This window comes from Promicromonospora sp. NPDC060271 (assembly GCF_042726755.1).
Taxonomy (GTDB): Bacteria; Actinomycetota; Actinomycetes; order Actinomycetales; family Cellulomonadaceae; genus Promicromonospora.
The window spans coordinates 1-56,094 of sequence record NZ_JBHXBG010000006.1 but is presented as its reverse complement, the minus strand read 5'-3'; the positions used below and the strand labels follow the sequence as shown (position 1 = coordinate 56,094).

General features: G+C 71.2%; 52 protein-coding genes (1 of these 52 only partly in view). 36 read left to right on the top strand and 16 right to left on the bottom strand.

Annotated elements, in window-relative coordinates; all coding sequences use genetic code 11:
* Positions 1-872, bottom strand: the 5' portion of a protein-coding gene (locus tag ACFWE2_RS02045; protein WP_377222538.1) for an ABC transporter substrate-binding protein. The gene continues 478 nt to the left of window position 1, outside the view; 872 of the gene's 1,350 nt are visible here — the first part of the coding sequence; it begins with the start codon at positions 870-872; its stop codon lies off the left edge, out of view.
* Positions 873-1,389: 517 nt separating this feature from the next.
* Here ACFWE2_RS02045 and ACFWE2_RS02040 point away from each other — a divergent pair.
* The 6 genes from ACFWE2_RS02040 to ACFWE2_RS02015 all read left to right on the top strand — a co-directional run bounded on the left by ACFWE2_RS02040 (position 1,390) and on the right by ACFWE2_RS02015 (position 10,837).
* Complete coding sequence (locus tag ACFWE2_RS02040; protein ID WP_377222537.1) at positions 1,390-2,400, top strand: ABC transporter substrate-binding protein; 1,011 nt, start codon at positions 1,390-1,392, stop codon at positions 2,398-2,400.
* Positions 2,401-2,559: 159 nt separating this feature from the next.
* Positions 2,560-4,086 (top strand): sugar ABC transporter ATP-binding protein, encoded by a 1,527-nt coding sequence (locus ACFWE2_RS02035; RefSeq protein WP_377222536.1) that lies wholly within the window; start codon positions 2,560-2,562, stop codon positions 4,084-4,086.
* Positions 4,083-5,162, top strand: coding sequence for an ABC transporter permease (locus ACFWE2_RS02030; protein WP_377222535.1), 1,080 nt, complete (start codon positions 4,083-4,085; stop codon positions 5,160-5,162). Before ACFWE2_RS02035 ends, ACFWE2_RS02030 begins: the two co-directional genes overlap by 4 nt.
* Positions 5,162-6,160: a galactofuranose ABC transporter, permease protein YjfF gene (yjfF, locus tag ACFWE2_RS02025; protein ID WP_377222534.1), complete on the top strand. Its 999-nt coding sequence runs from the start codon at positions 5,162-5,164 to the stop codon at positions 6,158-6,160. The genes ACFWE2_RS02030 and yjfF overlap by 1 nt, the downstream gene beginning before the upstream one ends.
* A gap of 158 nt (positions 6,161-6,318) precedes the next feature.
* Positions 6,319-9,939 (top strand): alpha-L-arabinofuranosidase C-terminal domain-containing protein, encoded by a 3,621-nt coding sequence (locus ACFWE2_RS02020; protein ID WP_377222533.1) that lies wholly within the window; start codon positions 6,319-6,321, stop codon positions 9,937-9,939.
* A 115-nt stretch (positions 9,940-10,054) separates the two neighbouring features.
* On the top strand, positions 10,055-10,837 hold the full coding sequence (locus ACFWE2_RS02015) for a GTP pyrophosphokinase family protein (RefSeq protein WP_377222532.1): 783 nt from the start codon (positions 10,055-10,057) through the stop codon (positions 10,835-10,837).
* Positions 10,838-10,927: 90 nt separating this feature from the next.
* On the opposite strand, the gene ACFWE2_RS02010 is transcribed toward ACFWE2_RS02015, so the two are convergent.
* The gene (locus ACFWE2_RS02010; protein WP_377222531.1) at positions 10,928-12,457 is read right to left on the bottom strand and encodes an alpha-N-arabinofuranosidase; all 1,530 of its coding nucleotides are present in this window, start codon (positions 12,455-12,457) and stop codon (positions 10,928-10,930) included.
* 118 nt (positions 12,458-12,575) lie between these two features.
* Between ACFWE2_RS02010 and ACFWE2_RS02005 the strand changes: the two genes are divergently transcribed.
* The 7 genes from ACFWE2_RS02005 to ACFWE2_RS01975 all read left to right on the top strand — a co-directional run bounded on the left by ACFWE2_RS02005 (position 12,576) and on the right by ACFWE2_RS01975 (position 20,466).
* Complete coding sequence (locus ACFWE2_RS02005; protein WP_377222530.1) at positions 12,576-13,697, top strand: LacI family DNA-binding transcriptional regulator; 1,122 nt, start codon at positions 12,576-12,578, stop codon at positions 13,695-13,697.
* A gap of 434 nt (positions 13,698-14,131) precedes the next feature.
* A complete protein-coding gene (chvE, locus tag ACFWE2_RS02000) occupies positions 14,132-15,301 on the top strand; it encodes a multiple monosaccharide ABC transporter substrate-binding protein (RefSeq protein ID WP_377222529.1) in 1,170 nt (389 codons plus the stop codon).
* 153 nt (positions 15,302-15,454) lie between these two features.
* Positions 15,455-17,026, top strand: coding sequence for a multiple monosaccharide ABC transporter ATP-binding protein (mmsA, locus tag ACFWE2_RS01995; RefSeq protein ID WP_377222528.1), 1,572 nt, complete (start codon positions 15,455-15,457; stop codon positions 17,024-17,026).
* A complete protein-coding gene (gene mmsB, locus ACFWE2_RS01990) occupies positions 17,023-18,204 on the top strand; it encodes a multiple monosaccharide ABC transporter permease (protein ID WP_377222527.1) in 1,182 nt (393 codons plus the stop codon). Before mmsA ends, mmsB begins: the two co-directional genes overlap by 4 nt.
* A gap of 110 nt (positions 18,205-18,314) precedes the next feature.
* On the top strand, positions 18,315-18,941 hold the full coding sequence (locus tag ACFWE2_RS01985) for a TetR family transcriptional regulator (RefSeq protein WP_377222526.1): 627 nt from the start codon (positions 18,315-18,317) through the stop codon (positions 18,939-18,941).
* Positions 18,942-18,949: 8 nt separating this feature from the next.
* Positions 18,950-19,744 carry an ABC transporter ATP-binding protein gene (locus tag ACFWE2_RS01980; protein WP_377222525.1) on the top strand — a complete coding sequence of 265 codons (795 nt, stop codon included), beginning with the start codon at positions 18,950-18,952 and terminating at the stop codon, positions 19,742-19,744.
* Positions 19,741-20,466, top strand: a complete 726-nt coding sequence (locus tag ACFWE2_RS01975) for an ABC transporter permease (protein WP_377222524.1) — start codon at positions 19,741-19,743, stop codon at positions 20,464-20,466. Before ACFWE2_RS01980 ends, ACFWE2_RS01975 begins: the two co-directional genes overlap by 4 nt.
* A gap of 50 nt (positions 20,467-20,516) precedes the next feature.
* Here the strand turns inward: ACFWE2_RS01975 and ACFWE2_RS01970 are convergent, their stop codons facing one another.
* Positions 20,517-21,821 carry a phytase gene (locus tag ACFWE2_RS01970; RefSeq protein WP_377222523.1) on the bottom strand — a complete coding sequence of 435 codons (1,305 nt, stop codon included), beginning with the start codon at positions 21,819-21,821 and terminating at the stop codon, positions 20,517-20,519.
* Positions 21,822-21,986: 165 nt separating this feature from the next.
* On the bottom strand, positions 21,987-23,159 hold the full coding sequence (locus ACFWE2_RS01965; RefSeq protein ID WP_377222522.1) for an acetoin utilization protein AcuC: 1,173 nt from the start codon (positions 23,157-23,159) through the stop codon (positions 21,987-21,989).
* Positions 23,160-23,272: 113 nt separating this feature from the next.
* Here ACFWE2_RS01965 and ACFWE2_RS01960 point away from each other — a divergent pair, with 113 nt between their 5' ends.
* The 3 genes from ACFWE2_RS01960 (at position 23,273) to ACFWE2_RS01950 (ending at position 25,720) form a co-directional block, all read left to right on the top strand.
* The gene (locus ACFWE2_RS01960; protein WP_377222521.1) at positions 23,273-24,673 is read left to right on the top strand and encodes a TrkH family potassium uptake protein; all 1,401 of its coding nucleotides are present in this window, start codon (positions 23,273-23,275) and stop codon (positions 24,671-24,673) included.
* A 72-nt stretch (positions 24,674-24,745) separates the two neighbouring features.
* The gene (locus ACFWE2_RS01955; protein ID WP_116673486.1) at positions 24,746-25,414 is read left to right on the top strand and encodes a TrkA family potassium uptake protein; all 669 of its coding nucleotides are present in this window, start codon (positions 24,746-24,748) and stop codon (positions 25,412-25,414) included.
* Between the two features lie 207 nt (positions 25,415-25,621).
* Positions 25,622-25,720 carry a 30S ribosomal protein bS22 gene (locus ACFWE2_RS01950; RefSeq protein ID WP_003792170.1) on the top strand — a complete coding sequence of 33 codons (99 nt, stop codon included), beginning with the start codon at positions 25,622-25,624 and terminating at the stop codon, positions 25,718-25,720.
* Positions 25,721-25,796: 76 nt separating this feature from the next.
* On the opposite strand, the gene ACFWE2_RS01945 is transcribed toward ACFWE2_RS01950, so the two are convergent.
* Positions 25,797-26,591 carry an HAD family hydrolase gene (locus ACFWE2_RS01945; RefSeq protein WP_377222520.1) on the bottom strand — a complete coding sequence of 265 codons (795 nt, stop codon included), beginning with the start codon at positions 26,589-26,591 and terminating at the stop codon, positions 25,797-25,799.
* Positions 26,592-26,668: 77 nt separating this feature from the next.
* Here ACFWE2_RS01945 and ACFWE2_RS01940 point away from each other — a divergent pair, with 77 nt between their 5' ends.
* The 3 genes from ACFWE2_RS01940 to ACFWE2_RS01930 are packed head-to-tail and all read left to right on the top strand — an operon-like array spanning position 26,669 to position 28,309.
* Positions 26,669-27,343, top strand: a complete 675-nt coding sequence (locus ACFWE2_RS01940) for a Pr6Pr family membrane protein (RefSeq protein WP_377222519.1) — start codon at positions 26,669-26,671, stop codon at positions 27,341-27,343.
* Between the two features lie 9 nt (positions 27,344-27,352).
* Positions 27,353-27,601, top strand: coding sequence for a glutaredoxin family protein (locus ACFWE2_RS01935; protein WP_377222518.1), 249 nt, complete (start codon positions 27,353-27,355; stop codon positions 27,599-27,601).
* Positions 27,602-27,661: 60 nt separating this feature from the next.
* Complete coding sequence (locus tag ACFWE2_RS01930) at positions 27,662-28,309, top strand: redox-sensing transcriptional repressor Rex (protein ID WP_377222517.1); 648 nt, start codon at positions 27,662-27,664, stop codon at positions 28,307-28,309.
* A gap of 87 nt (positions 28,310-28,396) precedes the next feature.
* Here the strand turns inward: ACFWE2_RS01930 and ACFWE2_RS01925 are convergent, their stop codons facing one another.
* Both ACFWE2_RS01925 and ACFWE2_RS01920 read right to left on the bottom strand, forming a co-directional pair.
* On the bottom strand, positions 28,397-29,119 hold the full coding sequence (locus tag ACFWE2_RS01925) for an aspartate/glutamate racemase family protein (RefSeq protein ID WP_377222516.1): 723 nt from the start codon (positions 29,117-29,119) through the stop codon (positions 28,397-28,399).
* A gap of 2 nt (positions 29,120-29,121) precedes the next feature.
* Positions 29,122-30,741, bottom strand: coding sequence for an NCS1 family nucleobase:cation symporter-1 (locus ACFWE2_RS01920; protein WP_377222515.1), 1,620 nt, complete (start codon positions 30,739-30,741; stop codon positions 29,122-29,124).
* A gap of 220 nt (positions 30,742-30,961) precedes the next feature.
* Between ACFWE2_RS01920 and ACFWE2_RS01915 the strand changes: the two genes are divergently transcribed.
* On the top strand, positions 30,962-31,555 hold the full coding sequence (locus ACFWE2_RS01915; RefSeq protein WP_377222514.1) for a cupin domain-containing protein: 594 nt from the start codon (positions 30,962-30,964) through the stop codon (positions 31,553-31,555).
* A 9-nt stretch (positions 31,556-31,564) separates the two neighbouring features.
* Positions 31,565-32,482 carry a homocysteine S-methyltransferase gene (gene mmuM / locus ACFWE2_RS01910; RefSeq protein ID WP_377222513.1) on the top strand — a complete coding sequence of 306 codons (918 nt, stop codon included), beginning with the start codon at positions 31,565-31,567 and terminating at the stop codon, positions 32,480-32,482.
* A 32-nt stretch (positions 32,483-32,514) separates the two neighbouring features.
* On the opposite strand, the gene ACFWE2_RS01905 is transcribed toward mmuM, so the two are convergent.
* Positions 32,515-33,066: a YceI family protein gene (locus ACFWE2_RS01905; RefSeq protein WP_377222512.1), complete on the bottom strand. Its 552-nt coding sequence runs from the start codon at positions 33,064-33,066 to the stop codon at positions 32,515-32,517.
* Between the two features lie 131 nt (positions 33,067-33,197).
* On the opposite strand from ACFWE2_RS01905, the gene ACFWE2_RS01900 reads away from it, so the two are divergent.
* The 6 genes from ACFWE2_RS01900 (at position 33,198) to ccsB (ending at position 38,694) form a co-directional block, all read left to right on the top strand.
* On the top strand, positions 33,198-33,710 hold the full coding sequence (locus ACFWE2_RS01900) for a MarR family winged helix-turn-helix transcriptional regulator (protein ID WP_377222511.1): 513 nt from the start codon (positions 33,198-33,200) through the stop codon (positions 33,708-33,710).
* 89 nt (positions 33,711-33,799) lie between these two features.
* The gene (locus ACFWE2_RS01895; RefSeq protein ID WP_377222510.1) at positions 33,800-34,444 is read left to right on the top strand and encodes a histidine phosphatase family protein; all 645 of its coding nucleotides are present in this window, start codon (positions 33,800-33,802) and stop codon (positions 34,442-34,444) included.
* The gene (locus ACFWE2_RS01890) at positions 34,444-35,040 is read left to right on the top strand and encodes a TlpA family protein disulfide reductase (RefSeq protein WP_377222509.1); all 597 of its coding nucleotides are present in this window, start codon (positions 34,444-34,446) and stop codon (positions 35,038-35,040) included. Before ACFWE2_RS01895 ends, ACFWE2_RS01890 begins: the two co-directional genes overlap by 1 nt.
* Positions 35,040-35,873: a cytochrome c biogenesis CcdA family protein gene (locus tag ACFWE2_RS01885; protein ID WP_377222508.1), complete on the top strand. Its 834-nt coding sequence runs from the start codon at positions 35,040-35,042 to the stop codon at positions 35,871-35,873. Before ACFWE2_RS01890 ends, ACFWE2_RS01885 begins: the two co-directional genes overlap by 1 nt.
* The gene (locus ACFWE2_RS01880; protein WP_377222507.1) at positions 35,873-37,705 is read left to right on the top strand and encodes a cytochrome c biogenesis protein ResB; all 1,833 of its coding nucleotides are present in this window, start codon (positions 35,873-35,875) and stop codon (positions 37,703-37,705) included. The genes ACFWE2_RS01885 and ACFWE2_RS01880 overlap by 1 nt, the downstream gene beginning before the upstream one ends.
* Positions 37,706-37,707: 2 nt before the next feature.
* On the top strand, positions 37,708-38,694 hold the full coding sequence (gene ccsB, locus ACFWE2_RS01875; protein ID WP_377222506.1) for a c-type cytochrome biogenesis protein CcsB: 987 nt from the start codon (positions 37,708-37,710) through the stop codon (positions 38,692-38,694).
* A gap of 99 nt (positions 38,695-38,793) precedes the next feature.
* Here the strand turns inward: ccsB and ACFWE2_RS01870 are convergent, their stop codons facing one another.
* Both ACFWE2_RS01870 and ACFWE2_RS01865 read right to left on the bottom strand, forming a co-directional pair.
* A complete protein-coding gene (locus ACFWE2_RS01870) occupies positions 38,794-39,195 on the bottom strand; it encodes a PLDc N-terminal domain-containing protein (protein ID WP_377222505.1) in 402 nt (133 codons plus the stop codon).
* Between the two features lie 33 nt (positions 39,196-39,228).
* Positions 39,229-39,690 (bottom strand): PLD nuclease N-terminal domain-containing protein, encoded by a 462-nt coding sequence (locus ACFWE2_RS01865; protein ID WP_377222504.1) that lies wholly within the window; start codon positions 39,688-39,690, stop codon positions 39,229-39,231.
* 94 nt (positions 39,691-39,784) lie between these two features.
* Between ACFWE2_RS01865 and ACFWE2_RS01860 the strand changes: the two genes are divergently transcribed.
* Positions 39,785-40,066, top strand: coding sequence for a DUF4229 domain-containing protein (locus tag ACFWE2_RS01860; RefSeq protein WP_377222503.1), 282 nt, complete (start codon positions 39,785-39,787; stop codon positions 40,064-40,066).
* A gap of 49 nt (positions 40,067-40,115) precedes the next feature.
* On the opposite strand, the gene ACFWE2_RS01855 is transcribed toward ACFWE2_RS01860, so the two are convergent.
* Together ACFWE2_RS01855 and ACFWE2_RS01850 are read right to left on the bottom strand one after the other, a co-directional pair.
* Positions 40,116-40,985 carry a 1,4-dihydroxy-2-naphthoate polyprenyltransferase gene (locus ACFWE2_RS01855; protein WP_377222502.1) on the bottom strand — a complete coding sequence of 290 codons (870 nt, stop codon included), beginning with the start codon at positions 40,983-40,985 and terminating at the stop codon, positions 40,116-40,118.
* A 115-nt stretch (positions 40,986-41,100) separates the two neighbouring features.
* A complete protein-coding gene (locus ACFWE2_RS01850) occupies positions 41,101-42,459 on the bottom strand; it encodes an AMP-binding protein (RefSeq protein WP_377222501.1) in 1,359 nt (452 codons plus the stop codon).
* Positions 42,460-42,614: 155 nt separating this feature from the next.
* On the opposite strand from ACFWE2_RS01850, the gene ACFWE2_RS01845 reads away from it, so the two are divergent.
* On the top strand, positions 42,615-43,817 hold the full coding sequence (locus ACFWE2_RS01845) for a DUF1611 domain-containing protein (RefSeq protein ID WP_377222500.1): 1,203 nt from the start codon (positions 42,615-42,617) through the stop codon (positions 43,815-43,817).
* On the top strand, positions 43,804-45,456 hold the full coding sequence (locus tag ACFWE2_RS01840) for an ABC transporter transmembrane domain-containing protein (protein ID WP_377222499.1): 1,653 nt from the start codon (positions 43,804-43,806) through the stop codon (positions 45,454-45,456). Before ACFWE2_RS01845 ends, ACFWE2_RS01840 begins: the two co-directional genes overlap by 14 nt.
* Before the next feature lie 117 nt (positions 45,457-45,573).
* Here the strand turns inward: ACFWE2_RS01840 and ACFWE2_RS01835 are convergent, their stop codons facing one another.
* The gene (locus tag ACFWE2_RS01835) at positions 45,574-46,527 is read right to left on the bottom strand and encodes a 1,4-dihydroxy-2-naphthoyl-CoA synthase (RefSeq protein WP_377222498.1); all 954 of its coding nucleotides are present in this window, start codon (positions 46,525-46,527) and stop codon (positions 45,574-45,576) included.
* A gap of 23 nt (positions 46,528-46,550) precedes the next feature.
* Between ACFWE2_RS01835 and ACFWE2_RS01830 the strand changes: the two genes are divergently transcribed.
* The gene (locus ACFWE2_RS01830; protein ID WP_377222497.1) at positions 46,551-47,261 is read left to right on the top strand and encodes a class I SAM-dependent methyltransferase; all 711 of its coding nucleotides are present in this window, start codon (positions 46,551-46,553) and stop codon (positions 47,259-47,261) included.
* A gap of 26 nt (positions 47,262-47,287) precedes the next feature.
* On the opposite strand, the gene ACFWE2_RS01825 is transcribed toward ACFWE2_RS01830, so the two are convergent.
* Positions 47,288-48,217: a DUF1963 domain-containing protein gene (locus ACFWE2_RS01825; RefSeq protein WP_377222496.1), complete on the bottom strand. Its 930-nt coding sequence runs from the start codon at positions 48,215-48,217 to the stop codon at positions 47,288-47,290.
* A gap of 53 nt (positions 48,218-48,270) precedes the next feature.
* Positions 48,271-49,005 (bottom strand): SDR family NAD(P)-dependent oxidoreductase, encoded by a 735-nt coding sequence (locus tag ACFWE2_RS01820; protein WP_377222495.1) that lies wholly within the window; start codon positions 49,003-49,005, stop codon positions 48,271-48,273.
* A gap of 121 nt (positions 49,006-49,126) precedes the next feature.
* Here ACFWE2_RS01820 and ACFWE2_RS01815 point away from each other — a divergent pair, with 121 nt between their 5' ends.
* Both ACFWE2_RS01815 and ACFWE2_RS01810 read left to right on the top strand, forming a co-directional pair.
* On the top strand, positions 49,127-49,771 hold the full coding sequence (locus ACFWE2_RS01815) for a TetR/AcrR family transcriptional regulator (protein WP_377222494.1): 645 nt from the start codon (positions 49,127-49,129) through the stop codon (positions 49,769-49,771).
* Positions 49,772-49,877: 106 nt separating this feature from the next.
* Positions 49,878-50,501 (top strand): gamma carbonic anhydrase family protein, encoded by a 624-nt coding sequence (locus ACFWE2_RS01810; protein ID WP_377222493.1) that lies wholly within the window; start codon positions 49,878-49,880, stop codon positions 50,499-50,501.
* On the opposite strand, the gene ACFWE2_RS01805 is transcribed toward ACFWE2_RS01810, so the two are convergent.
* A complete protein-coding gene (locus ACFWE2_RS01805; RefSeq protein WP_377222492.1) occupies positions 50,498-51,454 on the bottom strand; it encodes a DMT family transporter in 957 nt (318 codons plus the stop codon). The genes ACFWE2_RS01810 and ACFWE2_RS01805 overlap by 4 nt on opposite strands.
* A 101-nt stretch (positions 51,455-51,555) precedes the next feature.
* Between ACFWE2_RS01805 and ACFWE2_RS01800 the strand changes: the two genes are divergently transcribed.
* From ACFWE2_RS01800 to ACFWE2_RS01790, 3 genes are all read left to right on the top strand, one after another.
* Positions 51,556-52,536, top strand: a complete 981-nt coding sequence (locus ACFWE2_RS01800; RefSeq protein WP_377222491.1) for an o-succinylbenzoate synthase — start codon at positions 51,556-51,558, stop codon at positions 52,534-52,536.
* Entirely contained in the window at positions 52,533-54,305 is a 1,773-nt protein-coding gene (gene menD / locus ACFWE2_RS01795; protein ID WP_377222490.1) for a 2-succinyl-5-enolpyruvyl-6-hydroxy-3-cyclohexene-1-carboxylic-acid synthase, read from the top strand. Before ACFWE2_RS01800 ends, menD begins: the two co-directional genes overlap by 4 nt.
* An 84-nt stretch (positions 54,306-54,389) precedes the next feature.
* The gene (locus ACFWE2_RS01790; protein WP_377222489.1) at positions 54,390-56,003 is read left to right on the top strand and encodes a trypsin-like peptidase domain-containing protein; all 1,614 of its coding nucleotides are present in this window, start codon (positions 54,390-54,392) and stop codon (positions 56,001-56,003) included.
* Positions 56,004-56,094 lie beyond the last annotated feature (91 nt).

Sequence of the window (56,094 nt, the reverse complement as noted above, 5' to 3'; positions counted from 1 at the left end):
TCGTTGTAGGTGCTCACGTCCCACGGACCCACGGGGAAGAAGGCGATCTGGCCCTCCATCCAGCGCTGGTAGGTGTCCAGCGTGGCCGCCTGCTCGGCGTTCGGGGTCACCTCGTCCACTGCGGTCAGGTCGGCGATGTACTGCAGCGCCTCGGCCATCTCGGGGGTGTCGACGGTGACCTCGGTGCGGTCCTCGTTGGTCCAGTCGGCGCCGTTGCTCCAGGCGAAGCCCTGCATGTTCCACTGGACGTTGAGGCCGGTGCCCCACTGGTCGATCTCCTGGTCACCGTCGGTGTCCTTGGTGACCTTCTTCAGCACGTCGAGCCACTCGTCCCAGGTGTAGGGCTCGTCCGCGCTCGGCAGCTCGATGCCTTCGGCCTCGAGTATCGTCTTGTTGTAGCCCATGGCGAACGGGCCGACGTCCTTCGGCAGGCCGTAGAGCGCGCCGTCGGGCGTGCCCTGGAGCCTGCCGTCGTAGCGGTAGGAGTCGACGCCGTAGTCCCACAGGTTGTCCAGGTCCACGCCGGACGCCTCGACGTGGTCGGTGATGTCGAGCAGGACCCCCGAGGTGACGTACGACTGCAGGTTCGCCTGCTCGATGTAGAAGACGTCGGGCACGTTGTTGCCGGAGATCGCCGCCTGGAGCTTGGTGGCGTACTGGTCGGCGTCGGTGACGATGACCTCTACCTCGACACCGGTCTCCTCGGAGAACCTGTCGATGGCCTCCTGGTAGGCGGCCTTCTCGTCCTCGCCGCCGCGGAACATGAAGGTGAGCTTGCCGTCGTCGTCAGTTCCCGAACCAGCGCCGCAGGCGGCGGTGGAGGCCAGGACCAGTCCGGCGACGATGCCGGTGGTCAGGCGTGACTTCCTCATCACGGTTCCTCTCGTGAGCCGGGCCGCTGGGTGCGGGTGGTGCCGCCGGAGGTGGCGGGCACAACGTGTCGCGGAGCGTGCCGGTTGTCTCTTCGACCTTGAAGTTACATCGATGGAGAATCGATGCGGCACACGCTAGCACCATCTCTACAACGATGTATACGCCCCGGCGGGACCGACGCTGTGGCGGGGCTCGCGGCGAACCGGTCGCCGACCGGGCCCGTGGTTCCTCGACGACGACACCGGCGTCCCGCCGCAGCCCAGCGCCTCAGTGAAGGCCGGAGACGAACGGTCGCGCGGAGCCGCTCCCGACCCCCTTGGTCGATGCCGCACCACGTCGGGGAGTGGGCCCGACGTCCGGATCCGGTTGTTCCGGTACTGGGCGAAACACTGCAGACTCGTTACTGGACCGTGACGTCACGCACTATGAATCCGGGCCATGTGAGCGCTAACATTCGAGGCGGGCAAATAGCCGCAAGTCCTTGCACGACGCAGTGCAGGATCTCAAGGAGGAGACATGGCACGCACGACCCTGACCCGCACCGTTCTGGCCGCGGTGTCCGTAGCCTCGCTGTTCGCGCTGAGCGCCTGCGCATCTGACGCGGGTGGCGACCCCGCAGGCGGAGGCGAGACCGCCGGCGGCGGCGCCGACGACGGCGTCATCACCCTCGGCTTCTCGCAGGTGGGCGCCGAGTCCGGGTGGCGGGCCGCGAACACCAAGTCCATCCAGGACACGCTCACCGCGGAGAACGGCTTCGAGCTCAAGTTCTCCGACGCGCAGCAGAAGCAGGAGAACCAGATCCAGGCGATCCGCTCGTACATCACGCAGGGCGTGGACGTCATCGCGTTCTCCCCCGTGGTCGAGACGGGCTGGGACCCGGTGCTCCAGGAGGCCAAGGCCGCGGGGATCCCCGTGATCCTGACCGACCGCGCCGTCGACTCGAGCGACGAGACCCTCTACGAGTCGTTCATCGGCTCCGACTTCGTCAAGGAGGGTGAGATGGCCGGCGAGTGGGTCGCCGAGAACTTCGACGGCGACGGCCTCAAGGTCGTGGAGCTGCAGGGCACAACGGGCTCGGCCCCGGCGATCGACCGCAAGGAGGGCTTCGAGGCCGCGATCGAGGGTACGGACGTCGAGATCATCGACAGCCAGACCGGTAACTTCACGCGTGCCGAGGGCAAGACCGTCATGGAGGGCTTCCTCAACAAGCACGACGACATCGACCTCGTGTTCGCGCACAACGACGACATGGGGCTCGGCGCGATCGAGGCCATCGAGGCGGCAGGCAAGGTGCCGGGCGAGGACATCCAGATCGTCACGATCGACGCGGTCAAGGACGGCATGCAGGCGCTCGCCGACGGCAAGATCAACTACATCGTCGAGTGCAACCCGCTGCTCGGCCCGGACCTGGCGGAGATCGCCAAGAAGGTCGTCGCCGGTGAAGAGGTCGAGAAGCGCATCGTCGTCAAGGACGAGGCGTTCGACCAGGCCGCGGCCAAGGAAGCGCTCCCGACGCGCGAGTACTGACGTCCGTGTCGCCGAGGTAGAGCGACTGTCCGGACACCCGCTCTACTTCGGCGATCGAGCCACGCCGAGGTAGAGCGCGCGTCCGGACAGGCGCTCTACCTCGGCGACGGGGCGACGTAGCCCTCACGCGCCGCAGCACGCCAGACAAGAAGGTCGAGGATGACCAAGCAGACAGCACCAGCCGTCGTCGAGATGACCGGCATCAGTGTCGAGTTCCCCCCGGTGAAGGCCCTCGACGGGGTCGACTTCCGCCTACGGCCCGGCGAGATCCATGCCCTCATGGGCGAGAACGGCGCCGGCAAGTCCACCCTGATCAAGGCCCTCACCGGTATCTACTCGCCGACGGCGGGGACGATAGTGGTCGACGGCGTCGAACGCCGGTTCACCGGCCCCGCCGACGCGCGGGCACACGGCATCAGCACCGTGTACCAGGAGGTGAACCTCTGCGAGAACCTCACCGTCGCGGAGAACATCATGCTCGGCGCCGAGCCGCGGCTGCTGGGCGGCCTGAACTGGTCGGCGATGCGCCGTCAGGCCGCGTCGCACCTGGAGCGCATGGGTCTGGACATCGACCCGGCGTCGTCGCTCGGGTCGCACTCGCTCGCGGTGCAGCAGCTCGTCGCGATCTGCCGCGCCACGGTGGGCGACTGCAAGGTGCTCATCCTCGACGAACCCACCTCCAGCCTCGACACCGACGAGGTGGCGCACCTGTTCACCGTCATGCGCACGCTGCGTGACGAAGGCGTCGCCATCCTGTTCGTGAGCCACTTCCTCGACCAGATCTACGAGGTCTCCGACCGGATGACGGTGCTGCGCAACGGCGGCCTGGTGGGGGAGTACGTCACCGCCGACCTGCCGGCCGCCGAGCTGGTCCAGCACATGATCGGCCGCTCCATGGAGGTCCTGGAGGCCGCGGAGGAGGTGCTCGAGCACACCGAGCGACCCGCCGACGCCACCCCGCTGCTCCAGGTGATCGGCCTCGGCCGCAAGGGCTCGGTACAGCCTTTCGACCTCGAGCTCTACGAGGGCGAGGTGGTCGGCCTCGCCGGTCTGCTCGGCTCGGGCCGCACGGAGCTGGCACGCCTGCTCACGGGCGCCGAACGGGCCGACGTCGGCGAGACCCGTGTCACCGGAGCGCCGGCCCGCCTGCGCACGCCGCGCGCGGCCATGAGCCACGGCATCGCCTACACCTCGGAGGACCGCAAGGGCGAGGGCGTCGTCGACGGCCTCACCGTGCGGGAGAACATCGTGCTCGCCCTGCAGGCGCGGCGCGGCTGGATCCGGCCGCTGCCCCGCAAGCAGGTCGACGAGCTGGTCGCGTCGTACATCAAGCAGCTCGGGATCCGGCCGGCCAACCCCGAGGCGCTGCTGCGCAACCTGTCGGGCGGCAACCAGCAGAAGGTGCTGCTCGCGCGGTGGCTCGCCACGGCGCCGCAGCTGCTCGTCCTGGACGAACCCACCCGCGGCATCGACGTCGGCGCCAAGGCTGAGATCCAGAAGCTCGTCGCCGACCTGGCGGCCGAGGGCATGTCCGTCGTCTTCATCTCGGCGGAGCTCGAAGAAGTGCTGCGTATATCCCACCGCATCGCCGTGATGCGGGACCGTCGCAAGGTGGCGGAGATCGATGGAGGAGGAGCCACGATGGACCAGGTGGTCGACCTCATCGCCGGAGGTGGGACGAAGTGACGAACATCCTGCGCCACCACCTCTTCTGGCCGGTCGCGGCCCTGGTCGCCCTGCTGGTGGCCAACACGATCGCCCGGCCGAGCTTCCTGGCGATCACGATCCGGGACGGGCACCTGTTCGGTGCCCCGATCGACATCCTCCGGACCACCGCGCCGCTCCTGCTCGTCGCCCTCGGCATGACCCTGGTCATCGCAACGCGCGGCATCGACCTCTCGGTCGGCGCCGTGGTGGCGGTCTCGGGTGCCGTCGCGCTGTCGCACATCGCGTCGTCGCCGGACCCCGAGTCGCCGGTGACGGTGCTCACCGCCATCGGCCTGGCCCTCGCGCTGTGCCTGGTGCTCGGCGTGTGGAACGGGTTCCTGGTCTCGGTGCTCGGCATCCAGCCGATCATCGCGACGCTCATCCTGATGACCGCGGGCCGCGGCGTCGCGATGCTCATCACGGGCGGCATGATCACCACGATCAACAGTGCGCCGTTCAAGGTGCTCGGTTCGGGGTTCTGGCTCGGGCTGCCCGTCGCCGCGGTCCTCGCGTTCGGCGTGTTCGCGGTGGTCGCGTTCGTGGTGCGGCGTACCGCGCTCGGCATGCTCCTGGAGGCGACCGGCATCAACCCGGCCGCGAGCCGCCTCTCCGGCGTCCGCTCCAGGACGCTGACCTGGACCGTGTACACGGCATCGGGCCTGTTCGCCGGCCTGGCGGGCCTGCTCATCAGCGCCGACACCATGGCCGCCGACGCGAACAACGCCGGCGTGTTCATCGAGCTCGACGCCATCCTGGCGGTCGTGATCGGCGGGACCGCGCTCTCGGGCGGCAAGTTCAACCTGTCGGGCACCCTGGTGGGCGCGCTCGTCATCGCCACCCTCGAGCGCACCGTGACCGTCCTCGGCATCTCGCCGCTGGTCACGCCCCTGTTCATGGCGCTCGTCGTCATCGCGGTCACCCTGCTCCAGTCGCCCCGGATGCGGGAGCGGCTGACGGCCGCAGCACGTAGACCGGCCGTACGGCGGCCGGCCGCCACGACGCCGGCCGAGCCGCAGTCCGCTGCGCACCCTGACTCGACGGAGGTGAAGGCCTGATGGCTACGTCGGCCCCCGTGCGCGCCTCGCGCACGCCGAAGATCCCGACCCGGCTGGACCGGCGCTACCTCCCTGTGCTGGGCACGTTCGTCGTGCTGGCGCTCATGCTGGTCGTGGGCGGCACCCGGTACGAGAACTTCCTGACGCCCGCGGTGGTGTCCAACCTGTTCATCAACAACGCGCACCTCATCGTGCTCGCAGTCGGCATGACCTTCGTGATCCTGACCGGCGGGATCGACCTGTCGGTCGGCTCGGTGCTGGCCCTGTCCACGGTGGTCACCGCGGCGCTGCTCCAGGCGGGTCTGCCGCCCGCGGTGGTGATCCCGCTCGCCGTCGGCGCCGGGACGGTCATCGGCCTGGCGCACGGCGTGATGGTGCAGTACTTCCAGGTGCAGCCGTTCGTCGCGACGCTCGCCGGCATGTTCCTCGCCCGCGGCCTGTGCTTCCTCATCGCGCCGGAGTCCATCGCCATCAACAACGCGTCGTTCGGCGAGCTCGCGAGCTGGGTCCAGATCTTCGGCGGCTGGCGGATGTCGTCCGGCGTGCTCATCGCGCTGATCGTCGTGGGCCTCGGCTTCCTCGCGTTGCACTTCACTCGGTTCGGCCGCACGGTGTACGCGATCGGTGGCGGCGAGCAGTCCGCGCTGCTCATGGGCCTGCCCGTCGCCCGGACCAAGGTGCTCGCCTACGTGGTGAGCGGCACGTGCGCGGGGCTCGGCGGTCTGTTGTTCGCCATGTACTCGCGGTCGGGCTACTCGCTGACCGGAGTCGCGATGGAGCTCGACGCCATCGCCGCGGTGGTCATCGGCGGAACGCTGCTGACGGGCGGCACCGGCTTCGTGCTCGGCTCCGTGCTGGGTGTGCTGGTGCTCGGCCTGATCCAGACGATCATCACCTTCGAGGGCACCCTCAGCTCGTGGTGGACCAAGATCGTGATCGGCGTGCTGCTGCTGATCTTCGTGGCCCTCCAGCGCATCCTGACGCTCCGCCGGACGTAGTTGGACCAGGCTGCTGACTCGGCGCACCGAGTACGCCGAGTCAGCAGCGCTGTCGGACCGGCTTGCTGACTCGGCGTACGCGGTACGTCCAGTCAGCGAGCCGGTTCCGTCATCGCAAGACCCCACCCACAGCGACGTGACGAAGGGATCGACACGACATGGATCTACAACGATATAGAAGAGGTGTGCTGGCCACCGGCGCCGCGCTCGCGGTGAGCCTCGCGGGAGCGGTGGCGCCGTCCGTCGCCGCGTCGGGCGCCGCGCCGGCGTCGTCCACCGCGACGGCAACGGCTGCGGACGGCGAGTACGCCGCCTACTTCTTCCCCTACTTCACCGGCGAGTCCACGGCCGACGGCGAGACCATCTCGTTCGCCGTCTCGAACGGTCCTGACCCGCTGGAGTGGACCACGCTCAACGGCGGCGAGCCGGTGCTCACCTCCACGCTGGGCACCAAGGGCCTGCGTGACCCGTTCCTGATCCGGGGCGGCGACGGCACCTACTACCTGCTCGCCACGGACCTGCAGATCTACGGCGGCGGCAACTTCGGCGACGCCCAGGAGACGGGCAGCCGCTCGCTGATGGTCTGGGAGTCCACGGACCTCGTGAACTGGGGCGAGCAGCGCGAGATCGAGCTCGCCCCCGAGAACGCGGGCAACCTGTGGGCGCCCGAGGCGTACTGGGACGAGGCGGCGGGCGAGTTCGTCGTCTACTGGGCCTCGGCGCTCTACCCGGCCGACGTCCCGCCCGCCGAGCGCGACATCCACGACTCCTACCAGCGCATGCTGTACGCGACCACCACCGACTTCGAGACGTTCTCTGAGCCCAAGCCCTGGATCGACGAGCCGCAGGGCGACGGCCTCGGCATGATCGACTCCACGGTCCAGGAGGAGGACGGCGTCTACTACCGCCTCACCAAGGACGAGTCGTACATGGGGATGCGGCAGGAGTCGTCCACCGACCTGCGCCGCACCCAGGGCGTCACCGAGGGCGACGGCTGGGACCTGATCAAGGAGCGCGTCGGGTTCGGGCAGCCCAACCCCTGGGGCGGCACGTTCACCGGCGGTGAGGGGCCGACGCTGTTCCCCTCGCTCACCGACGACCGCTGGTTCCTCCTCCAGGACCAGCCGAGCTACCACGGCGGCCAGGGCTACATGCTGTTCGAGTCCGACGACCTGAGCAGCGGCGAGTGGACCGCCAACCTCGACGCGATCCTGCCCGCGAGCCCCCGGCACGGGACCGTCCTGCCGATCACGGCGGAGGAGCGGGAGCGCCTGCTGGCCGCGTACCCGCCGGCCGAGACCCCGGTGCAGGAGCACACGCTCGACGTCGACGCCGCGGCAGCGGGCACCGAGATGAGCGACGACCTGTACGGCGTCTTCTACGAGGACATCAACTACGCGGCCGACGGCGGCCTGTACGCCGAGCTGGTCCGGAACCGGTCCTTCGAGTTCGCCGCGACGGACAACGCGAGCTTCACCGGCATGACGGGCTGGGACGTCGTGCAGCGGCGCGGGTCGACGGGCACGGCGGTGGTGGAGTCCGAGCGGGACAAGTGGCTGAACGACGCCAACCGCGCGTACCTGACCGTCAAGGCGGACGGACCCGGCGTCGGCGTGCGTAACGCGGGCTACAACGAGGGCTTCGCGATCGAGAAGGGCAAGAAGTACGACTTCTCGGTGTTCGCGCGCACCGGCCGGGCCCAGCAGCTACGGGTCAGCCTGGAGTCGCCGGACGGTGCCACGACGTACGCCGCCGTCGTGGTGGGTGTGGACAACTCCAACAAGTGGAAGAAGCGCACGGCCAGGCTGACCGCGAGCCGTACGGCCGACGACGCCCGCCTCGTGGTGACGGTCGGCCGGGAGAGCACGATGCGCCTGGACATGATCTCCCTGTTCCCGCGCGACACGTGGGACGGCCCCGTCAACGGGCGCTCGACGCTGCGCGCGGACCTCGCGCAGAAGGTCGCCGACCTGGAGCCGTCCTTCCTGCGGTTCCCGGGCGGCTGCGTCACCAACGTCGGCACGTTCGACACCTATCTGGAGTCGGACGGCGCGGACCGCCGTCGGACGTACCAGTGGAAGGAGACGATCGGGCCGGTCGAGGAGCGGCCGACCAACTGGAACTTCTGGGGCTACAACCAGACCTACGGCCTGGGCTACCTCGAGTACTTCGAGTTCGCCGAGGACCTGGGCGCGACGCCGCTGCCCGTGCTGTCCGTCGGCGCCAACGGCTGCGGCAGCAACATCCCCGAGATGACCGACGACGTCCGCATCGACCGCTGGGTGCAGGACACCGTCGACCTCATCGAGTTCGCCAACGGGTCCGTGGACACCGAGTGGGGCGCCAAGCGCGCCGCGCTGGGCCACCCCGAGCCGTTCGACCTGAAGTACATCGGGCTGGGCAACGAGGAGAACACCGACACGTTCCAGGCGAACTTCCCGCGGTTCCGGGACGCCGTCGAGGCGGCCCACCCCGAGGTCACCGTGATCTCCAACTCCGGCCCGGACGACACCGGCGCCCGGTTCGACGAGCTGTGGGAGTTCAACCGCGAGCAGGGCGTCGCGATGGTCGACGAGCACTACTACAACGACCCGTCGTGGTTCCTGTCGAACACGGAGCGGTACGACTCCTACGACCGTGCGGGTCCGCACGTGTTCCTCGGCGAGTACGCCTCGCGCGGCAACGCCTGGTCGAACGCGCTGTCCGAGGCCGCGTACATGACCGGTCTGGAGCGGAACTCCGACGTCGTCGAGCTGGCGTCGTACGCCCCGATGTTCGCCAACGAGGACTACGTCCAGTGGTCCCCGGACATGATGTGGTTCGACAACGACGAGTCGTGGGGCTCGACGTCGTACTGGACACAGAAGATGTTCATGACGAACACGGGCGACCAGGTGGTCCCGTCAACGCACGACGGCCCGGAGGAGACGCCGGCGGACATCTCGGGCGGCGTCTTCCTGTCGACCTGGAACACCCAGGCCGCCTACGACGACGTCAAGGTGACCGACAACGAGTCGGGCGAGGTGCTGTTCTCCGACTCGTTCGACGACGCCGCTCAGTGGGAGCCGCAGGCCGGGACCTGGGGCGTCACCGGAGGCGAGTACGTGCAGTCGGCGGGCAACGTCACCGACGCCCGGTCGATCATCACCGACGCGTACACGAAGGACTGGGACAACTACACCCTGGAGCTCGACGCCCGGAAGCTGGGCGGCAGCGAGGCGTTCCTCGTCGGGTTCGCCGCGGGCGGCCGGGACGACTTCTACTGGTGGAACCTGGGCGGCTGGCACAACACCCGCCAGGCGCTGCAGCGGGCCGACGGCGGCGGCGCGGGCGAGGTGGCGGCCGTGGAGGGGCACCGTATGGAGACGGGCCGGGACTACCACCTGAAGATCGTGGTCTCCGGGCGGACCATCAAGCTCTACCTCGACGGCGCGCTGCAGATGACGTACACCGAGCCGACCACCGAGTCGCTGTACCAGGTGGTCACGCAGGACGCAGAGACCGGCGAGCTGGTGCTCAAGGTCGTCAACCCGTACGAGTCGGTGGCACGTACGGCGGTGAACGTCGACGGGTACGCGGTCGACGGCGACGCCGAGGTGATCGAGATGAGCGGGGCGCCGTCGGCCAGGAACACCAAGACGCAGCCGGAACGGATAGTGCCGGTGGAGGGCAGGGCGACGCTCGACGTGTCGGCGTCGGCCGGCCGCTCGGAGTTCAGCTACGACTTCCCGGCCCACTCGATCACGTTCCTCCGGCTCAAGGAGGCCAACGGCAGCTGACCCAGGTCTGTCACTGGTCGAGCTCGTCGGATCCAGGTCTCGACGAGCTCGACCGCCGTTGACGGACCTCCGCTTGAGCCCCACAGCGTCACCCGCAAGCCGTACGGTGGACCCCGTGAGCACGCTGCCCGAGGACCTCCGGGAACACCCGACACCAGATCCAGCCGAGCTCCGGAAGCTGGTCGCAGAGCTGCGCCGCCTGGTGCTGACCTACAAGTTCGGGATCGACGAGGTGATGACCAAGGTCTCGATCCTGCGCGACGAGTTCCGGCACATGCAGAACTACAACCCCGTCGAGCACGTGGGTTCGCGGCTCAAGTCGTTCGAGTCGATAGTCGCCAAGTGCCGCCGCAAGGGCATCCCGCTGACGCCGGACGGCGTCCGGGCGAAGATGTTCGACATCGCCGGCGTCCGGATCACCTGCAGCTTCGTCAACGACATCTACCTGGTCCGCGACATGCTGCTCAAGCAGGCGGACCTGACGCTGCTGGAGGAGCGCGACTACATCAAGCACCCGAAGGCGACCGGGTACAAGTCGCTCCACCTCATCGTGCAGATCCCGGTGTACCTGTCCGACCGGGTCGAGGACGTCGTCGTCGAGATCCAGCTCCGCACCATCGCCATGGACTTCTGGGCGAGCCTCGAGCACAAGATCTACTACAAGTACGACGGCGACGTGCCCCGCCACCTCACGGACTCGCTCAAGCTCGCGGCGGACGTCGCCTGGTCGCTGGACACCTCGATGGAGCGCATCCACGACGAGGTCAAGGCCATCTCGGGCGACGAGGAGCCGGTGACGAGCCGGCACAACCTGCACACCCCGGAGGAGATGCTGCGCGACTTCTGGCGGGCCGCGGAGGCGGACGGCGGTTTCGACCTCGGCCGACCGGCGGAGTAGAGCGCACGTCGGGACGCACGCTCTACCTCGGCGAACCCGGGCCCGCGAGGTAGAGCACCCGTCCGGACGGGTGCTCTACCTCGGCGAATTTCAGTGGGTCGTGAGGGTTCCCGAGAGCGCCGTCCAGGACTCCGGGAGGAGGGTCACCTTCGTCGTCGCGCCGTCGCCCGCGGCGACGCGGCCCGCGACGTCGAACTCGCCCCAGTGCTCCGTGGTCACCTTCTCGGCATGCTCCGGCCCGGCGACGGCGGGGTCGTGGTCGGCCGTCATGGCCCAGCCCTCGGTGACGTCCAGCGCCGCGCCCAGGTGGGCCAGCTCCACCTCTACCGGCTCGGCGGAGCGGTTGGTCAGGAACAGCGCGACGGCGCCGTCGGCCAGGGTCGCCGCCGCCGTGACCGCGGGGACCTCGCCGTGGTCCTTGGTGGTGATGGTGGACGTGGTCACGCGCAGGTCGAGCGCCTCGCCCCGCGCCAGGCGCGCCGTCGTCGCGAAGGGGTGGTAGGTCGGCTGCCGCCAGGCCTCGCCGCCCGGTTCGGTCATGATCGGCGCGATCACGTTGACGAGCTGCGCGAGGCACGCGACCGGCACCCGGTCCGCATGGTTCAGCAGCGTGACCAGCAGGTCGCCCACCACGACGGCGTCGAGCCCGGAGTAGACGTCCTCGATGATGCGGGGCGCGTCCCTCTGGACCGGCAGGTTGTCCTCGCCCGGGAAGCGGCTCTGGTACCAGACGTTCCACTCGTCGAACGAGATGGTGATCTTCTTGTCCGAGCGGTGCTGCGCGCCCACGGCGTCGGCCGACGCCACGACCCGCTCGATGAACCGGTCCATCGCCGTGCCCGACCCGAGGAACGACGCGCGGTCGCCGTCCCGCTCGTGGTAGTAGGCGTGCATCGAGATGTGGTCGACGAGGTCGTACGTGTACTCCAGGACCGTGCGCTCCCACTCGCCGAACGTCGGCATCTCCATGGAGGACGACCCGCACGCCACCAGCTCGATCGACGGGTCCACCTGCTTCATCGCGCGCCCCGCGTTGCGGGCGAGCTTGCCGTACTCGTGCGCGTCCTTGCGTCCGACCTGCCAGGGGCCGTCCATCTCGTTGCCCAGGCACCAGAGCTTGACGCCGTACGGCTTCTCGCGGCCGTTCGCGATGCGCAGGTCTGCCCAGCGGGTGCCCGCCTCCCCGTTGCAGTACTCGAGCAGGGCCACCGCCTCCTCGACGCCGCGGGTGCCGAGGTTGACGGCCATCATGGGCTCGATGCCCTCGCGCTCGGCCCACTGCAGGAACTCGTCGGTGCCGACCACGTTGGGCTCGACCGTGCGCCACGCGAGATCGAGGAACGGCTTGCGCTGCTCGACGGGCCCGACGGCGTCCTCCCACCGGTAGTTCGAGACGAAGTTGCCGCCCGGGTACCGGACGGTCGTGACGCCGAGCTCGCGCGTCAGGTCGGCGACGTCGCGGCGGAAGCCGTTGCTGTCGGACGTCGGGTGGCCCGGTTCGTAGATGCCCGTGTAGACGGCACGCCCGAGGTGCTCCACGAAGGAGCCGAACAGGCGGCGGTCGACGGTGCCGACGGTGAAGTCGGGGTGCAGCAGCACGCGGGTACGGGAGGTCGTCATTGTTCCTCGCTGGATCGGTCGGTGTTTCTACAACGATGAACATTAGCCGATCGGCGACGCGCGAGCGACGACGGTCCTCTACCCTGTGGGAAAAACTCGCCGAGTGGAGGCTGGCAGCGTGGCTGTGACGATGCACGACGTGGCGCAGCGCGCAGGCGTGTCGATCAAGACGGTGTCCAACGTGGTGAACGGCTACCCGTACATCCGCGCCGCGACCCGTGAGCGGGTCCAGGCCGCCATCGAGGACCTGGGCTACCGCGTCAACATGTCCGCCCGGAACCTCCGCACGCGGCGCACGGGGCTGATCACCCTTGCGGTCCCCGAGCTCTCGCTCCCGTACTTCGCGGAGCTCGCCGACTCGGTCATCTCCGCCGCTGACTCGGCTGGATGGACCGTGCTGATCGAGCAGACGAGCGCCAGCCGTGAGCGCGAGACCGACGTGCTCTCGGGCCGGCGCAGGCACCTCACGGACGGGCTGATCTTCTCGCCGCTCGCGCTCGGCCCCGACGACATCGCCCTGTTCGCCGTCGACTTCCCGATAGTGATCCTGGGCGAGCGCGTCTTCGGCGCCCCCGCCGACCACGTGACGATGAACAACGTGGCGGCGGCCAAGGCGGCGACCCTGCACCTGGCGTCGCTCGGCCGCCGTCGGATCGCGCTGATCGGGGGGCACGAGGGGGAGCGGGTCGGGTCCGCGGCGCTGCGCACCACCGGCTACCTGGAAGGCCTGGCGGAGGCCGGCCTGCCGCACGATCCGGCGCTCATCGGGGAGGCGGGCCTCTGGCACCGCTCCACCGGCGCGGAGGCGATGCGCCGCATGCTCGACGAGGGCGTCGAGATCGACGCGGTCTTCGCGCTCAACGACGCGCTCGCCCTCGGCGCCCTGCACGCCCTGCACGCGCACGGGATCGACGTCCCGGGCCAGGTGGCGCTCATCGGGTTCGACGACGTCGACGACGCGAAGTACGCGGTTCCCGCGCTGTCCTCCGTGGACCCGGGCCGGGACCAGATCGCGCGCACCGCCGTCGAGCTGCTGCTTGAGCGCATCGGCGCCACCGGCGACCCGGCGCCGTTCCGGAGGGTGGTACCGGACTCGCGGATCATCGGACGGGAGTCGACGGGCGACGTCGTACCGGGCCAGGACAGCCGCGTCGTGGGCGTCCAGCCGGGCGGCACGGAGCTCGTGCAGGTGGTCGGCGAGGCGCCGGGCGGCCGGCAGCTCGAACAGCCGATCTCCTGACAGCGGGTGAGATCCGGCGCCTCGTCCGGGTGATCTTGCCGCTGCCGCGACCCGGGATGGGCACTGTGCTGCTGCTCACTACCGGCGCCGCGGGCGCGTTCGACCCGGTGGGCCTGCTGGTCGCAGCCCTCTCTCCAGCAGAAGCCCTGGTAGGGCGGGCTGTCGCCAGGGGTGTCCGGTGGGGCGGACTACCCAGGACGACGGTTCCCGGATTCAAGAGTTGACTGTATCGATGCCGTAACCATCCAGTAAGTTCCCCTTACCGGCCCTCGACCACGGCTACGGTGGGCACGGTCACCGGTCGGTTCTGGCTAAGTTCAGCCGACCCGGTTTTGACCAACGGACGTGTGAGCGTTCACAATCTGTTGCGTTCACAATGTGAAGTCGGCCGGGTTGCAGAGACGTTGCCCGGGCAAACTCGAAGAGGAGATGTCATGGCAAGGAAGCTGTGGGCCAAGCGCGGTCTGGCTGCGCTGGCGACGGGCACGATGGCTGTTTCGCTCGCCGCGTGCGGCGGCGGCGGTGCCGGCGCAGGTGGCGGTGGCGGTGCCGGGGACGGCGAGGAGGGCGGTCTCGTCGGCGTGGCGATGCCCACCCAGACGTACGAGCGCTGGATCGCGGACGGCGACGCCGTCAAGTCCGGGCTCGAGGAGGCCGGGTACGACGTCGACCTGCAGTTCGCGGGTGACGACATCCCGACCCAGCAGCAGCAGATCGACGCGATGATCAACAAGGGTGCCGAGGCGCTCATCATCGCCTCGATCGACGGCACCGCGCTGGGCAGCCAGCTCGAGGCCGCCGCAGCCGCGAACATCCCGGTGATCTCCTACGACCGCCTCATCCGCGACTCGGAGAACGTGGACTTCTACGTCACGTTCGACAACTACACGGTCGGCGTGCAGCAGGGCACCTCGCTGCTGACCGGCCTGGGCATCCTCGACGAGAACGGCGAGGAGGCCGCGGACGCACCCGAGGGCCCGTTCAACGTCGAGCTCTTCGCCGGTTCGCCCGACGACAACAACGCAGGGTTCTTCTTCGAGGGCGCCATGTCGGTGCTCCAGCCGTACATCGACGACAAGACGCTCGTCGTGCCCTCCGAGCAGACCGACTTCGGCACCGTCGCCATCCAGCGCTGGGAGCAGGAGGGTGCGCAGGAGCGTATGGAGAACCTGCTGACCTCCACGTACACCAAGGGTGACGTGAAGGTCGACGGCGTGCTCGCCCCCGCCGACGTGCTGTCGCGCGGCATCATCACCGCCCTGAAGAACTCGGGCTACGGCAAGGGCGACCTGAAGATGCCGATCATCACCGGCCAGGACGCCGAGGCTGCCTCGGCCAAGCTGATCGTGGACGGCGACCAGTACTCGACGATCTTCAAGGACACCCGCCTCCTGGCCGAGCAGGCCGTCACCGCGGCGACGGCGTTCCTCGAGGGCAACGAGCCCGAGGCCAACGACACCGAGACCTACGACAACGGCGTGAAGGTCGTGCCGTCGTACCTGCTCCCCACGGTGATCGTCACCAAGGACAACCTCGAGGCCGAGCTCGTCGAGTCCGGCTACCTCACCGAGGAAGAGGTCGCGTCCGGCCAGGTCGACGAGTAGGACTGACCTCAAGGCAGTACCGGTCCGACGCCGCTGACCTCGTGCGGTGATCCGGTGGTCGAGCTTGTCGGAGCCCCGCACCGACAAGCTCGGCCACCGGCGTCGGGCACCTGCAACATCACTATTGGCGACAAGTACGCGACAAGGACTGGCATGGCCGATTCGGCGCCGACCGACATCCTCGAGATGCGCGGCATCACCAAGACATTTCCCGGGGTCAAGGCACTCCAGGACGTCAACCTCACCGTCCGCCGGGGCGAGATCCACGCCATCTGCGGCGAGAACGGGGCGGGCAAGTCCACCCTGATGAAGGTGCTGTCGGGGGTGTACCCGCACGGCACCTACGACGGCGACATCGTGCTCGACGGCGAGACCGCCCAGTTCGGCAACATCAACGACTCCGAGGCCCGCGGCGTCGTGATCATCCACCAGGAGCTCGCGCTCGTCCCGTACCTGTCGATCGCCGAGAACATCTTTCTCGGCAACGAGCGACGCCGCGCCGGTGGCGCCATCGACTGGAACAAGACCAACGCCGAGGCGGCAGTGCTGCTGGAGCGGGTCGGCCTGAGCGAGTCGCCGACGGTTCCCATCTCGGCGCTCGGTGTGGGCAAGCAGCAGCTCGTGGAGATCGCCAAGGCCATCTCCAAGGACGTGCGCCTGCTCATCCTCGACGAGCCGACGGCGGCGCTGAACGACAACGACTCCGAGCACCTGCTCGACCTGCTCCGGCAGTTCAAGAGCCAGGGCATCACGTCGATCATGATCTCCCACAAGCTCGCCGAGATCGCCGAGATCGCCGACCGCACCACGATCATCCGCGACGGCCAGTCGATCGAGACCTTCGACATGGCCGAGGCGGGCACCTCGTCCGAGGCGATCCAGAACCGCATCATCCGCGGCATGGTGGGGCGCGACCTCGACAACCGGTATCCCGACCGCGAGTCGCACCCGGGCGAGGAGGTGCTGCGCGTCGAGGACTGGACGGTGCACCACCCGACCCAGCCCGGGCGCGTCATCGTCAAGGGTGCGAACCTGAACGTGCGGGCCGGCGAGGTGGTCGGTATCGCAGGCCTCATGGGCGCCGGGCGTACGGAGCTCGTGATGTCGCTGTTCGGCCGCTCCTACGGCCGGGACATCTCCGGTACCGCATACGTGCACGGCGAGAAGATCGACGCCCGCACGGTGCCCGACGCGATCAAGGCCGGTATCGCCTACGTGTCGGAGGACCGCAAGCAGTACGGCCTCAACCTCATCGAGGACATCCGGCGCAACATCTCGGCGGCAGGCCTCGGCAAGCTGTCGAAGAACGGCTTCGTGGACGAGAACGAGGAGCTCAAGGTCGCGGAGGAGTACCGCGAGTCCATGAACATCCGCACCCCCAACGTGCTGGTGGAGGTCGGCAAGCTCTCGGGCGGCAACCAGCAGAAGGTCGTGCTGTCCAAGTGGCTGTACACCGCTCCCGAGGTGCTGATCCTCGACGAGCCGACGCGCGGCATCGACGTCGGCGCCAAGTACGAGATCTACACCATCATCAACAAGCTGGTCGCGGACGGGAAGGCCGTGCTGGTCATCTCCTCGGAGCTCCCCGAGCTCCTCGGGATCTGTGACCGCATCTACACCCTGGCCTTCGGCCGCATCACTGGCGAGGTCGACGTTGCCTCAGCCACCCAGGAAGGGCTCATGGCTCTCATGACCCAGGAGAACGCACAGGAGACGAAGGCATGACCGGCATCACGAACCTCCGGGACCTGTTCACCCGGAACATCCGCACCAGTGGCATCTACATCGCGTTCGTGCTGATCGTCGTGCTGTTCTCGGTGCTGACCGACGGCCTGCTGCTCAGCTCGCGGAACCTGACCAGCCTCGTGCTGCAGTTCTCGTACATCCTCATCCTCGCCATCGGCATGGTGATCATCATCATCGGCGGGCACATCGACCTGTCGGTGGGCTCGGTGGTCGCACTCACCGGAGCCGTGGCCGCCGTGATCGTCATCCGTGGCGGTCAGCCGTGGTGGGTGGGCGTGCTCGCCGCCGTCGGCACCGGACTGCTCGTCGGGGCGTGGCAAGGGTTCTGGGTGGCCTACGTGGGCATCCCGGCGTTCATCGTGACGCTGGCGGGCATGCTCCTGTTCCGTGGCCTCACGCTCGAGGTGCTCAACAACGTCTCGCTCTCGCCGTTCCCGGCGGAGTACTCGAACATCGCCTCGGGCTTCCTCAACGGCTTGCTCGGCGGCTACGGCTACGACACCTTCACGCTCGTCATCTTCGCCATCGGTGTGCTCGGCTTCGCGTACAACTCGTGGCGCCAGCGCCGCGCGCGCATCGCGTACAAGCAGACGGTCGAGGCGCCGGCGTTCTTCGTGCTGAAGCTCGTGGTCGTCGCGGCAGTCGTCATGTGGTTCGCGTACAACCTCGCCACGTACCGCGGTCTGCCCGCGGTGCTGATCATCCTGGCCGTGCTGGTCATGGTCTACACCCTGATCACGAAGCACAGCGTGTTCGGCCGCCACGTCTACGCCATCGGTGGCAACCTCGCCGCGGCGCAGCTCTCCGGCGTCCGCGTGAAGCGCGTGAACTTCTGGATGTTCGTGAACATGGGCTTCCTCGCCGCGATCGCGGGCATCGTGTACTCCGCCCGGTCGAGCGCCGCGCAGCCGGCCGCGGGCAACATGTTCGAGCTCGACGCGATCGCGGCGTGCTTCATCGGTGGCGCCGCCGTGACCGGCGGTATCGGCACGGTGACCGGTGCGATGGTCGGCGGCCTGATCATGGCCGTCATGTCGAACGGCATGCAGCTCATGGGCATCGACCAGTCGACGCAGCAGATCGTCAAGGGCATCGTCCTGCTCCTGGCCGTCGCGTTCGACGTCTGGAACAAGAAGCGGACCGCAGCCGCCCGCTGACCCATGGCCGCGAAGTAGAGCGCCTGTCCCCTTCGCGCGAGGCTTGCCTCGTGCGGGAGCGGGACAGGCGCTCTACTTCGCGGTGGTCGTGCCTGGGCGAGAATGGCCAGATGGCCGAACTCGCCCCTACCTCGCGCCGCGGACGGCGTCCCGCCGGGCAGGACGCACGCGCCGACATCCTGACCGCCGCCCGGGCGGAGTTCCTGGAGCGCGGGTACGAGGCGGCGTCCCTGCGGTCGGTCGCCCGGCGGGCAGGCGTCGACCCGGGCACCGTGCGGCACTGGTTCGCCGACAAGGCGCGGCTGCTGACGGCAACGCTCGGCGTCACGGAGATCGAGCCGGGCAAGCTGATGGAGCAGGTCGTGGACGGCCCCGTGGAGACCCTGGGGGAGCGCCTCGTCGAGACGGTGCTCGACGCCTGGGAGTACGACGGCGGCACCACGGTGCGCGTGGCGGTGCCCGCCGTCATGGCCGACCCCGGGCTGCGCGGGCTGCTGCCCCAGTTCATCGGCGCCGCGATCCTCGGCCCGGTGCTGCGCACGCTCGACACGCCGGACGCGCCGCTGCGCACGGCCCTCGTCGCCTCACAGATGGCCGGGCTCATGATGACGCGGTTCCTCGTCCCCGTCGAGCCCATCGCCTCGATGACGCCCGCCGAGGTCGCGGCGCTCGCCGGCCCCACCATCCAGCGTTACCTCACGGGAGACCTTGCGCGGCAGCCGGACGCGGGAGCATAATTCCTCACATGAGGAAAAATGCGGTGGTCATCCAGGACCTGCGGGTGGTTCGCGGCGGCCGGCCGATCATCGACGGGCTGGACGTCGCGGTGCCGGCCGGATCCGTCGTCGGGCTGATGGGGCCGTCCGGCTCTGGCAAGACGACGCTCATGCGCTCCGTCGTGGGCGTGCAGGACCGCGTGACCGGCACGGTGGAGGTGCTCGGCAGCGCGGCCGGTACCCCCGCGCTGCGGCGCCGGGTCGGCTACATGACGCAGGACGCCAGCGTCTACACCGACCTCACCGTCGCGCAGAACCTCAGGTACTTCGCGGCTCTCGCCGGCGTCCCCTCGCCCGCCGAGGCGGTGGCGACCGCCGTGGCCACCGTCGATCTCGGTGGGCACGAGAAGCAGCGGGTTGGCACGCTGTCGGGCGGCGAGCGCTCCCGGGTCTCCCTGGCCGCCGCGCTGGTCGGCGGGCCCGAGCTGCTCGTGCTGGACGAGCCGACGGTGGGCCTCGACCCGGTGCTCCGCCGCGACCTGTGGGCCGTGTTCCGCAGGCTCGCTGCCGCCGGGTGCACGCTCCTGGTCTCCAGCCACGTCATGGACGAGGCGGTGCAGTGCGACCGGCTGCTCCTCATGCGGTCGGGGGCCCTCGTCGCCGACACAACTCCCGACGAGCTGCTTGCCACCACCGGGGCCCCCGACGCCGAACGCGCGTTCCTCGCCCTGATCGACGCCGCCGGCGCCGGCGAGCGCACCGCCGGCGACACCGCCGTCGGTGAGAGCACTGCCGGCGAGACCACCGAGGAGACGGCGCGATGAACCTGACCTTCGCCACCGCGAGCCGCGTGCTGGCCCAGCTCCGCGGCGACCACCGCACGGTAGCCCTGATCATCCTGCTGCCCTGCCTGCTGATCGGCCTGATCGCCTGGATGTTCGACGACCAGCCCCAGGTGCTCGACCGGTTCGGCCCGATGCTGGTGGGCCTGTTCCCGCTCATCGTGATGTTCCTGGTCACGAGCGTGGCGACGCTGCGCGAACGGCAGTCGGGCACGCTGGAGCGGCTCATGACGACGCCCATCCGCAAGGGCGACTTCGTGGCGGGCTACGGCCTGGCGTTCGCGACGCTCGCGCTGTTCCAGGCCCTGGTGGTGGTCGGGTTCGCCCTGCTCGTCGGGATGGACGTGGCCGGCCCGCTCGGCCTCGTCGTCGTGGTGGCGCTGCTGGACGCCATCCTCGGCTGCACCCTCGGCCTGGCCGCCTCGGCGCTCGCCCGCAGCGAGTTCCAGGCGGTCCAGATGATGCCCGCCATCCTGTTCCCGCAGCTCATCACCTGCGGCCTGCTCATGCCGCGCGACCAGATGCCGCAGGTGCTGGAGTGGCTGTCGCGCGCGTTCCCGCTCACCTACGCCATAGAGGCGATGACGTCGCTCGCGGCGGGTGACGAGTGGGCGGACATCAGTGGCGCCGTGGCCGTGATCGCCCTGTTCATCGTGGGTGCGGCGACGCTGGGCGTCCTCACTCTCCGCCGCCGCACGGCATAGACGTATCAGACGTACAGGTCACCGGAGTGACCTGTACGTCTGACATGTGGTCAGCGGAGGCGGAGGGCCTTTGCGACGTCGCCCCAGTGGACGTACGAGAAGCCCGTCGCGTCCCGCTCCGGGTCGACGTCGGGGCCCGTCTCCGGCTCGTCGTGGGTGACCAGCAGCCCGGACCGGTACTCGCCCACCGGCGCGTTGGAGACCGCGAGGCCGTCCGACCCGTTGACGTCGTCGACGCCGTCGCCCGCCACCCGGAAGGTACCGAGCGCGCGGTTGCGGCCCCGCAGGTCGTAGACGCCGTAGGTGTCGTCGCCCTGGCTGGACACGATCACGTAGCCCTTGCGGCCGGGGCCGTACCAGATGTCCACGCCCTCGGCGTCGGCCGCCAGGTTCTTGCCCCCGTACGACGGCGCCTCGGGGTCCACCGGGGCGCACTCCTCGGTCTCGGGGTCGTAGGCGTCGTGCACGCCGAAGTCCTTCACCCGGTCCACCAGCCGTGGCTCGCCCGAGCCGAGGGGGAGCGGGACCCGCCACAGGCCCACGTCCTCCTGCGTGGCGTACAGCGTGCCGGTGCGGCGGTCGACGGCCAGCCCCTCCAGCTGCGGTGCCACGCCCGGCTCCTCGCACGGCACCCAGGTGGTGCCGTCGGGCAGGGGGAACTCGCCGGGCATCGCCAGGTGCTCGACGTCGGTGTAGCCGACGCCGTCCGGGCCGGTGGTGATCCGCGCCGTGGCGATGGTGGTGCTGCCCTCCTGCGTCACCACCGCGTACGTCTGGCCGCGACGCTGGTAGACCGCCAGGCCGTAGGCCGTCTGGTTCTCGGCGACCGTCTCCCGGTCCGGGCTGAACAGGAACTCCAGCTCGGGGGCGGTCACCTCGGTGAGCGGCTGCGCGGCGTCGGCCCCGGCCGGGTCGATCGCGAAGAAGCGGATCTGGTCGTTGTACCGGTCCGAGACGACGGCGACATCCGTCTTCCTGCCTGCCACGTCCAGGCCGTAGGCGATGTCCACGTTGTTGTACCGGCCGGGCACGCCGTCCGCGCGCGGGGCGGCCGTGGCCGCGAGCGACTGCAGCTCGGTCGCGGCGACGGAGTAGGCGCGCAGGCCGCCCTCCTTGGCCGTCGCGACGACGAGCGACCGGCTCGAGTCCTCCGGGTGGACCCAGATCGCGGGATCGTCGCCCGAGGCGTTGCCGCCGGCCTCGTCGTCGTACAGCGGCGGCGTCTCCACCGAGGTGGTGACGGTGGCCGGGGCCGACGTCGGCCGGACGTGCCCGCCGCTCGCGGCGGCCGAGGCCGGGACCATGGTGGACAGGAGCAGCAGGGCGGCCGGCAGGGCGGCGAAGCGACGTCGCATGGGCCCGAGGTTCCCGGACCCGGATGTAACAGGGGTGAACGGAGCATGTACTCCGCCGCGCGGTCGGCAATACGTCAGGTGATCGGCATTCCGAGCTGCCGACCACCTGACGAACTGCCGACCACCTGACGAACTGCCGACCAGCCCGGCGGGGGCGGCCTGCCCTCAGTCCAGGAGGGGGTCCAGGCCCCAGAGGGGGAAGGCCGCGCGGCGGGTGGCCTGGACGGCGCGGTCGACGGCGTCGGCCGGGTCGTAGCCTTCGCTCCAGCTCCGGAACGGCACCTCGGCCGTGCCCAGCGTGCGTGCGGCCTCGAAGCCCATCGCCTCGACCGCGGCGCGCCACGCTTCCGGCAGCTCGGCGCCGCGTTCCAGGCGTACGTGCGCCACCTCGGCGACCAGGGCCGCCCAAGCCAGCGGGACGACGTCGGACACCGCATAGCCGCCACCGCCGAGGGCCAGCCAGCGGCCGTCGGCGTGCTCGTGCGCCAGTGCGTGCGTCCACTGCTGCGCGGTCCACTGCGCGTCCACCGAGACGTTCAGGTTGGAGAGCGGGTCCCGCCCGTGGGCGTCGCAGCCGTGCTGGGAGACGATCACCTGCGGCCGGTGCTCGCGGACCAGGGCGGGGACGACGGCGTCGATCGCCCGCAGCCAGGCCGGGCCGGTCGTGCGGGCGGGGACCGGGATGTTGACGGCGCTGCCCTCGGCGGAGCCCTGTCCGACGTCGGCGGAGGCGCCGGTCCCCGGGAACAGGGTGCGGCCGTCCTCGTGGACCGAGACGGTGAGCACGCGGGGGTCGTCCCAGAAGATCGCCTCCACCCCGTCGCCGTGGTGGGCGTCGAAGTCGAGGTAGGCGACTCGTTCCGCGCCCCGGTCCAGCAGACGGCGGATGGCGGCGGCGGCGTCGTTGTAGACGCAGAAGCCCGAGGCCGCGCCAGGCATCGCGTGGTGCATGCCGCCTGCGATGTTCACGCCGTGCGCGATCTCGCCGGTCCAGAGCGCGTCGGCGAGATCGACCGACCCGCCGAGCTGTCGCGCGGCGGCCTCGTGCATCCCGGCGAACAGCGGGTCGTCGTCGGTGCCCAGCCCGCGCGCCACGTCCGGCTCCAGCGTCGTCCCAGCGTGCCGGACGGCGGCCACGTAGTCGGCGTCGTGCACGGTCTCGATCACGGCGTCCGACGCCTGCTCGGCCTCCGCCAGCTCGAGCGTGGGCCGGTCCAGCAGGCCGAGCGCCTCGATGAGCCGCATCGTGAGGTCGAGGCGGGTGGGCGACATGGGGTGCCCGGGTCCGAAGTCGTACTCGAGCAGTCGCGGACTCCAGACCAGCCGGGCGAGGTGCACCCGCCCCACGGTAACGGACCTGCGGCCGGCGGAGGGTTTCTGCCCAGGACGGCTCCCGCGGCGTGGCAGAGTAGGGCGTCGATCGACAAGACATGGTGGAGGGAGCGCAGCGGATGGCGGGGAGCCTGCGGAACCGGCTGTTCGGGCTGCGGGAACTCGTGGACGAGCTCGCCTTCCGGGCGCCGGCACGACTGGCGGTCACGGTCTTCGCGTGCGTGGTCGTGCTGTTCGCGGCGCTGCTGACGGTGCCGTTCGCCACCGCCGACGGCGAGGGGGCCCGCCTGGTCGACGCCCTGTTCACCGCCGTGTCCGCCGTGTGCGTGACGGGGCTCGTGGTCCAGGACACCGCCACCTACTGGTCCCTGTACGGGCAGATCGTCATCCTCGCCGGCATCAAGGTCGGCGGCTTCGGCATCATGACCGTCGCCTCCCTGCTCGGCATGATCGTGTCGCGCAAGATCGGGCTGACCCAGAAGCTGCTCACGGCGTCGGAGACGAAGACGACCCGGCTGGGCGAGGTCGGCTCGCTGATCCGGGTCATCATCGTCACCGCCACCACGCTCGAGCTGTCGATCGCCCTGCTGATCTTCCCCCGGCTGGTCGTCATCGAGGAGAACGTCGGCACCGCCGCCTGGCATGCGCTCTTCTACGGGATCTCCGCGTTCAACAACGCGGGCTTCGTGCCCACCACTGAGGGCCTGATGCCGCACGTCGGCGACTGGGCGCTCGTGCTGCCGATCGCTCTCGGGGTGTTCATCGGCGCGCTCGGCTTCCCCGTGATCCTGAACATCCAGCGGTCGCTGCCCCGTGTGGGCCAGCGCTGGCACGGCTGGACCAAGCGCCTCTCCCTGCACAGCAAGCTCACGATCGTGACCAGCGGTGCGCTGTTCGTGGTCGGTGCGCTCCTGCTCCTGATCCTGGAGTGGTCCAACCCCGACACGTTCGGGCCCCTCACCCTCGGGGAGAAGCTGCTGGCGTCCGTCTTCGCCGGGATCATGCCGCGCTCGGGCGGGTTCAGCACGGTCGACGTCGGCGCCATGACGGAGTCGAGCTGGCTCATCCAGGACGCGCTGATGTTCGTGGGCGGTGGGTCGGCGTCGACCGCGGGCGGTATCAAGGTGACCACGCTCGCAGTCATGCTGCTGGCGATCGTCGCCGAGGCGCGCGGTGACCGCGACATCGAGGCGTTCGGCCGCCGCATCCCGCGGGACGTCCTGCGGCTCTCCATCGCGGTCGTGTTCACGGGGGCGAGCATCGTCCTCGTCTCGTGCATCGCGCTGCTGGAGGTCACGGACCTGCCGCTGGCGCAGGTGCTGTTCGAGGTGCTCTCGGCGTTCGCGACCGTCGGCCTGTCCACAGGCATCACGCACGAGCTGCCCGACGCCGGAAAATACGTGCTGGCCCTCCTGATGTTCGTGGGGCGCACCGGCGCGGTCACGGTGGTCGCGGTGCTTGCGCTGCGCGACCGGCGGCGCATCGTACGCTTCCCCGAGGAACGACCGATTATCGGGTAGCTGACGAGAGTGTCAGGCGCACGGGTCACTAGGGTGACCTGTACGTCTGACAAGTGGCCAGAGAGGAATATCGTGCCGGAGAAGAAGCCCGAGCGGGACGCGGGTGTGCTCGTGATCGGACTGGGGCGGTTCGGGTCGTCGATCGGCGCGACCCTGGACCGGCTCGGCCAGGACGTGCTCGCCGTCGAGCAGGACCCGGTCCTGGTGGCCCAGTGGTCCGGGCGGCTGCCGCTCGTGGAGGCCGACGCGTCCAACCCGGAGGCGCTGGAGCAGCTCGGCGCCAAGGACTTCGGCGTGGCGGTGGTCGGCGTCGGCTCGTCCCTCGAGGCGTCCGTGCTGATCACGGGCAACCTGGTGGACCTGGGCACGCCCCAGATCTGGGCCAAGGCGATCTCCGCCGAGCACGGCCGCATCCTGACCCGCATCGGCGCGCACCACGTCGTCTTCCCCGAGGCCGACGCGGGTTCGCGCGTCGCCCACCTCGTGAGCGGCAAGCTGCTCGACTACATCGAGGTCGAGGACGGCTTCACCATCGTCAAGATGCGCCCGCCCAAGGAGGCGCAGGGCTTCACGCTCGCGCAGTCCAACATCCGCAAGCGGTACGGCATCACGGTCATCGGCGTGAAGTCGCCGGGTGTCGACTTCGTCTACGCGACGCCGGAGACGCGGATCTCCGCCAACGACCTGCTCGTCTGCTCCGGCCACGCCGACCTCCTCGAACGGTTCGCCGCGCGGCCGTAGACCGGCTACGGGACGGGTTCAGCGCACCTCACACCGCCGTCGATTACGGGGCGCGCGTCAGACCAGGTAGCCTAGTGAGCGGACTCCCTTTCGTGTTGGTCGGCCATCGTCACTCCCTGGCGTCACTGTCCCGGACCAACCGTGGACCATTTCGCTGAGCGGCCCGTCGTCGGGCTGCCGCTGACCGATCGAACATTGCGAGGACCTATGGGCTCCGTCATCAAGAAGCGCCGCAAGCGTATGGCGAAGAAGAAGCACCGCAAGCTGCTTCGTAAGACGCGTCACCAGCGCCGCAACAAGAAGTGACGCTCGCGCCCTCGGGCGCGTGACGAGCAGGCCCGGCCCCATGGTGGGCCGGGCCTTCTTCGTGTCTCCGTGCGGGCTACTGTCCGCGCAGCCGGCGCCGAGCCGCCCGCAGCACCAGGCCAAGCACCCACGCGGCGCCGGCCCAGGAAGCCGTACGCACGCTGCGCCCCGCCGCGCGCTGCGACCGTCCGCGGAACTCCCGGATGGGCCAGCCCACCTCCTGCGCGTGCCGGCGCAGCCGCAGGTCGGGGTTGATCGGGCAGGGGTGGCCCACCGAACGCATCATCGGCAGGTCGTTGAGCGAGTCCCCGTACGCGTAGCTCTCGTCGAGGTCGATGCCCTCCAGCTCCGCGAGCTCGACGATGGCCGCTGCCTTGGCCTGGCCGTGCATCAGGTCGCCGTTGAGCCGGCCCGTGTAGAACCCGTCCTTGTGCTCGGCGATGGTGCCGAGCGCGCCCGTCGCGCCCAGCCGGCGCGCGATGAGCTGGGCGATCTCGACGGGCGTCGCGGTGATGAGCCAGACCTGGTGGCCCGCGGCGATGTGCTCGTCGAGCAGGCGGCGCGTGCCCGGATAGATCCGCAGCGACAGCACGGCGTCCCACACCTCTTCCCCGAGGGTGGCGATCTCCGCGACGCTGCGGCCCGCGATCAGCGACAGGGCACGGTTGCGCACCTTGTCGATCTCTTCCTTGTTCTCGCCCCACACCAGGTAGCGTGCCTGGATCACGGCGAACCTGAGGATGTCCCGCGTGCCGAAGAACTTGCGCTGGTACGCGGACTTGGCCAGGTGAAAAGCGCTCGCACCGCGGATGATCGTGTTGTCGACGTCGAAGAACGCCGCGGTGGCGGACGAGGGGTGCGTCGACGGCATGGAGGCCACTCTATCCGCGCGCCACGTCGTGCAGGTCACACCGGGCAGGCAGGGGCCGCCGGTGATAGAACCGGGACGTGAGCCAAGAGATCAGCGGGCCGGACCGGGCCATCCTCGCGCGCATCCTCCACCTGCTGGTGGCAGGCCTCGCCCTCGGCGGCTTCACCATCGAGCTCGTCACCGCGATCGTGGACGGGCCGGGTATCGCGCCCACGCACGCCGAACGTTTCGTGCGGCTCTTCAGCTACTTCACCATCGAGTCGAACCTGCTGATCGGCGGGGTCTCCATCGCGCTGGCCCTGGACCCGCGCCGTGACGGGCCGGTGTTCCGCGTCCTGCGGCTCGACGCGCTGCTGTGCATCGCCGTCACCGGGATCGTCTACAACACGGTGCTACGCGGGCTGGTGACGCTGACGCCGTCGGGCGCCGTGGCGAACACGATGCTGCACGTGCTGGCGCCGCTCCTCGCGGTCGTCGTCTGGCTGTGGGTAGGGCCCAGGCCCCGCATGAGCGCGCGGACGGTGTGGTGGTCGGTCGTCTACCCGATCGCGTGGCTCGTCTACACCTTCGTCCGGGGAGCCGCGACGGGCTGGTACCCGTACCCCTTCCTCGACGTCACCGTGCTCGGCTACGGCGCGGCGCTGACCAACGCCACCCTCGTGGCCGTGGTCTTCCTGGTCCTGGCCTGGGGCGTGCGGTGGGCGGACGGACGGCTGCCGGGTACGGACGGTCCGGTCCCGCGCGTGACGTAACCTCGGGTCGTGACAAGTCCTGCCGATGCCCGGGTAGTCCTGTACACGCGTGAGGCGTGCCATCTGTGCGAGGACGCGCGCGCCGTGGTGGTGCGGGTGTGCGAGGACGCGGGAGCCCGATGGCGCGAGGTCGACATCGACAGCGTGCCCGCGCTGCGGGAGAAGTACGGGGACTACGTCCCCGTGGTCGAGGTGGACGGCGTCCAGCAAGGTTTCTGGCGCGTGGACGGTGCGCGCCTGGCCCGCCTCCTGGCATGATCATCCCGGCAGTGTGTGCGTACGCCCGCGACACAGTGGTCGCGGGGAGGGGAGCAGCACGTGGTCGAACTCAGTGACGGGACAGTTCCGGCAGCAACCGTAGGGAGGCTGCCGTACTACCTGCGCGCCCTGCGTGACCTCGCGGCCGAGGGCGTGGCGCTCACCTCGTCGACGGAGCTCGCGGAGCGTTCGGGCGTGAGCTCGGCGCAGCTGCGCAAGGACCTGTCCTACCTGGGTTCGTTCGGCACGCGCGGCGTCGGGTACGACGTCGAGTCGCTCGCCTCCTACATCACGGTCGCCCTGGGACTCGAGACGGAGCACCGGCTGGCGATCGTCGGCATCGGCAACCTCGGGCACGCCCTCGCGAACTACTCCGGCTACACGACGCGCGGCTTCCAGGTGGTGGCGCTGCTCGACGCGTCGCCCGACGTCGTCGGCACGCGGGTGGCCGGCGTGACCGTCGAGCACGTGCGCTCCGTCGCGGAGGTCATCCAGCGCGAGCGGGTCAGCATGGTCGTGCTCGCGCTGCCGGGCCACGTGGCCCAGGACGTGGCCGACGCCGTCGTCGGCGCGGGCGTCCGCGAGATCCTCAGCTTCGCGCCGGTCGCGCTCCAGGTGCCGGACGATGTGGTGGTGCGCTCCGTCGACGTCGGCGGCGAGCTGCAGATCCTGGCGTTCCACGCGGCGACGCGGGCGGCGGCGCTCTGAGTCGTCGCCGGGCCGCGGCGGCGCCCCCAGGCTCAGGGGCGCCGTAACTCCGGGGGTTATGGCTCCTTGGGGCCTGGCGAACGGGAGTCAGCCGAGGGGTGGTCGCGGCGGGGGCGCGTACTCGTCCCGCTTGCTCGTGCCCACGTTCATCCGCACCATCCCCGACACCAGGCCGACGGCGGCCGCCACGCCGTCGATCACCGGGACGCCCGTGCGCTTGGTGAGGTCCGCGCAGAGGTCGGTCATGCCGGCACAGCCGAGCACGACGGTGTCGGCGCCGTCGTCGCGGACGGCGCGCTCGCAGAGCTCGGCGATCCTCTCCCGGGCCTCCGAGCCGGCGTCCTCCAGGTCGAGGACCGGGACGTCCGCCGCGTACATCGCGACGCACGCGTCCTCGAAGCCGTAGCGCCGCACCAGGTCGTGCGCGCGGCCGAGGGTGCGCGACAGCGTGGTCACCACCGCGAACGTGCGGCCCGAGAGGGTCGCGAGGTGCATCGCCGCCTCGGCGATCCCGACGACCGGGCCGTCCGTCAGCTCGCGGGCGGCGTCCAGGCCGGGGTCGCCGAAGCAGGCGACGACGTAGCCGTCCGCTGGACCGACGTCCGCCGCCTCCGCGGCCGCGACCTGCTGCGCCACCACGAGCGCGGCCCACGCCTCGTCGGTGTGGCTCTCGACGGCGGCGGGGCCCGCGCCGGGGTCCGGGCAGGTGGCGACGGCGGTGACGTCCGGCCCGGCGACCTCCCGGGCGGTGACCGCGATCTTGCCGGTCATCGCCCGGGAGGTGTTGGGGTTGACGAGGTGGATCCGCACCCTCAGGCCTTGGTGCCCGCTGCGCCGTCGGCCACACCCTCGGTGACGCCGTCGAACGACGGGATCTGCGGGCTGAGCCGCTCCAGCCACCGGAAGGCGACGAAGCCGAGGCCGCACCCGATGAACCAGGTGTAGTTGCCGATCCAGGAGATGTCGAAGTACCCGAGGTCGGCGATCAGCTTGGGCAGGACGCCCAGGAGGACGGTCGGCACGCCGGCCAGGAAGATCGCGAGCACACCGTTGCGGTTGTAGCCGTTCGTGTACCAGTAGGCACCCTCAGGCGACATGGTGAACATGTCGTCGACGAGCACCCGCTGCCTGGCCGCGAAGTAGTAGCCGGCGATCAGGATGCCGAACAGCGGGCCGATCAGGGCACCGAGCACGCCGAGCGTGTAGTGGATCGCGTCGGCGTTGTTGTACCAGTTCCAGGGCAGCAGGGCCACGGACCCGACCGCGGCGATCATGCCGCCCATGCGCCAGCTGATCTTCTGCGGGGCCACGTTGGAGAAGTCGAACGCGGGGGAGATGAAGTTCGCGACGATGTTGATGCCCACCGTCGCGGTCACGAAGGTCAGGCCGCCGAGCAGGATCGCGAACGGGGTGTCGATGCGCTCGACGGTGTGGATGGGGTCGGTGATGAGCTCGCCGAACACCGGCACCGTCGCCGACGCCGTGATGACCGTCAGGAGCGAGAAGAACAGGAAGTTGACCGGCAGGCCGAGCAGGTTGCCGCGCTTCACGGCCTTGAACGAGCGCCCGTACCGCGCGAAGTCGCCGAAGTTCAGCATGGGCCCGGAGAAGTAGGACACGACGATCGCGACGGCCGTGCAGAAGACCCCTACCGAGGCCCAGCCGGTGAGCGGCTCGCCCTCGTGCAGGTTCAGGCTGATGTCGGACCAGCTCGCCTCCGAGACGAGGTAGACCGCCAGCACGATCATCACGACGTAGACGGCGGGACCGGCCCAGTCGATGAACCGCCGGATGGTCTCCATGCCGTTCCAGAACAGCGCGGCCTGCGCGAACCAGAGCACGGCGTACGAGATCCAGCCCAGGGCGTTCAGCCCGAGGAACGTCGGCTCGACGAGTGCGGCACTGGCGGGGACGAACTTGAGGAAGACGATGTTCAGCGCCTGCGCGGCGAGGAACGTCTGCACGCCGTACCAGGCGACGGCGATGAGGCCGCGGATGATCGCGGGGATGTTCGCGCCCTTGACGCCGAAGACCGCGCGGTTGATCACGGGGTAGGGCACCCCGGTGTTCTGGCTCGGCTTGGCGACCAGGTTGGTGAACACCTGCACGATGACGATGCCGACCAGCAGGGCCAGCAGCACCTGCCAGCTCGCGATGCCGAGCGCGAAGAGGCTGCCGGCGGTCACGTAGCCGCCGACGCTGTGCACGTCGGACATCCAGAAGGCGAAGATGTTGTACGACGACCACTTCTGCTCCCGCAAGGGGGCGAGGTCCTCATTGGCGAGCCGGGGGTCGTAGGAAGGCTTGACGTTGCCGGACCCGACCGGGTGCCCGGCGGCCTCGACGAGGTCGTGCTCGCCGCCGGAGACATCGCCGGGCGGGTCCTGGGGTGCGCGGGCCGAGGAGGCCGCCACCTCCGTGTTCTCGGTCATGAGCACTGCCTTCCGAAGGGTGGTCGCTGGGTCGACATGAAGTTATGGGTTAACGGCGGGCGGCTGGTTTCCCCGGGGTAACCACGTCGTAAGGCTCATGTTCAGTTACCGCTTCACGCGTGTTTTCGGTGCGTGACGAGTGCGTGAATCAGGGCGTGTCGACCGGTGTGTCGTGCGGGCGAGGGCCGCGCGGGGCCCGGTGCACTCGTACGATGCGGCCGTGTCCTCCGAACCGTCTCTCGGCGCCCGGCTCCGCGGCCTCCGCGTGGCGCGGGGTGTGTCCGCACGCAGCCTCGCCGCGACGCTCGGTATCTCGGCCAGCGCCGTGTCGCAGATCGAACGGGACGTCATGCGGCCGTCGGTGGTGCGTCTGCTCGCGATCACCGACGCGTTGGGGGTCTCGCTGTCCGACGTGTTCGAGCCGCCGGACGCCGTCGCCGCTCCGCGCGGCGGGACGACGGACCTCGACCACGCGGGGATAGCGGTCACCCGCGGCTGGGAGGCTTCTCCGGTGACCCTCGACGGCGGGGTCACGTTCCGCCGGCTCTCGCCCAACCCGACCCGCGGCCTCGACTTCTTCGAGTCGGTCTACCCGCCCGGTGCCACGGCCACCCTCGGTGACGTCGAGCCGTTCAAGCACGAGGGCTACGAGATCGGCAACGTCGTGGCGGGCGAGCTCACCGTCGAGCTGGCCGACGACGAGGTGGTGCTCGCGGCGGGCGACTCCATCAGCTATCCGTGCTCGGTGCCGCACCGGATCCGGAACGCGGGCGTGCGGCCGGCGGTCGCGACGTGGTTGATCGTGCACCCTTAGGGTCGTCCCGTGGGATTCCTCGAGAACGACGACACGGTCCTGGTCACGGACGGCGGCCTGGCGACCGAGCTCGAGGCGCGCGGGCACGACCTGTCGGACGGCCTGTGGTCGGCGCGGCTGCTGACGGACGCCCCCGACGAGATCAAGGCCGCCCACCTGTCGTTCTTCCGCGCCGGCGCCGTGATCGCGACGACGGCGAGCTACCAGGCCTCGTTCGAGGGCTTCGAGGCGCACGGGGTCGATCGGGACGACGCCGTCCGGCTGCTCCGGCGCAGCGTCGAGCTGGGCCGCGACGCCCGTGACGAGCTGGCCGACGACGGGCGGGACCGCTGGGTCGCCGCGTCGGTGGGTCCCTACGGCGCGAGCCTGGCCGACGGTTCGGAGTACCGGGGCCGGTACGGGCTGAGCGTGGCCGAGCTGGCGGCCTGGCACCGACGTCGGCTGGAGGTGCTGGCCGACGCCGGGCCGGACGTGCTGGCGCTCGAGACGATCCCGGACCTGGACGAGGCGGAAGCGCTGATGTCGGTGATCTCAGGGGTGGGCATCCCCGTGTGGCTGACGTACAGCATCGACGGCGACCGCACCCGCGCCGGGCAGCCGCTCGCCGAGGCGTTCGCCCTCGCGCGGGACGTGCCGGAGGTCGTGGCGGTGGGGGTCAACTGCTGCGCGCCGTCCGACGTGCCTGCGGCGGTCGTCGCCGCCCGAGAGGCGACCGGGAAGCCGGTGATCGTCTACCCGAACAGCGGAGAGAGCTGGGATGCCGGGCGGCGCAGCTGGGCGGGTCCGGCGGAACGGTCCGCACGGCCAGGGCAGCAGGCGCGGCAGTGGGTCGCTGACGGCGCGCGGATAGTGGGCGGATGCTGCCGGGTGCGCCCCGCCGACATCAAAGACATAGCCCGTGCCGTCACCGGCACGGGCTATGTCTGAGCGAGCTGTCCGAGCGAGCCGTCCGACCGAGGTCAGGCCTTGGCGATCGCGCTGACGTCCAGGGTGATCTTCACCTTGTCGCCCACCAGGAAGCCGCCGGTCTCCAGCGAGGCGTTCCAGGTCAGGCCGAACTCCTTGCGGTTGATCTCGAGGGCGGCCTCGAAGCCGGCACGGTTGTTGCCGAACGGGTCCTTGGCGGTGCCGGTGAACTCGGTCTCCAGCTCGACGCCCTTGGTGACACCGTTGATGGTCAGGTCGCCCGAGATGATGTAGGCGTCGCCCTCGGGGCGGATGGCGGTGGACGAGAAGGTCCAGGCCGGGTTCTCGTCGGCGTGCCAGAAGTCGGCGCTCTTCAGGTGGCCGTCGCGACCGGCGTCGCCCGTGTTGACGGACTGTGCGTCCAGCTCGGCGGTGACGCTCGACGACTCGAGGTCCTCACCGACCGTGATGGTGCCAGAGGAGACGGCGATGGTGCCGCGCACCTTCGCGATACCCGCGTGGCGAACCGAGAAGGCCGCGGTGGTGTGGGATGCATCGATGTCGTAGGTGCCGGCGGTCAGTCCGGCGGGGAGCGGGGTGGCCATGAGTGAGGACTCCTTGGTGAAGCGGCGATTTGGGTGGATAGTTTAGAGATCAACTACCCGAGATGGTCCAACATAGCGGGTCCCGTAACGTATTCCCAGGGTGTCCGAGGCAGCACGAAGGCGGTGGCGAGATGACGGTGCAGACGGTCGAGCAGCAGGACCTGTGGCTGACCGAGGAGCAGCAGGGCTCCTGGCGGCACTATCTCGAAGGCACCGCACGCTTCGTCGAGGCGCTCGGCGCGGTCCACGACCGCACCCTCGATCTCTCCCTCGGCGAGTACAGCCTGCTGGTGCAGCTCTCGGAGGCACCGGAGCTCACCATGCGGATGTCGACGCTCGCCGACGGCCTCGTGCTGTCGCGCAGCCGGCTCACGCACACCGTCGCGCGCATGGAGTCGCGCGGGCTGGTCGAGCGTCGCGCCGCCGAGGGCGACCGGCGCGGTGTGAACTGCACGATGACCGACGCCGGCCGCGCGGCCCTCGAGGCGGCGGCGCCCGGCCACGTCGCCGCGGTGCGCCGCATCATGGTCGAGGCCCTGGAGCCCGACGAGTTCGCGGCCCTCGGCCGCATCATGGCCAAGGTGGCCGAGTCCTCGAAGCTCTCCGGCGGTACCGAGGAGGGCCTGACGGCCCACTGCGACTGACCCGCCGGGTCACCAGGTCGGGCGCAGGATGACGTAATCCACACTTCCGAGGTCACCGGCACCCAGGGTCGGGTGCGAGACTGGGCGCCATGGTTTCCACGACGGTTCACCTGCTGCGGCACGGCGAGGTGTACAACCCCGACGGTGTCCTGTACGGACGGCTGCCCGGCTACCGCCTCTCCGACCGTGGCCAGGCGATGGCGAAGATCGTCGCCGACCACCTCACCAGCACCGGTCACGACGTGGTCCGGGTGGTGGCCTCCCCGCTGCAGCGCGCGCAGGAGACGGCCGCCCCCGTTGCGCAGGGCTTCGGGCTGGAGCTCGCGACGGACGACCGCATCATCGAGGCCGGCAACCGCTACGAGGGCCTGCCCGTCGGCGGCGGCGGAGGCGCGCTCCGGAGCCCGCAGAACTGGCCGTACATGTGGAACCCGTTCCGCCCGTCGTGGGGGGAGCCGTACACGCAGCAGGTCGAGCGCATGCGCGCCGCCGTCGAGGACGCTCGCAAGGCCGCGGAGGGCCACGAGATCGTGCTCGTCAGCCACCAGCTCCCCATCTGGGTCACCCGCCGTTCGCTCGAGGGCGGCCAGCTCTGGCACGACCCGCGCCGCCGCCAGTGCAACCTGGCGTCGCTGACGTCCCTGCGCTTCGAGGACGACCGGTTCGTCGGCCTCCACTACACGGAGCCCGCCGCGGAGCTCTACGACGGCGCGAGCAAGGTCGCCGGAGCGTGATGCGGGGAAAGACCTTCAGGGTCGTGCAGTGGATAGTGGCGGTCGGCATCGTCATCGGCCTGGTGGCCGCTCTCGCCGGGTGCTCGCCCGAGGAGTCCGGCGCAGGCGACGTCGTCGGGCAGGGGTATGTCTCAGGGGACGGGTCCGTGCAGACGTACGACGTCGGGGACCGCAGGGGACCCGTCGCCATCGAGGGCACCGACTTCGAGGGCAACGACGTGGACACCGCCGACTGGGCGGGTGACGTCGTGGTCGTGAACACCTGGTACGCCTCCTGCGCCCCGTGCCGCGCCGAGGCTCCCGACCTCGTGGACCTCGCCGGGTCCAAGGAGGGTGTGCGGTTCCTCGGCATCAACACCGAGGACGACGCCGGCGCCGCCCAGGCGTTCCAGCGCACGTTCGAGGTGCCGTACCCGAGCATCGAGGACCGCACCGGCGCCGTGATCGCCGGCCTGTCCGGCGTCGTGCCGCTGCAGGCCGTGCCGTCCACCGTGATCCTGGACCAGGAGGGCAACGTGGCGGCTCGGGTCGTCGGCCAGGTCGAGGGATCGACGCTCGAGGCGCTGATCGACGACGTCCTGGCGGAGGCCGCCTGATGCTTCCCGGCAGTCCTATCGGTGCCGTCGCGACCGCCGTCGGCGACGGGCTCGCGGTCACGGCGTTCAGCGGGTCGCTGCTGCTGGCGGTGCCCGTCGCGATGCTGGCGGGCCTCGTGTCGTTCGCCTCGCCGTGCGTGCTGCCGCTCGTTCCCGGGTACCTCGGCTACGTGAGCGGCATGGCCGCCGCCTCGATGAACGCGACCGCCGAGGCCGGCGCAACCGGCGGAGCGGTGACCACGCGCGTCAGGCCCGCCCGCTCCCGGGTCGTCGCAGGGGTAGCGCTGTTCGTGCTCGGCTTCACCGTCGTCTTCGTCTCGTTCGGCGCCGCGTTCGGCAGCCTCGGCAGCTACCTCGTGCGCTGGGAGGACGTCATCACCCGCGTGCTCGGCGCGGTGGTCGTCCTGCTCGGCCTCGGCTTCCTCGGCGCGGTGCCGTTCCTGCAGCGCGAGGCGCGGTTCCACGTGACACCGCGCGCCGGGCTCTGGGGTGCGCCGCTGCTCGGCATCGTGTTCGGCCTCGGCTGGACGCCCTGCATCGGCCCCACCCTCGGCGCCGTACAGGTCCTCGCGATCGACGAGGCGTCGGCGGGCCGCGGCGCGCTCCTCGGCGTCGCCTACTGCATAGGCCTGGGGGTCCCGTTCCTGCTGGTCGCCCTCGGGCTGGGGAGCTCGGAGCGCATGATGGACTTCCTGCGCCGGCACCGCCTCGCGGCGCTGCGCCTCGGCGGCGGGCTGCTGGTGCTGGTCGGGCTGCTGCTGGTCACAGGGCTGTGGACGCGCCTCACCGGTGCCATGCAGCTCTGGATCGGCGGATTCGAGACGGTGATCTGATGGCCGGCCGCACGGGTGGGGACGGCACCTACGTCCCCGAGGGGATCGCGGACGAGTTCACGCAGGGCGAGCCGGCGCAGGGCGATCCGGCGTCCGGCGGGCCGACGGCCTCCGGCGAGCAGAAGCCCGACCGGCCCAACGCACCCGCGCTGGGCCTGGTGGGCACGCTGCGCTGGATGTGGCGCCAGCTCACGTCGATGCGCGTGGCGCTCATGCTGCTCATGCTGCTCGCCGTCGCGGCGGTGCCCGGGTCGGTGCTCCCGCAGCGCAACCAGGACGCGGCGGGCGTCATCGAGTACCTCGCAGACCATCCGACGGCGGGGGAGTGGCTCGACAAGGCCGGGTTCTTCGACGTCTACTCGTCGGTCTGGTTCTCCGCGATCTACATCCTGCTGTTCGTCTCGCTGGTTGGCTGCATCCTGCCCCGGTCGGCGGCGCACTACCGTGCCCTGCGCGGCCGCCCGCCGCGCGTGCCGTCCCGGTTCAACCGGTTCCCGGCCAAGGCCTCCGGGACCACCACCGCCTCCCCCGAGGAGGCCGCCGACGCCGTCGCCGCCCGCCTGCGCGGCACGATCTCCTGGCTGCCCACCTTCCGCGTGGACCGTGGTACTGAGCCCGCCCACCGAGCGTCGGGCCGGAGCGAGCTTGCGAGCGCAGGGCCGGAGCGACCATCGGTACAGGCGCGACCGGCGTCGGCCAACGTGAGCGCCGAGCGCGGCTACCTGCGCGAGACCGGCAACCTGGTGTTCCACCTGGCCCTGGTCGGGCTGCTCGTGTCGGTGGCGACGGGACAGCTGCTGCACTACCGCGGCCAGGCCATAGTCACCGAGGGCCGCGGGTTCGCGAACGCCGTCGTCGACTACGACACCTTCGAGAAGGGCGCCTGGTTCCGCCCGGAGACGCTGGTGCCGTTCTCCATGACGCTCGACCGGTTCGTGTCGGAGTTCGCGAGCGACACCGTGGCGTTCGCGCAGGCGCGCGACTTCACGGCGCACGTGACGGTGACCGAGCCCTCGGGCGAGCAGCGGCCGGAGACCGTGAAGGTGAACCACCCGCTGATGGTCGACGGCGCCAAGATCTACCTGCAGGGCAACGGGTTCGCGCCCGACATCACGGTGCGCGACGCCGAGGGCGAGGTCGCCTTCGCGGGCCGCGTCACGTTCATCCCGCAGGACACGATGTACACGTCCCGCGGCGTGGTCAAGGTGCCGGACGTCTCCCCGGGGCTCGACCAGATCGGGCTGGTGGGCTACTTCCTGCCGACCGCGGAGGTCGAGCCGGACGGGTCCGCCCGCTCGGCGTTCCCGCAGCCCGTCGACCCGCTGCTCGTGCTCGAGGTGTACACGGGCGACCTGGGGCTCGACGAGGGCGCCCCGCAGAACGTGTACGAGCTCGACACGGCGTCGCTCACGCCCGCCGTCGACGAGAACGGCGAGCGGGTCAAGGTGCTGGCCCGGCCGGGCGAGACCGTCGACCTGCCGGACGGGCTCGGCACCCTGACGCTCGGCGAGGAGCTGCCGCGCTACGTGGCCCTCGACCTGCGGCACGACCCGTCGCTCGGGTTCGTGCTCGTGTTCTCCCTACTCGCGCTCGGCGGGCTCAGCGTCTCGCTCTTCACGCCGCGCCGCCGTGTCTGGGCGCGGGCGTACGTCGGCACGGATGGCGCTACGGTGGTCGAGGTCGCGGGGCTTGCCCGCGGGGACGACGCAGGCCTGCAGGCCGAGGTCGACCGCGCGCTGGCCGCGGTGCCCGTGGTGGCGGAGACCGCGTCGGGGGCCGCCCTAGAACAGGCTCGGCGACCGCGTGCCGAGACCGGATCGGAAGAGGACTGAACATGGAGCTGGCAAACCTCAGTGTGCTGCTCGTCTGGGGCGCGGCGACGGCTCTCGCCGTCGCGCTCGTCGCGTTCGCCGTGGACCTGTCGCGCCTGTCAGGCGCCAAGGTCGACGCGCGGGACGCGGCCAGGAACCGGGAGAAGGTGGCCGTCGCGGCCGCCGGCGCCGGTTCCGAGGCGGTCTCGCCGTACGGCCCGGACACCACCGCAGCGGCCCCCGGGCCGGTGAACCGGAGGTTCGCCGGCGTCGGCATGTCGGTGACCTGGCTGGCGGCGGCGATGCTGCTCGCCGCGATCGTCCTGCGCGGGATCGCCGCCGGCCGCACGCCGTGGGCCAACATGTACGAGTTCACGCTGGTCGGCACCTTCGTGGCGGTCGCTGTGTTCGCCGGGGTCAACGTCCGGCGCGACGTGCGCTTCCTCGGCGCGTTCGTGACCGGGCTCGGCGTGCTGTTCCTCGTGCTGGCACAGGAACAGTTCTTCGTCGCGGCGATGGGCGTGCAGCCCGCGCTGCAGAAGTACTGGCTCGTGATCCACGTCGGCGTCGCCATCTGTGCGACGGGCATCTTCACGGTCGCGTTCGTGACGTCGGTGCTGCAGCTCCTGCGGGACGGCCGGGACAACGGCTCGGTGCTGCTCGGCAGCCGGCACTGGGGCTGGCTCGACCACACGCCGGCGCCGGCGGCCCTGGAGTCGCTCTCGTTCCGGCTCAACTCGGTGGCGTTCGTGCTGTGGACCTTCACGCTCATCGGCGGCGCCATCTGGGCGGAGGACGCCTGGGGCCGCTACTGGGGCTGGGACCCCAAGGAGGTCTGGAGCTTCATCGTGTGGGTCGTCTACGCGGCCTACCTGCACGCGCGCACGACGCGCGGCTGGTCCGGGACCCGCGCGGCGTGGTTCGTCGTGGCCGGCTACGCGTGCGTGCTGTTCAACTTCACGGGCGTGAACCTGATCTTCAACGGGAAGCACTCGTACTCGGGCCTGTGACGGCCGCCCGGCACGCCCGGCACGCCCGGAAATGACCATGCACCTGCTGCCAGGATGCTCAAGATCTTGGCAGCAAGTGCATGGTCATTTCTCGTGCGGTCAGACGTCGTCGTCCTGGGTGTCCCGGTCCCGGCTGCCGCGGGCCTCCCGCTCCCGCCTGCGCTTCTCCTGCTCGAGGCGCCAGAGGAACTCGGGGTCGTCGTCCGGGGCGACGGGGCCGGCGGGACGGCGCGGGCCGGGGCGGGGTGACCGCGGCGGCGTCGGACGGCTGCCGCCTCCGCCCGGACCGCTGCCGGGCGCCGAGGGGCCCGCGCCCGACCGGCGGGCCGCGACGCGCACGACGATCCACGAGATCGCGCCCAGCAGGGGCAGGAGCACGATCAGGAGCACCCAGAGCCACCGGGGCAGCCCGCCGCGTTCGTCCTCGTCAGAGCCCCAGACGTCGGCCAGGGCATACGCCGCGAGTCCGACGACGACCAGGATCAGGAGTATGCGTGGCATACCCCCAGCCTACGGCGGGACGGCGGGGATGGGTCAGCCCTCGGCGTGACCTTCGCCGCGTTGCCGCCCGTCCCCGTCCGCGTCCGTCGGCAGGTCCCTGGGCGCCGCGTCCTCGGTGCGGCCGGCTCCCTCGCGGGCCTCCCGCTCGCGCTTGCGCTTGGCCTGTTCCATCAGCCAGATGAACTCGGGGTCGTCCTCGGGCGCGACGGGCGCGGCGTCCCGCTCCCAGGAGCGCGTCCGGCGCTCGTACCGGGCGGGTGCCGGCTGGCCGGCCGGGAACCCGGTGACCTGCTGGCCGGAGCTCCTCCGGCGACGTCGGGCCGTGTTGCTCACCACCAGCCACGCGATGGAGCCCGCCAGTGGAAGGAACACGATGGCGACTATCCAGAAGCCCTTCTGGATCCCGCCGAGGTCCTCTTCCTCCGCCTGGATCACGTCGACCAGCGCGTAGACGACGAGCGCGAGGTACAGGAGGAAGAACACGAGCTTGGGCATGGGCTGGAGCCTAACGGGACGCACGCCGGAGGCGCCCGGCCGAACGGGTGAACTCGTGGCCGGGTGTGACCGGGGCCCGGCTTACGATGGGAGGGTGCCACTCCTGACCTACACGCTGCTCCGCCTCGCGCTGTTCGGCGCGACCCTCGGCCTGCTCTACCTGGTCGGTCTGCGGGGCTGGCTGCTCCCGACGGTGGCGGTGGTGGTGGCGCTGGCGCTGTCGTACCTGACGTTGACCAAGCCCCGGGACGCCGCGACGCGGTGGATCGCCGAACGGACGGACCGCCGCGCCGCCGAGCGCGCGGTCTTCCCGAAGACCGACGCCGACGCGGCCCACGAGGACGCCGAGGTCGACAAGAAGCTCCAGGCCGACTGACCCGCCGTCCGGCCCGGCGATCCGGCCCGGCCGCTCGACCCGGCGCGGGTCAGATCGACAGGCCGAGCCAGAGCAGCAGGCCGTAGCCGAGCTCGTACAGGCCCGTCCCGGCCAGGACCGGGATCAGCAGCTTGCCGCGCGCCCCGGCGAGCACCGGGATGGTCAGCAGGATGGCCGGACCGAACAGCAGCAGCACGACGAGCGACCACGGTGCCCAGAACGCGCACACCAGACCGAGCAGCACCGGGACCCACAGCATCGCCACGTAGGCCCGGCGGGCCCGGTGGTCGCCGAGCCGCACGGCCAGGGTGCGCTTGCCGGCGAGCACGTCGGTCGGGATGTCGCGCAGGTTGTTGACCATGAGCAGCGCGCACGCGATGAGGCCGACCCCGACGGCACCGAGCACCGCCGGCCAGGTGATGCGGTCGGCCTGCGTGTACGTGGTGCCGAGCACCGCGACCAGGCCGAAGAACACGAACACGGCGATCTCGCCGAGTCCCCGGTACCCGTACGGCTTCTTGCCGCCCGTGTAGTACCAGGCCGCGGCGACGGACACCGCGCCGACAGCGAGCAGCCACCAGTGGCCGGAGACCGCGCACAGCGCCAGCCCCAGCAGGGCGGCGACGCCGAACGCGGCGAAGGCGGCGCGCTTGACGGTGCCGGGGGCTGCGGCGCCGGAGGCGGTGAGCCGCATGGGTCCGACCCGGTCGAGGTCGGTCCCGCGGACGCCGTCGGAGTAGTCGTTGGCGTAGTTGACGCCGATCTGCAGCGCCAGGGCGACCCCCAGTGCGAGCAGCGCGGGGAGCCACGCGGAGGCGTCCACCTGCGCGGCAGCGCCGGTGCCCACCATCACCGGGGCCGCCGCCGCCGGCAGCGTGCGGGGCCGGGCCCCGGAGATCCACTCGGCGGCAGTCGCCATCAGCGTGTCCTTCGTTCGTGAGGTGTGACCAGTGGCTGTGGACGACAGGGTTCGCGCCCAGCAGGTTCGACGTACCAGGCCCGGGCGTGTCCGAGGCCCTGGCGGAGGAACGAAGTCATGGTCGCACGGGTTCCCGGGCGGCCTCGGCCCGCACGACGGCGTCCCGCACCGCCCGGCGGTCCGTCTTGCCGGGGCCACGGGTCGGCAGGGCATGGGTGACGTAGACCCGGCGCGGCGCGGCGGGGGAACCGAGCCGCTGCCCGACGGTGGAGCGCAGCCCGGCGAGCAGCTCACCGCCGCCGTCGGCCAGGACGAGGTCCGGGCCGGCGCCAGGGTCCGGGTCCCGGACCGAGCTCAGGCCGGCCGACGGCCCCTGGGCGGCGGACGAGCCGGCCGGACCGGTCGCGACGACGGCGACGACCGCCTGGCCCCACTCGGCGTCGGGCACGCCGACGACGCAGGCCTCCCCACGGAGGCCGAGCCCCGCGAGGTGTCCGGCTATGGCGTCCTCGACGGCCGCCGGGGCGACGTTGACGCCGCCGGTGAGGATGACGTCGTCCGCCCGGCCGAGGATCGTGAGCCGGCCGTCGTCCAGGCGGCCCAGGTCGGAGGTGCGGAACCAGCGGGTGCCGTCCGGGTCGGTACGGAAGGCGGCGGCGGTGGCGTCGGGATCGCCCAGGTAGCCCTCGGCGAGCATCGGACCGGACAGCTCGACGACGCCGATTCCCGGGGCGGACCCGGGCGCGCCGGCGGACCCCGCCTGGGCGTCCGCGTGGGCGTCGGCGTCGGCCAGGCGGATCCGCACGCCGGAGAGCGGGACGCCGTCGTACACGCAGCCGCCGCTCGTCTCGGACATGCCGTAGGTGGTGACGACACGGACGCCGGCGGCCCGGGCGGCGGCCAGCAGGGGCGCCGGCGCGGCCGCACCGCCGACGAGCACCGCGTCGAACCGGGCGAGGGCGTCGAGCCCCGCGTGGTCGCCGTCGTCGGCCGCGGTGACCAGCCGGTGCAGCTGGGTGGGGACCAGCGAGACGTAAGCGCGCCGGCCGGGCACCAGGGGGGCGGCGAAGCCGGCGGCGACCGCCGCGAACCCGGCGGCCGTGAAGCGGTCGAGCGTGTCCGGGTGCAGCGCGCCGTCCGCCAGGAGGGACCTGGTGATGACCTGGACCCCGGCGACGTGGGTGGGCGGAAGCACGAGCAGCCAGCTCCCGGGACCGCCGAGCCGCTCGTGCGTGGCGTCCGCCGAGGCGCGCAGGGCGGCGGCGCTCAGCGCCACCTCGCGCGGGTTTCCCGTGGAACCGGAGGTCCGCAGCACGAGCGCGGTGCCGGGCGGCGCGTCGGCGTCGGACAGGCGGGGCTGCGGTGCGTACGCGGGGCCGCCGCCGAGGGCGTCCCGGACGGCGCGGACGACGCTGCCCAGAGGGTCGGGCACGCGGCCGGGCACGGCGTCGGGCAGAGGATCGGTCGGGGCCACCTCACGAGCGTAAGCGTGCGTCGAGGGTGCGGGGGCACGATGCGCCGGATGCCCGATGAGAGACCTTTCATCCGGGTCTCATGGCCGGTTCATACCGGCCGAGTTGAGTGACGGTGTCGCACCCCAGCGTCCCTCGACCAGAAAGCGTGGCCGTCATGAGCATCCTCGACACGTCCCCTGACCTGCGCGGCTACACCCCGCACCCCGTCGTCACCCCGCTGCGGGCGGACGCGGCCGGCGTACGGACCCCGGACCCGCTCGTGCGCCGGCTGCTGCGGGCCAAGAAGGCCTACTCCACGCGGTTCGTGGCCGCGGCCATCGAGCAGGACCCCGGCGCCTTCGACCTGATTGCCGACCCGGCGCGGGCACCACGGGCGGGCGACGTCGTCCTGGCCCGGGTGGTGACCATCGGCCAGCACAAGCGGCTCGAGTCACCGGTGTCGCGCCGCCAGATCCTGTTCGAGGGTGACGAGATCGTCGTGGCCTACGGGTCGCGCTACGCCGCCGACCAGTTCCTCGCCGTCCTCCCCGAGGACCTGGGCGAGTGCCATCTCGCGGCCGCCGGCGGGCTCGCCTCGCGCGTCGTCGACAAGCACGCGGCGATCGACGACGCCACGGTGATCGAGCCGATCGGGCTGCTCTCCAGCGCCGGCCGGGTGGTGAACCTGGCGAGGTTCGCGCCGCACCCGGTACGTGCGGCGGCGCCGGCCGGCGGTCTCGCGGCCCGGGTTCCCGTCGTCGCGGTGGTCGGCACGTCGATGAACTCCGGCAAGTCCACGACGCTGGCCTGCCTGGCCCGCGGCCTCACCGCAGCCGGCCTCACCGTCCACGCGGGCAAGGCGACCGGTACGGGTGCGGGCAACGACGCGCACCACTACACCGACGCGGGTGCGGACCGCGTGGTCGACTTCACCGACTTCGGCCACCCCAGCACGTTCGGCCTCTCCTTCGAGGAGGTCCGCGACGTGTTCGCGACCATGACCGACGTGCTGGCGTCCCCGGCGGGGCACGGCGCCCCCGACGTCGTCCTGATCGAGATCGCCGACGGCATCTTCCAGGGCGACACGAGCCGCCTCCTCACCGACGACGCCTTTCGTTCGGTGGTCGACCGTGTCGTGTTCGCCGCCGGGGACGCGCTCGGCGCGAGCGGCGGGATCGCGGCGCTCCGGGCGCTGGGCTGCGAGCCGTCGGTGGTGTCCGGGGTGCTCACCGCCTCGCCGCTCGCCACGGCGGAGGCCCGCGCCGCGCTCGACGTGGGGGTCGTGCCGACGTACGACCTGTGCCGGCCGTCCGTGGCGCTCGCCGCCGCGGGCCTGGCTCCGGCGGGGCAGACCCGGGGCGGACATGCCGTCGCCTGAGCCGGGCGTGCTCCCGAAGATCTACACCGGCCGCCGGCGCGGCTGGGTGGTCGGCCTGGTCGCCCTCGGCCTCGGCCAGGCCGCGCTCGGCGTGGTCAGCGCCTGGACCCTCACACAGCTCCGCGCGGGCAGCCCGTGGCCGATGGCGGTGGTGGTCGTCAGCATCGTGGCGGCGGCCGTGGCGCTCGGCGGGCTGCGCGTGGAGGAGCGGATAGCCGCCGAACGGCTCGGTCAGGACTACGTGCGGGACGTGCGCCGTGACCTGGTCCAGGCCGAGCTCACGCCAGGCGGCAGTACGCACATCGGGATCACGGTCGCCCGGACCACCAACGATCTCTCCAGCGTGCGCAACTGGGTGTCGCAGGGCGTCGGGCCGCTCGCCGCGGGGATCCCGCTGATCGTCGGCTCCGTCGTGGGCCTCACGGTCATCGACCCGTTCCTCGGCGTCGGGTTCGTGTTCCCGCTCGGCGTGCTCGCGGCGGTGATGGTCCCCTGGGCGCGCACGGCGTACCAGAGGTCGCGCAGCCTGCGGCGGGCCCGCGGGCGCATGGCCACACGGATCGCCGACACGGTGGGCGCCGCGCAGGGGATCATCGCGGCGCGCGGAGCCGGCCGCGAGCTCGGCCACATCGACTCCGCGTCGGACGCCGTCGTCGACCGGGCGGTCGACCGGTCCGCGATCGTCGGCCTGATCCGGGCCGGCGGCACCGTTGCGGCGATGCTGGCCACGCTCGCCGTCGCGACCGTCGGCGTCGTCCGCGGCATCGACCCCGCCGTCACGATGGCCGCCATGGCGATCGCCGGCATCGCGTCGACGCCGATCATCGACCTCGGCCGGATCGTCGAGTACCGCCAGACCTACCTGGCCGCCCGCGCCGTCCTGGGCCCGGCGCTCGCCGACGCCGCACGTCGGCGGGCCGAGTACGAGCGGGCCCGTGACGCCGCGGCGTCGGCCCCCGTGCCGGACGGCGCGGACGCGCCCGGCCTGGTGCATGTCGCGGTCCCCGGGCTCACCCCCGAGCCGTTGCGGGTGGGCGCCCGCGCCCGGATCCGGCTCACCGGCGACGACCCGGGGGCGCCGCTGCGCCTGATGCGCCGGGTGGTCGGGCTCGACGTGACCTCGCACGGCGTCGCCGACGAGATCTGGGTGGACGGCGAGAACCTGCGGGCCGTCGCTCCGGCGCGCGGGCGCGCGCTCGTCGGGCTCGCCACGAGGGGCACGGTGTTCGAGCGCGGAACGTTGCGGCGTGCGCTGCGCTACCGGCGTCCCGACCTGGACGACGAGACCGCGGCAGCGGTCCTCGAAACCGTCGGCCTCTCCGCCGATCGGTTCCCCGACGGCCTGCGCACCGTGCTGCGCTCCGGCGGGGAACCGCTGACCACCGACGAACGGGCGCGGCTCGCGCTGGCCCGCGCGATCTACGGGGAGCCGCCGCTGCTCCTGGTCGCCGACCTCGACCGCGACCTGGACCAGGAGGGACGTGCCCGGCTGGAGCGCATCCTGGCGGACTACCCGGGCGTCGTCGTGCTCACCGGATCCGACGAGCTGGCGCGGGCGCTGGGTGTCGAGGAGTTCCGTCTCGCTGCCGAGCCGGTGCCGGTCACCCCCGGCGGCCGGCCCACGGACGACGACGAGTAGGCGACCACCCGACTGACTCGCCACCCCCTCGGCGCCGAGTCAGCGGGGTGGTCGGACCAGCCGGCTGACTCGGCGGTCCCAGACCGGCGAGTCAGCGGCGTGGTCAGTCGTAGGTGGTCAGTAGTAGTACGGGAACGCCGACCAGTCCGGGGCGCGGCGCTCCAGGAACGCCTCCTTGCCCTCGACCGCCTCGTCCGTCATGTACGCGAGCCGCGTCGCCTCGCCGGCGAACACCTGCTGGCCGGCGATGCCGTCGTCGGCGGCGTTGAAGGCGAACTTGAGCATCCGGATGGCCTGCGGCGACTTGGTGGCGATGATCTTCGCGTACTCCAGCGCCAGCCCTTCCAGGTCCTCGTGGGCGGCGACCTCGTTGACGGAGCCCCAGCGCTCGGCGTCGTCGGCGGAGTACTCGCGGGCGAGGAAGAAGACCTCCCGGGCGCGCTTCTGCCCGAGCTGGCGGGCGAAGTAGGCGGAGCCGTAGCCGGCGTCGAACGAGCCGACGTCGGCGTCGGTCTGCTTGAACCTGCCGTGCTCGCGGCAGGCGACCGTGAGGTCGGCGACCACGTGCAGCGAGTGCCCGCCGCCGGCGGCCCAGCCGTCCACGACCGCGACGACCACCTTGGGCATGGTCCGCATGAGGCGCTGCACCTCCAGGATGTGCAGGCGCCCGGCCTTGGCCGGGTCGATGGTGTCGGCGTTCTCGCCCTCCGCGTAGCGGTAGCCGTCGCGGCCGCGGATGCGCTGGTCGCCGCCGCTGCAGAACGCCCAGCCGCCGTCCTTGGGGGAGGGGCCGTTGCCGGTCAGCAGCACGGTGCCGACGTCGGACGTCATGCGCGCGTGGTCCATGACCCGGTACAGCTCGTCCACGGTGTGCGGGCGGAACGCGTTGCGCACCTCCGGGCGGTCGAACGCGATGCGGACCACGGGCAGGTCGCGCGGCTCGGGGCCGCTGCGGTCGACGCCCCGGTGGTACGTGAGGTCGGTCAGGTCCTCGAAGCCGGACACCGCACGCCAGCGCTGCGGGTCGAACGTCTCGGAGACCTGCTTGGGAAGTTCGGTGCTCGTGCTCACGCGGCAAGCCTAGGCCGTGTCCTGTGAATAACGGGCCGCGCTCCGACACCGCTGGACGCGGCGGCAATTACCACGCCTTCTACCGCGCTCTGGCCGACGAGACACGGGCGAGACGGATCTTCGATCTCGGGTGCGGCACCGGCCTCCTGACCCGGTCGTTCGCGACGGCGGGCAGGCACGTCGTCGGTATCGACCCGAGCGCGACCATGCTCGAACACGCGCGCTCCCGGCCCGGGGCTGAGGCTGTCACCTGGGTTCACGGCGATGCCTCCGCCCTCCCGGCCGATGCCGAGGCCGACCTGCTGGTCTGCACCGGCAACGCGATCATGCACGTCAGCCCCGACGAGCTGTCCACCACACTCGGTGCGGCTGCCGCCGCCCTCCGCCCCGGCGGTGTCGTCGCGTTCGAAACCCGCAACCCGGACGCCCGCGAGTGGGAACGGTGGACCCGGGAGACGACGTACGGTGAGCGAACCACTCACCTGGGTCTCCTGCGCGAGTGGATCGAGGTCACCTCGGCGACCGACGGGCGCGTCGTGTTCGACGCGCACAACGTGCTTCCGAACGGCGAGGACCGCATCTACACCTCAGTGCTCTACTTCCGCGACGAAGCGACTGTCCGGACAGAGCTGACCCGTGCAGGGTTCGAGCGGATCCAGGTGTTCGGCGGTTGGCACGAAGAGCCTGTCGCGAGCGGAGCCGGCGTGCTGGTCTTCCGCGCTCAGCGGGCATGAACCATGACCTCCGGGCGGCGGCGGGTCTACTCGGTGAACGCGGTGAACGACAGCGCCTTGTCGAACCTGCCGGCGGCCAGGTCGTTGCGGCGGATCAGGAACCGGCCGCGGTGGACGTCGTCCGGCACGAACTGGGCGAGTGGTACCCACTCACGCATCAGCCGGAGCGCTTCCAGCTCGAGCTGCCGAGCCCGTTCGTCCGGCGGGACGACGGGCTCGCCGGCCTGCCTGCGCGCCCTGAGGGCGTCGTCCGCCATGCGGGTCTCGGGAGTCTCGAACATGTGGTCGGTGCGGAGCCCGCCGGTGTCCATCGAGTGCCCGCCCAGCGAGACGGTGGCGCCGCGGCCCGGCGGCCAGAGCTCCCTCACGAGGGCGCAGAGCTCCTCCAGGTGGGACAGGTGGAGACCCAGGTGCTCGTGGCCTTCGGACGGTGTGTCCTCGTCCTCGTCCTCGTCATCGTCCTCGAACCAGCCGGGCAGCTCCGCCGCGACCGTGGCATACAGGTCGTGCTCCGGCCCCACGAAGCTGAGCTCCGTGTTGTCGAACACTTCCTCGCCGTGCTCGGGCTCCTCCGCGGTCGTGGTGCCGACATCGGCCGGGACGTACACCACCCGTGCGAACTCCTGCTCGCCGGTGACGGAGAAGGCCTCGTGGGCCCACTCGTGATGCAGGAAGAAGAGCAGCGACCCGTCCGCGGGCATCGGGAGGCCGTCGACCCGCGGCAGGGCCGCACAGTCGAAGCCGACGACGAACGGCAGCGGCCCGTACCTCGAGGACGGCCATTCCATGCCCACCGGCAGCTGGGGGAGCCCGCCGTACCGCCCGACAGGAGCGCCGGCGGTGGGATGCGGGCTCAGCCAGATCGCGAAGCGTAGGAACTCGGCGAACGTGCTTGCCTCGTCCTCCGGAATCCCTCGTTCGCTCGCCGCACGACGAAACTGCAGGTGACGGTCCATGGCGGTGGATCGTACCCGGGGGGACAGCGGTCCCTGCACCGGCAAGCGTGCGCTCAGACCTGGGTGAGGCCGCCGTCGACGGGGATCTCGGCGCCCGTGATGTAGCTGGAGTCCGCCGACGCGAGGAACAGCACCGTGGCGGCGACGTCGGCCTCGGTGCCCAGGCGGCCGGCCGGGATCGCCGACAGGGCCTGCGCCCTGAACTCCTTCGGCAAGGTCTCGAACGAAGGGGTACGGATCGCGCCGGGGTTGATGACGTTGACCCGGATGTGCCGGTCCCTCAGGTCGGTGGTCCACGTGCGGGCGAACGACCGCAGCGTGGCCTTGCTCGCGGCGTAGACGGTCGAGCCGGGACTGCCCTGCACGGCCGCCGCCGATCCGTTGAGGATGATCGACGCGCCGTCCGTCATCAGCGGCAGCAGCTTCTGCACGGTGAAGAACGTGCCGCGCACGTTGACATTGAAGATCTCGTCGAAGGTCTGCTCCGTCGCGGCGCCGATGGGTTCGTCGTAGTTCCAGCTCGCGGCGCTGGCGAACAGCACGTCGACCCGTCCGGTGTGCGCGGTGACCGCTTCGACCAGGCGGTCCAGGTCGTCCAGCCGCCCGACGTCGCCCTGCACGCCGATGGTATCGCCGCCGATCGCGGCCACGGCTTGGTCCAACCTCTCCTTGTTCCGGCCGGTGATGACGACGCGCGCTCCTTCGTCGGTCAACCGTCTCGCGGTCGCCATGGCCATCCCGACCGTGCCGCCGGTGATGACGGCTGTCTTGCCGTCGAGCTTGGACATCTCGAGTCTTCCCGTTCGTCGATGGTGAGGGGTGCCTCAGCTTCGCCAACGACACTAGCAGAAACATGAGGCTTGCCTCGACTTAGAGTGAGGGTGCCCTCAGCTTCGATAGGATCTGGCCATGACGACCGTCGATCGCCCCGCATCGACCCGCCGGGACGCGCGCCACAACCGCGAGCTGCTCGTCGAGCGTGCTCGCGCCGGCTTCGCCGAGCACGGTGCGACGGCGTCGCTGGAGCTGATCGCCCGGAGCGCCGGCCTGGCGATCGGCACCCTCTACCGGCACTTTCCCCGTCGTATCGACCTGCTGGTGGCCGTCTACGGAGCGACCCTGCGCGACTTCCTCGACGCGGCTGAGGCCACTCTGGGCTCGGCGGACCCGTGGGACGGTTTCAGTGCGTTCTTCGAGGAGCTGTGCGCGGCGCAGGCGCGCGACCGGGGCTTCGGCGACTTCGTCTCGCGGCGCTTCCCGGACGACGAGCGCACCGAGGCATTGCACGACCGCCTGTGCCAGGTCGCCGAGCGTGCCCTCGTCGGGGCTCAGGAGTCGGGTGCCGTCCGCCGGGACGTGACCACCGCCGACCTGGTGATGGTGCTCTGGGCGATCAGCGGCGTCGCGGAGGCCACCGGCCCGGTCGCACCCGGAGCCTGGCGACGGCACCTGCACGTGGTTCTCGACGGGTTCCGAGCCACCGCCGTGAACGACCTGCCCGGACCGCCTCTGGACGACGAGCAGCTCTATCGCACGATGGCGCGGTCCCGCTAGCTCGGGTCTGGGTGGTGCCGATGACCTCGGCGCAGCCGGTCGCTCCCGCCGGACGCCTCCGTGTGGGTGGCAGCACCTAGGGTGGCGGCGACGAGAGGAACTCCCCATGCTGATCCGCCATCGCGGTCTCGAGCCGACCATCGATCCGTCCGCCTACGTCGCCCCGTCGGCAACCGTCGTCGGCGACGTCCGCATAGCGGCCGGAGCCAGGGTCCTCCATGGCGCGGTGCTCACGGCGGAGGACGGCGGCGTCGTCGTCGGTGCGGACACCGTGGTCATGGAGAACGCACTCGTCCGTGGCCGGCACGGCCACCCCGCCCGTATCGGGGACGCCGTGATGATCGGCCCGCACGCCCACGTCAACGGCAGCACCGTCGAGGACGAGGCGTTCGTCGCGACCGGCGCAGCGCTGTTCCCCGGCAGCGTCATCGGCGTGGGCGCCGAGGTGCGTATCCACGGCGTGGTGCAGGTCAACACGGTGCTGGCCCCGGGCGCGGTGGTACCGATCGGCTGGATCGCGGTGGGCGACCCGGCAACCATCCTGCCGCCGGAGAGGCACGAGGAGATCTGGGCGATCCAGCGCGAGCTCGACTTTCCCGGCACGGTGTACGGGGTGGACAGGGACGTCTCGATGCGCGAGCTGATGCGCCGCCAGTCGGACTACTACGGCGCGCACCGGGACGACGAGCCGATCGACGGCACCACGTCGCGGTCCGAGCCCTCCGCCTAGGTCCGGCGGTCCAGGTCCTGGGTCGCTGCGCGGTCCTCCGCCCGGATCTCGGGGCGCGCGCCGCGCGTCGCGCCCACCGAGGCGATGACCACGCACAGCACAGCGATCCACTGCGACCAGTGCAGCAGCTCCTGGAGCACGACCAGGCCGATGAGGGCTGCCATGGCCGGTTCGAGGCTCATCAGGATGCCGAAGACGCGCGGCGGCATCGTGCGCAGCGCCTCCAGGTCCAGCGAGTACGGGACCACCGACGACAACAGCGCCAGACCGAGCCCGGCGACCAGGACCCACGGCTGGACGAGCGCCGTCCCGCTGTCCGCCACACCGACGGGCACCGCCACCAGCGCCGCGACGATCATGCCGAGAGCCAGGCCGTTGCCTTCGGTGGTGTGGCGGCCCAGCGCCGCGCTGACCACGATGTACAGGCCCCAGCACGCCCCCGCGCCGAGGGCGAACAGCAGACCCAGCAGGTCTACCTCGCCGCCTCCGCCCATGAGCAGGACGACGCCGGCCGCCGCGAGCGCCGCCCAGAGCGCGTCCAGCCATCGCCTCGACCCGATGAGGGCCACCGTCAGCGGCCCGAGGAACTCGACGGTGACCGCGATCCCCAGGGGGAGCCGGTCCAGCGCCAGGTAGAAGCACAGGTTCATCAGGCCGAGGGTCAGGCCGTAGCCGACCACCACGGTCCACGCCCGACGACTCATGCGTGGCGAGGGTCGCCACAGGAGCACGAGGATCGCCGCGGCGAAGAACAGGCGCAGCGCGACCGTGCCGAAGCTGCCGACCTCGGTGAAGAGCTGCTTGGCCAGCGCGGAGCCCAGCTGGACGCTGACGATGCCGAGCAGGACGAGGGCCGTCGGTGGGACGCCACCGAGGCCGCGGCCGACGAGGCGGGTCAGCGAGAACTGGGTCGCCGGGCCGCGTCGAGGGCTGTCGTCGTTCAAAGGGGCCACACGTGGAGTATCGGCGACCGCGAGGCGCGGGCAACACGTCATTTCCGCGTGCCCCTGTGGATAACTCTCCGGCGGTGTCGGCAGGTCGTTAGCCTGGGCCTGTGCTGCTGATCGGTGAACCCGTGGTCTGGTCCACGCCCCTGCGGACCCGCTTTCGCGGGATCGACGTGCGCGACGGCGTCCTCCTGCGCGGGCCTGCCGGCTGGGGCGAGCTGTCGCCGTTCTGGGACTACGACGACGCCGAGTCCGCGACCTGGCTGCGCGCCGCGCACGAGGCGGCCTTCGTCGGCTGGCCCGAACCCGTCAGGCAGAGCGTGCCGGTCAACGTGACGGTCCCCGCAGTCGGCCCGGAGCGGGCCCGGGAGATCGTGTTGGCGTCCGGCGGATGCCGCACCGCCAAGGTCAAGGTCGCCCAGCGCGGGCCCGACGGGACGCTCGAACCCGTGTCCGCCGAGGTGGACCGCGTCGCCGCGGTCCGTGAGGCCCTGGGACCCGACGGCGCGATCCGGGTGGACGCCAACGCCGCCTGGACCCCCTCCGACGCCATCGCCCACCTGGCCGAGATCGACCGCGCGGCCGGCGGGCTCGAGTACGTGGAACAGCCCTGCGCGGACGTGGACGAGCTGGCCCTCGTCCGCCGCAAGCAGGACGTGCCCGTCGCGGCCGACGAGTCCATCCGCCGCGCCTCCGACCCCCTGCGGGTGGTGCGCGAGGAGGCCGCCGACATCGTGGTCCTCAAGGTCCAGCCCCTCGGCGGCGTCCGCGCCTGCCTCGACCTCGCCGAGCAGGTCGGGCTGCCGGTCGTCGTCTCGTCGGCGCTGGAGAGCTCGGTAGGGCTCGCCGCCGGTGTCGCCCTCGCCGCTGCCCTCCCCGAGCTGCCGTACGCCTGCGGGCTCGCGACGTCCCAGCTCCTGGTGCACGACGTCGTCGGTGAGCCGCTGCTGCCGGTCGACGGCGCACTCCCCGTCCACCGCCCCGAACCCTCGCCACGGGCGCTCGCGGCCGCGGCGGCCGACCACCGGACCGCCGAGCGCTGGCTCGCGCGGTACCACCGACTGACCCGGATCCTGGAGGACGCATGACGATCCCGCCCGCCGTCACCGCCGCCCGCGCACTGGTCGCCGACCTGGTCAGCCGGGGTGTGGCCGACATAGTGCTCGCGCCAGGCTCGCGCAGCGCACCCCTCGCCTACGCGGTGGCGGAGGCTGCCGACGCCGGCCGCGTCACGCTGCACGTCCGGATCGACGAGCGGGCGGCGGGATTCCTCGCGCTCGGCCTGTCGAAGGGGGCGGAGGGCGCCCCGGTCGCCGTCGTCACGACGTCGGGGACCGCCGTCGCGAACCTGCACCCGGCGGTGCTGGAGGCGAGCCACACCGGGCTGCCGCTGATCCTGCTCACCGCCGACCGGCCGCACGAGCTGCGCGGGACCGGGGCGTCACAGACGACCGACCAGGTGGGCATCTTCGGTTCGGCGGTGCGGTTCGCCGTGGACGTGCCGGCCCCGAGCCAGGGGGCGACGGGGGAGCCGGGCGTCGCGAGCGCGGAGGAGCTCCGCGACCTGCGGAGCGTCACGGGGCGCGCGGTCAGCGCGGCCCTCGGGTTCCGGTCGGGACATCCCGGCCCCGTGCACCTCAACCTGGCGTTCCGGGACCCGCTGACGCCGTCGGCCCCGCTGCCCGGGCTGCCCGCCGACACCGCGCAGCAGGGCCACGCCAAGCCCGACCCGCCGCTCGTCGTGCCGGCCATGCTGCAGCACGTCGCGTCGCCCGCACTGCCCGGCAATCCGGCGCACACGGTCGTCGTGGCGGGTGACGGCGCGGGCACCGATGCCAGGCAGCTCGCGGAGGTGCAGGGCTGGCCGCTGTTCGCCGAGCCGTCGTCGGGTGCGACCGGCGGGCCGAACTCCATCGCGGCCTACCGGGCGCTGCTCGGGTCCGAGGATCTCGCGGGGAGCATCGAGCAGGTGGTGGTCCTCGGCCGGCCGACGCTCTCACGGCCGGTTCAGCGGCTCCTCGGCCGACCGGACGTCACGGTCACCGTCGTCGCGCCGGGTGCCGGTCCGTGGCCCGACGCCGCCCGCAACGCCGCGGTGGTGCTGCCTGGCGTGGCGCCGGCCTGGTTCGAGACGTCGACCCCGCCGCCGTCCGCGTTCCTGGAGCGCTGGCGTGCCGCCGGGGCACAGGCCTCGAGGGTGCTCGACGACGCGACCTGCGACGAGGCGGTCCTCGGCGGACCGACCGCGCTCTCCGTCGCCCGTGCGGTCGCCGCCGTGCTCGGGCCCGACGACCTGCTGGTGGTCGGCTCCTCCAACCCGGTGCGGGACCTCGAGCTGGTGCTCGGCCTCGACGGCCCCGGGCCGGCGGTCCTCGCCAACCGCGGGCTCGCGGGCATCGACGGCACGGTGTCGACGGCGGTCGGCGTCGCGCTCGCCTCCGCCCGCCGCGGTCTGCGGACCCGCGCGCTCCTGGGCGACCTCACGTTCCTGCACGACGTCGGCGGCCTGCTCCGTGGGCCGGACGAGACCCCGGTGGACCTCGAGATAGTGGTGGTGAACGACGACGGCGGATCGATCTTCGCGACCCTGGAGCACGGCGCGCTCGCCGCGACCAGCAGCGCGGCGAACGCCACGTTCGAGCGGGTCTTCGGGACGCCGCACGGGTCGAACCTCGCGCAGCTGTGCGCGGGGTACGGCGTGGACCATCAGCTCGTGAAGGACGTGCCAACCCTGCGCCACGCGCTGCAGGCGCCCAGCCACGGGATCCAGGTGATCGAGGTGCGGGTGCCGCGGGCAGACCGTCAGGTGGAGTCGACGGACCTGGCGCGCCGGATCGTGGCCGCCGTCCAGGAGTGAGGACTCGCAGCAAACTCACAGACTCGTCCAAGGGTGGGGCAAGGATCGGGGTGTCAACTGGTTCTGACTTCAAGGAGGGTCACGATGACCGACGAGAACAGCACCACTCCGCAGCCGGACCAGCAGCCGCACGCCACGCAGCCCACAGAGCAGCTGCCGCCCGCGACGCCGCCGACTCAGCAGCTCCCGGCCGCCGCGCCCGCGCCCGCACCGGCACCTGCGCCCGCACCGGCCCAGCACGCGGCGACTGAGCAGTCCTCGAACGCCGCGCAGCCCTCGCACCCCGCACAGCCGCCGCACGCGGTGCACGTGCAGAGCCCGACGGTGACGCAGAGCCCGGCACCCGTACAGCACCCGACGACGACGCAGAACCCGGCGCCCCCGCAGAGCCCGGCGTCCGGGTACGTCAACCCGTACGCGGTCCCGGCGACGGTGACGGCGTCCGGCGAGACGAGGACGAAGAACCGCGCCTGGGTTCCCGTGGTCAGCGCGGCGGCGGCCGCCGCCCTGCTGGCCAGCCTGGGCACCGCCGGCGCCATCTCGCTCACCGACGGCTCGGGCGGCGCCGCCTCCCTGGCCGACGTCGGACAGACGGCCAGCCAGAACGTGCCCGTGAAGAGCTCGACCGTGGACAACCCGAACTGGACGGCCGTCACCTCGGCGGTGCAGGAGTCCGTGGTGGCGATACAGGTCGAGAGCCAGGGCGGCGGGGCGGAGGGCTCCGGCGTCGTGATGGACTCCGAGGGCCATGTCCTGACCAACAACCACGTGGTCGCGGGCGCGCAGACCGTCCAGGTCACGCTCAGCGACGGCCGCGTGTACGAGGCCGACATCGTCGGGACGGACCCGACCACCGACCTCGCCGTCGTGCAGCTGACCGACCCGCCGTCGGACCTCAAGCCGGCCAAGTTCGCCGACTCGGACGACGTCGTGGTGGGTGAACCCGTCATGGCGCTCGGCAACCCGCTGGGCCTGGCGAACACCGCGACGACGGGCATCGTGTCCGCCCTGAACCGTCCGGTCACGGCCAGTGCCGAGGACGGGTCGGACCAGGTGGTCACCAACGCCATCCAGATCGACGCCGCGGTGAACCCCGGCAACTCGGGCGGGCCGCTGTTCAACGCGTCGGGCGAGGTCATCGGCATCACGTCGTCGATCGCCACGCTGTCGAGCGGGATGTCGTCGGGCAGCTCCGGCTCGATCGGCCTGGGGTTCGCCATCCCGTCGAACCAGGCGACGCAGATCGGCGACCAGCTCAAGGCGGACGGGACCGCCGAGCACGCCTTCCTCGGCGTCTCGCTCCAGGACGCCACGGCCACCGCCGACGACGTCACCCGGCGCGGCGCGGGCGTCGTGGAGGTCACCCCGGACTCGCCGGCCGGCAAGGCCGGGATCCGGCAGGGCGACGTGATCGTCGCCATCGACGGTGACGCGGTCAACGGCTCGGCGTCCCTCACGGCGTTCGTCCGGGAGAAGGAGGCAGGGAACGAGTCGGTGCTGACGGTGGTGCGCGACGGCAAGACCCAGGAGATCACCGTGACGCTCGCGGTCAAGGACGAGTCGGCGACCCAGAACCAGGGCCAGCAGAACCAGGGCCAGCAGGGCCAGCAGGCGCCGGACTCGGGCTCCGGCTCGGACCAGAGCGCACCGAACAACATCCCCGACTGGATGCAGGAGTGGTTCGGCAACCAGGGCTGACCTCCCGACCTCCCGCCGAGTCAAAAGCCGCCGAAGTAGAACCATGGCGAGATAGAACTGGGGCGAAGTAGAACGCGATCCTGCGTTCTAC

Coding starts and splice junctions, on each gene's coding strand:
- ACFWE2_RS01885 (WP_377222508.1), top strand. CDS start 35,040: ATGCTTCCCGGCAGTCCTATCGGTGCCGTCGCGACCGCCGTCGGCGAC.
- ACFWE2_RS01845 (WP_377222500.1), top strand. CDS start 42,615: ATGAGCATCCTCGACACGTCCCCTGACCTGCGCGGCTACACCCCGCAC.
- ACFWE2_RS01905 (WP_377222512.1), bottom strand. CDS start 33,066: ATGGCCACCCCGCTCCCCGCCGGACTGACCGCCGGCACCTACGACATC.
- ACFWE2_RS01960 (WP_377222521.1), top strand. CDS start 23,273: ATGGCGGGGAGCCTGCGGAACCGGCTGTTCGGGCTGCGGGAACTCGTG.
- mmsA (WP_377222528.1), top strand. CDS start 15,455: ATGGCCGATTCGGCGCCGACCGACATCCTCGAGATGCGCGGCATCACC.
- ACFWE2_RS01895 (WP_377222510.1), top strand. CDS start 33,800: ATGGTTTCCACGACGGTTCACCTGCTGCGGCACGGCGAGGTGTACAAC.
- ACFWE2_RS01820 (WP_377222495.1), bottom strand. CDS start 49,005: ATGTCCAAGCTCGACGGCAAGACAGCCGTCATCACCGGCGGCACGGTC.
- yjfF (WP_377222534.1), top strand. CDS start 5,162: ATGGCTACGTCGGCCCCCGTGCGCGCCTCGCGCACGCCGAAGATCCCG.
- ACFWE2_RS01985 (WP_377222526.1), top strand. CDS start 18,315: ATGGCCGAACTCGCCCCTACCTCGCGCCGCGGACGGCGTCCCGCCGGG.
- ACFWE2_RS01880 (WP_377222507.1), top strand. CDS start 35,873: ATGGCCGGCCGCACGGGTGGGGACGGCACCTACGTCCCCGAGGGGATC.
- ACFWE2_RS01900 (WP_377222511.1), top strand. CDS start 33,198: ATGACGGTGCAGACGGTCGAGCAGCAGGACCTGTGGCTGACCGAGGAG.
- chvE (WP_377222529.1), top strand. CDS start 14,132: ATGGCAAGGAAGCTGTGGGCCAAGCGCGGTCTGGCTGCGCTGGCGACG.
- ACFWE2_RS01855 (WP_377222502.1), bottom strand. CDS start 40,985: ATGGCGACTGCCGCCGAGTGGATCTCCGGGGCCCGGCCCCGCACGCTG.
- ACFWE2_RS01840 (WP_377222499.1), top strand. CDS start 43,804: ATGCCGTCGCCTGAGCCGGGCGTGCTCCCGAAGATCTACACCGGCCGC.
- ACFWE2_RS01810 (WP_377222493.1), top strand. CDS start 49,878: ATGCTGATCCGCCATCGCGGTCTCGAGCCGACCATCGATCCGTCCGCC.
- ACFWE2_RS01825 (WP_377222496.1), bottom strand. CDS start 48,217: ATGGACCGTCACCTGCAGTTTCGTCGTGCGGCGAGCGAACGAGGGATT.
- ccsB (WP_377222506.1), top strand. CDS start 37,708: ATGGAGCTGGCAAACCTCAGTGTGCTGCTCGTCTGGGGCGCGGCGACG.
- ACFWE2_RS02020 (WP_377222533.1), top strand. CDS start 6,319: ATGGATCTACAACGATATAGAAGAGGTGTGCTGGCCACCGGCGCCGCG.
- ACFWE2_RS01870 (WP_377222505.1), bottom strand. CDS start 39,195: ATGCCACGCATACTCCTGATCCTGGTCGTCGTCGGACTCGCGGCGTAT.
- ACFWE2_RS01865 (WP_377222504.1), bottom strand. CDS start 39,690: ATGCCCAAGCTCGTGTTCTTCCTCCTGTACCTCGCGCTCGTCGTCTAC.
- ACFWE2_RS01950 (WP_003792170.1), top strand. CDS start 25,622: ATGGGCTCCGTCATCAAGAAGCGCCGCAAGCGTATGGCGAAGAAGAAG.
- ACFWE2_RS01945 (WP_377222520.1), bottom strand. CDS start 26,591: ATGCCGTCGACGCACCCCTCGTCCGCCACCGCGGCGTTCTTCGACGTC.
- ACFWE2_RS02010 (WP_377222531.1), bottom strand. CDS start 12,457: ATGACGACCTCCCGTACCCGCGTGCTGCTGCACCCCGACTTCACCGTC.
- ACFWE2_RS01890 (WP_377222509.1), top strand. CDS start 34,444: ATGCGGGGAAAGACCTTCAGGGTCGTGCAGTGGATAGTGGCGGTCGGC.
- mmsB (WP_377222527.1), top strand. CDS start 17,023: ATGACCGGCATCACGAACCTCCGGGACCTGTTCACCCGGAACATCCGC.
- ACFWE2_RS01815 (WP_377222494.1), top strand. CDS start 49,127: ATGACGACCGTCGATCGCCCCGCATCGACCCGCCGGGACGCGCGCCAC.
- ACFWE2_RS01975 (WP_377222524.1), top strand. CDS start 19,741: ATGAACCTGACCTTCGCCACCGCGAGCCGCGTGCTGGCCCAGCTCCGC.
- ACFWE2_RS01970 (WP_377222523.1), bottom strand. CDS start 21,821: ATGCGACGTCGCTTCGCCGCCCTGCCGGCCGCCCTGCTGCTCCTGTCC.
- ACFWE2_RS01980 (WP_377222525.1), top strand. CDS start 18,950: ATGAGGAAAAATGCGGTGGTCATCCAGGACCTGCGGGTGGTTCGCGGC.
- ACFWE2_RS01790 (WP_377222489.1), top strand. CDS start 54,390: ATGACCGACGAGAACAGCACCACTCCGCAGCCGGACCAGCAGCCGCAC.
- menD (WP_377222490.1), top strand. CDS start 52,533: ATGACGATCCCGCCCGCCGTCACCGCCGCCCGCGCACTGGTCGCCGAC.
- ACFWE2_RS02035 (WP_377222536.1), top strand. CDS start 2,560: ATGACCAAGCAGACAGCACCAGCCGTCGTCGAGATGACCGGCATCAGT.
- ACFWE2_RS01920 (WP_377222515.1), bottom strand. CDS start 30,741: ATGACCGAGAACACGGAGGTGGCGGCCTCCTCGGCCCGCGCACCCCAG.
- ACFWE2_RS02040 (WP_377222537.1), top strand. CDS start 1,390: ATGGCACGCACGACCCTGACCCGCACCGTTCTGGCCGCGGTGTCCGTA.